Origin of the sequence: Parafrankia sp. FMc2 (genome assembly GCF_041008525.1) — a bacterium.
Lineage (GTDB): Bacteria > Actinomycetota > Actinomycetes > Frankiales > Frankiaceae > Parafrankia.
The window spans coordinates 1-43,494 of sequence record NZ_JBFLUG010000066.1; the positions used below are offsets into that span (position 1 = coordinate 1).

At 70.0% G+C, this 43,494-nt stretch carries 16 protein-coding genes; all 16 read right to left on the reverse strand.

Annotation, left to right across the window (positions count from 1 at the left end):
• Positions 1-473: 473 nt before the first annotated feature.
• Positions 474-665 carry a hypothetical protein gene (locus AB1460_RS21510; protein WP_368963618.1) on the reverse strand — a complete coding sequence of 64 codons (192 nt, stop codon included), beginning with the start codon at positions 663-665 and terminating at the stop codon, positions 474-476.
• 114 nt (positions 666-779) lie between these two features.
• Positions 780-2,342: an MFS transporter gene (locus AB1460_RS21515; RefSeq protein WP_420497332.1), complete on the reverse strand. Its 1,563-nt coding sequence runs from the start codon at positions 2,340-2,342 to the stop codon at positions 780-782.
• A 32-nt stretch (positions 2,343-2,374) separates the two neighbouring features.
• The gene (locus AB1460_RS21520) at positions 2,375-3,202 is read right to left on the reverse strand and encodes a thioesterase II family protein (protein ID WP_368963621.1); all 828 of its coding nucleotides are present in this window, start codon (positions 3,200-3,202) and stop codon (positions 2,375-2,377) included.
• A 20-nt stretch (positions 3,203-3,222) separates the two neighbouring features.
• Positions 3,223-4,326 carry a class II histone deacetylase gene (locus tag AB1460_RS21525; protein WP_368963623.1) on the reverse strand — a complete coding sequence of 368 codons (1,104 nt, stop codon included), beginning with the start codon at positions 4,324-4,326 and terminating at the stop codon, positions 3,223-3,225.
• 2 nt (positions 4,327-4,328) lie between these two features.
• Positions 4,329-4,616, reverse strand: coding sequence for a hypothetical protein (locus tag AB1460_RS21530; RefSeq protein WP_368963625.1), 288 nt, complete (start codon positions 4,614-4,616; stop codon positions 4,329-4,331).
• A 21-nt stretch (positions 4,617-4,637) separates the two neighbouring features.
• The gene (locus tag AB1460_RS21535; RefSeq protein WP_368963626.1) at positions 4,638-8,513 is read right to left on the reverse strand and encodes an aminotransferase class I/II-fold pyridoxal phosphate-dependent enzyme; all 3,876 of its coding nucleotides are present in this window, start codon (positions 8,511-8,513) and stop codon (positions 4,638-4,640) included.
• Positions 8,510-9,631, reverse strand: coding sequence for a DNA alkylation repair protein (locus tag AB1460_RS21540; RefSeq protein WP_368963640.1), 1,122 nt, complete (start codon positions 9,629-9,631; stop codon positions 8,510-8,512). Before AB1460_RS21540 ends, AB1460_RS21535 begins: the two co-directional genes overlap by 4 nt.
• A gap of 2 nt (positions 9,632-9,633) precedes the next feature.
• On the reverse strand, positions 9,634-24,369 hold the full coding sequence (locus AB1460_RS21545; protein WP_368963628.1) for an SDR family NAD(P)-dependent oxidoreductase: 14,736 nt from the start codon (positions 24,367-24,369) through the stop codon (positions 9,634-9,636).
• A complete protein-coding gene (locus tag AB1460_RS21550; RefSeq protein ID WP_368963630.1) occupies positions 24,366-33,671 on the reverse strand; it encodes an amino acid adenylation domain-containing protein in 9,306 nt (3,101 codons plus the stop codon). Before AB1460_RS21550 ends, AB1460_RS21545 begins: the two co-directional genes overlap by 4 nt.
• The gene (locus AB1460_RS21555) at positions 33,668-34,834 is read right to left on the reverse strand and encodes an aromatic ring-hydroxylating oxygenase subunit alpha (RefSeq protein WP_368963631.1); all 1,167 of its coding nucleotides are present in this window, start codon (positions 34,832-34,834) and stop codon (positions 33,668-33,670) included. Before AB1460_RS21555 ends, AB1460_RS21550 begins: the two co-directional genes overlap by 4 nt.
• A gap of 46 nt (positions 34,835-34,880) precedes the next feature.
• A complete protein-coding gene (locus tag AB1460_RS21560) occupies positions 34,881-36,116 on the reverse strand; it encodes an NAD(P)/FAD-dependent oxidoreductase (RefSeq protein ID WP_368963633.1) in 1,236 nt (411 codons plus the stop codon).
• Positions 36,117-36,632: 516 nt separating this feature from the next.
• Positions 36,633-37,877 (reverse strand): IS4 family transposase, encoded by a 1,245-nt coding sequence (locus AB1460_RS21565; protein ID WP_368963634.1) that lies wholly within the window; start codon positions 37,875-37,877, stop codon positions 36,633-36,635.
• 154 nt (positions 37,878-38,031) lie between these two features.
• Complete coding sequence (locus tag AB1460_RS21570; protein WP_368963635.1) at positions 38,032-38,646, reverse strand: Crp/Fnr family transcriptional regulator; 615 nt, start codon at positions 38,644-38,646, stop codon at positions 38,032-38,034.
• Between the two features lie 609 nt (positions 38,647-39,255).
• Positions 39,256-39,966, reverse strand: coding sequence for an IS6 family transposase (locus AB1460_RS21575; protein ID WP_368963636.1), 711 nt, complete (start codon positions 39,964-39,966; stop codon positions 39,256-39,258).
• A gap of 156 nt (positions 39,967-40,122) precedes the next feature.
• On the reverse strand, positions 40,123-41,133 hold the full coding sequence (locus tag AB1460_RS21580) for a hypothetical protein (protein ID WP_368963637.1): 1,011 nt from the start codon (positions 41,131-41,133) through the stop codon (positions 40,123-40,125).
• Between the two features lies 1 nt (position 41,134).
• The gene (locus AB1460_RS21585; protein WP_368963638.1) at positions 41,135-43,102 is read right to left on the reverse strand and encodes a protein kinase domain-containing protein; all 1,968 of its coding nucleotides are present in this window, start codon (positions 43,100-43,102) and stop codon (positions 41,135-41,137) included.
• Positions 43,103-43,494: the final 392 nt, after the last annotated feature.

A 43,494-nucleotide genomic window follows, 5' to 3' on the forward strand; every position in this document is an offset into this window, starting at 1 on the left:
TCTGGCAGTGCCGACGCGTCCCGGCGTTGTCAGGGCTGCTTCCCGCCCTCCCCGGCGTCTCCCGGATCAGGCTGCCCTCAGCTTCTGCCCGGCTGCCACGACAACCCGGCGGTGAAGGTCTCCCACCCCCACTCGGTGATGCAGCGCCTCGTGGCGCACGATGCCGTCCGCCCAGAGATAGACGTAGTCCACGCCGGCGGGTCTGTTGCATCCAGCCGAACCAGCCGATCTTGACCGCAAATCTTCCGGTCTGAAGACCTCTCAGCCTGCCGGCAGGATGCTCGAGAGCGGCCATGGAGGCCGTCAGCACGCCTGTTCGCGAGAAGATTTACGGTCAAGATCGATTGTCATCGCTGGATGCAACAGACCCCTTTCGCGCCGTCTTGGTTATTTCTGTGGGCACCATCCGACCGCAACCACGTGGCGGACACCTGTTACCTCGCGGGTTGCGGGGCATTCAATGTCCTGCTGGTCTACGCCCGGCTGGTGACTGAGGCGTGCGCGGATCCGGGCGGCGGGCGGGGAGGGCCAGCGCCCGCGTATGCGGGAGCGGCCCAGCCGGCGGCCACCGGCATCGCCAGCGTCGGCGGCAGTACCAGGATCACAGGTTCTCCCGTGCTGATCTCGTCGGCGCACTGGTCGTCGTCGAGGTCGACGGCGCCCACCGGCAGCGCGCGCAGCAGCCCGGAGTGGAGGCCGCCGCTCCGCGATGTCTCGGGCCATGGCAGACGTCACCTGGCCGCGGACGGTCGCACCGAGGCCAGGTGACGTCGACCGGATCAGCCGGCGTCGGCCTTCACGATCTCCTTGGCATCCTCGACAACAGAAGCGCTTTCCGTCGCCGGTCGCGAGCGGGTGTTCGTGGCGAACAGGACAGCGAGCGCGACCGACACCAGCGCACTGATCAGACCGATCACGTTCAGGCCGTCGGTGAACGCATCGCGGGCCGACGCGGCGAGGGCCTCTCCAGCCGGCCCGGCGAGGCCCTCCACGGATGCGAGCGCGCCCGCCAGGGTGTCACGCGCGGAATCGGTGGCATCGGCGGGAAGGCCCTCAGGAAGCGTCAGCTGACCGCGATAGATCGCTGTGCCGACGCTGCCGAGCGTGGCGACACCGAGCGCCATGCCCAGCTCAGTGCTCGTCTCGGAGATCGCGGCAGCGGACCCCGCCTGCTCCGGAAGCACCGATCCCACCACGAGATCCGTTCCCAGCGCGATGAGCGGACCCCCGCCGCCGTAGACCAGGGCGAACGCAATCACCAGCAACGTGAGACCGCCGGACGCCGGTACCAGGGCGAGCATGGCGTGACCGACCGCCGACAGCAGCAGACCGGCGCAGACAACCGTGGACGGTGCGAACCGGCTCACCGCCATCGGAGCGGCGATCGATGTGACTATCAGCGCGAACGCGGCGGGGAGGAGCCACAGCCCGGCCCGCAGCGGGGACTGGCCGTCCACCAACTGCAGATACTGGGTGACGAAGAGGTAGGTCCCCCCCGCCACCAGCATGGCCACCAGCATGGTGGCCAGGGTGGCGACGAAGGCCCGCTGCCGGAACAGACCCACGTCGAGCACTGGGTTCGTCAGCGTCCGCTGCCGGTGGACGAAGGCTACTGCGGCGATGAGACCGACGACGATCGCCAGCACGGGGATCACCGCTCCGCCTTCCCGCGCGATCTCCTTCAGGCCATACACGATCGGGAGGATCGCCAGGAGGGACAGGACCACACTGACCAGGTCCAGGCGACCGGCCTGCTCGTCTCGATGCTCGGGCAGCAGGACCGGGCCGGCGACCAGCAGCAGTGCCATCACGGGCACCGCGATCAGGAAGACCGATCCCCACCAGAACAGCTCCAGCAGCGCACCGCCGACAACGGGGCCGAGGGCGATGCCCACCGAGAACATCGTCACCCAGACAGCGATCGCGACCCCGCGTTCCTTCGCATCGCGGAACATGTTGCTGATCAGGGCGAGCGTCGAGGGCATGAGGGTCGCTGCGGCGATACCCAGGGCCGCACGGGCCGCGATCAGCAGGATCGGACCGTCCGCCCAGGCGGCGGCGAGCGAGAGCACACCGAACGCGGCCGCGCCGATCAGCAGCAGTTTCCGCCGCCCGACGCGATCGCCCAGGGTGCCCATCGTGACCAGGGAGGCAGCGAGCAGAAAGCCGTAGATGTCGATGATCCACAACATCTCGCTCGCTGACGGTTCGAGGCTGGTGGTGATGTGCGGCACAGCAAGATGCAGCACGCTGACGTCGATCGACAACAGCAGCGTGGGAAGCGCCAGGATGGCGAGTCCCAGCCATTCCCGGGTACCCGCCCGGTGGTTGTCTGCGGTCAGGGAGGTCAAGAGGTGTCCTTTCGGGATTCTTGTCAGGTGGAATGCGATCCGACCGTCGTGCCACCGATCGACGCCGGGTTTCCTCGGCGTTCTCCCGGTCGGCCGAGGAACGGATCGCCGACAGCGGCCATCACCAGCCGAGTGATCTGTACGGCGATCTCAGGCTGGTAGATGAAGAAATGCCCGCCGGAGAAGGTCCGCTGGGTGAACTCTCCGGTGGTTTCCAGCGACCAGAGCGACAGTCGGTCGGCTTCCACCAACGGGTCGTCGACCGCGCCGAGCGCGAGCATCGACGTCGTGCTCCCGGACACGGGGCGCCGGTAGGTCTCGAGCGCTTCCAGGTCGGCGCGGATCGCCGGCAGCATGCGGCGCATCAGATCCGTGCGGTGGGCCAGTTCCGCGGGAGTTCCACCGATCCGCAGGACGTGCCGCAACAGGTCCGCGTCGCTGCTCAGGTGCGCGTACGGCGGCCGGCTCGGAAAGCAGGGTGCCTGGCGGGCCGACACGACCAGCAACTCCGGCGGCATACCCGCCCGCTCCAGCGCTCTGGTGAGCTCGTAGGCGACCACGCTGCCGAAGCTGTGGCCAACGACGGCGAACGGCAGCGGTTCCAGCTCCATGAGAGCCCGTCCAAGACCGTCGGCCAGGGGTTCGACCCGTCTCAGCAGGGGCTCTCCCTGTCTCATGCCCCGGCCGGGGAACTGCCCCGCCAACAGCTCCACGCCCGGGGGAAGGACCCCGCGCCAGGGACGGAAGGCGGACGGCCAGCCGCCGGCGTGCGGCAGGACGACCAGCCGCAGGCGAGGAGACTCCCCGCGCCTGCCCGCTCGGCCGCCCGTTTCAGGCGGCAGAGCGCTCACGTTCGTCAACCAGCCGGCCATCAGGTGCCGGTCAGAAGCGGATGGTGGGTGAGCAGGTGCTCGACGACCCGGCGCTGGTGCAGCTGCAGCTGCTGCCCCGGCAGATGTGCCAGGGAGTGCAGGAAGGGGTCGGCGGGCGCCGGGAGCCCGGCGACCGCGCACGCGATGGCGAGGACGAGCGTCGGCTGGTACCAGGCCGAGTAGCCGCCTTCGTGGACGAACACGATCCGACCACCGGCCAGCTCGTCCGCGAGCTCGCACAGCGCGGTGGCCATCAGGTGGAACGTCTGGCTGGTGCACAGCATCCGGCCCATCGGGTCGTGGCCGCTCGCGTCGACGCCGGCTGCCACGAGCACGAGCTCCGGCGCGAACGCCCGGACTGCCGGCTCCACCAGCCGCCGCAGGGCGGCGCAGTAGGCCTCGTGCCCGGACCCGGCGGGCAGCGGAATATTCAGCGTGGTTCCCCTGCCCGCGCCCGACCCGATCTCGCCGACCAGGCCGGACGCCGGCGGAAACAGGCCGTCCTGGTGCACGGACACGTACAGCACGTCCGGGTCGGAGTAGAAGGCCTGTTGGATCCCGTTGCCATGGTGCACATCCCAGTCGAGGACCAGCACCCTGCCGACGCCCTGGCGCCGCGCGGCGCGGGCCGCGATCGCGACGTTGTTGTACAGGCAGAGGGCCATGGCCCGGTCCGCCTCCGCGTGGTGGCCCGGCGGCCGGACGACGCAGTACGCGCGGTCGAAGGTGCCGGCTATCACCTCGCTGGTCGCTTCGACGCAGGCGCCGACGGCGAGTCTGGCTGCCATGGCGCTGTGGTAGTTGACGCGGGCGTAGACGCCTGCGTCGCCATCACCGAGCGCCGACGCAACCTCGACGCGCTCGATGTGTTCACTCGTGTGGACGAGCAGGAGGTCGTCGTCCTTCGCGGGCCTGGGGGTGACCTGGGTGAAGTGATCCATCACCCCTACGGCTCTGACCAGCCCCTCGGCCCGCCGGAGATCGGGGTCGACCGCGAACTGGCGCAAGGGCTCGACCCCGGGGCCGACCGGCACATAGCCGGCGCCGGACCCGGGGTCATGCCAGAAACAGAGCTCGTGGCTATACCACGCGCGGGCAGGCATGTTCAGACAACCGACAGGCCCGCGGCCTCGGCGATCCGGCGGTGGTAGTAATCGCGCTCCTCCTCGGGAGTCAGCTTGGTCCTGAATATCAGGTCAAGCCAGGCGAGCACCTGATCGGATTCGGCGGACGTCAGGGAGCGACCCTCCAGCTTCTTCTCGAACTCGCGGATCCGCCGCGCCGGTTCAAGGACACCCGCCTCGTAGTGGGTTCCGGTCAAATCATGGTTGCGGGTGCAGGCGATCGCCTTGAGTACCGCGCCGAAGAATGCTTCGGTCTCGATCTCGCTCATGTGTGGTCACCCTTTCTTCGATCAGTGGAGAAGACCGACCTGGCGGCCCGCGTCGGCGAGAATCTCCAAGGCCTTCTTGAGGTCGTCGTCCGAGTGCGTCAGATTCACGATCGTGCGCAGCCTCGGCAGCGCCTTCGGAACGGTGGGGTAGACGATCGGCTGCACGAACAGCCCATCTCGCTGGCAGAGCCGCGCCATGGCCTGGGCCTGCTCCGCACTGGAACAGATGATCGGCACCACCGGCGTCACACTGGCGAGCGTGTCGAACCCAGCCTCCTGCAGCGACAGGCGATAGCGATCGGTTCTCGCCCGCAGCAGACCGGGCAACTCCGGGGATGCCTCGATGACCTCGATGGCCGCCTTGGCCGCGGCGACCTGCATGGGCGTGCCCGCCGCCGAGAACATCCAGCCGCGGGCGTTGTTCTTCAGCGCGAAGATCAGATCCGCCGAGCCGGCGACATAGCCGCCGGCACTCGGAATCGTCTTGGACAGCGTCCCCATTTTCAGGGCGATCCGCGCCGGATCGACCCGGAAGTGCTCGGCGATGCCGCGGCCGGTCGCTCCCAGTACGCCGAGACTGTGCGCCTCGTCCACCATCAGTGCAGCGTCGTAACGTTCACAGAGACTAAGGATTCCCGGCAGGTCTGCGATGTCACCGTCCATACTGAAAACCGCGTCGGAGACAACGAGCTTTCCCGCATCACCCGCCTTTCTCAGTGCGCGTTCCAGATCGGCTAGATCGTTGTGAGCGTAGGTGAGTACGGCGGCTCCGGACAGACGGTATCCGTCCAGGATGGAAGCATGGTTGTAAACGTCCCCGATAATGACGTCGCCGGGCCCGACAAGGGCGCCGATGGTCGCCATGTTGGTCATATAGCCGCTGGTGTAGACGATGGCGTCCTCGGTACCGAGGAATCTGGCGAGGGCCAGCTCCAGCTCTCGGTGCAGGCGCAGCGTGCCGGCAAGCAGCCGGACCCCGTGGGCTCCAGTCCCATGCGTTTCGACGGCTCTGATCGCCTGCTCGTTGATGTATTCATGACCGACCAGACCGAGATAGCTGTACGACGCGAAGTTGAGGAACCAGCGGTCGTCGAAACGGATCCAGGAGCCGCTCGCCCGCTCGACGACCGGCTCGTAGAAGTAGTCGTCGCGCGCGACGATGGCTCGGTCATCGACCGAGAGCGCGTCGATGCGGCTCTCGAGGAACGACCCGGATGCATCCGCGGAGAGCCGACTGGGCAGGGTCCGGCGAGGAGACGTGCCGGTACGGGGAAGGTTCGCGGAGGGCAGACCGGCATCGGGTAGTCCGGTGAGCTGAGCCGGTGCGGACGGCGGCCACGAGGGGCCGGGCAACCGGGGCCCCCTCTCAACCGGTGGGGCCGGTGAGACCGGCGCCGGCCGCCGAACAGCCGGTGGGGTGTCCGTTCCGCGGAACCGGTTCCAGTCGGGGACGAAGTCCGGCGCGGACGCACGAGACGCCGGCACGGGCACCAGAAGGCGCTCCGGCAGGGCAAGGGGAGGCGGTGCCGGCTGGGGCTGGGGCGCCGGCGCGGGAACGGCCACGGCCGTGGCCACGGAAACAGGAGCCGTAAGGGGAACAGGAACGGCGGCCGGAGCAGGACGATCTGGCGGCGTCGGCGTCACGGGCAGCGAGGCGAGGTGGGTGAGCAACGCTTCCACCTCGTTGTGCTCGAAGAGCGCCGCGGGTTCGACGTCCAGACCCTCAGCGGCCAGCGCCGCCGCCACCTCCACAGCCATCATCGAGTCGAGTCCGAGCTCGATCAGGTCGTCGTCGGCGGAGATCCGGGGCACGTGCAGCGTTCTGGTGAGAACCGTGGATAGCAGGAGCCACAGCTCGGTTGTCTGCGTCGCGACGGTCATCGGCTCACCCTTCGGCGCCGGGGGCTGGGACAGGACGTAGTTGCCGGGGGGCAGGCCGATCGCGGTGTGGAACAGGGCGGTTCCCTCGTCGCCGCTGAGCGCGCCGACGCCGTGGGCAGCGGCACGCGCGACGACTGCCTCTCCCATGCCCACGGTCCACAGGCCCCAGTTGAGGCTGTACCAGGGCTCGCCCTGGGCACGTCTGCGTGCGGCGAAGCCGTCGAGGTAGGCGTTGGCCGTCCCGTAGACGATCTGGCCGACATTGCCGTGCACGGCGGCCACCGAGGAGAAGAGGGCGACGAACCGCGGGGGCGTCGCCAGGTTCCGCAGCGCCTCGTCCAGCGCGTGCACCCCGGCGACCTTGGGTGCGAACACGTCCGCGATGTCCTGGGGACGCAGCGAGCGTGCCAGACCGTCGCGCAGCACGCCGGCGGCGTGCAGCACACCGTCGAACGGCTTCGTGTCCCGCAGGGCCTCCGGCAGCGAGCGGACGTCGGTGCTGACAAGGTTCACGTCGCACAGCGCCGAGAGCCGGTCGAGCCGTGCCCGTCGGGGATCCTCACGCGGAACCGTCCGGCCGACCAGGGTCAGGTGCGAGCAGCCCTGGCCGGCCAGGAACTCGGCGACCTGCATGCCGACGCTACCCATGCCTCCGGTGATCAGGAAGCGCCCGCCCTCGATCTCACCGCTGGCCGGGGGGCCCGGAACTGACGCCGACTCCGGGGCGAGCCAGCCCTCGTCCCGCCAGGCCAGCTCGGACTCGGCGAAGTGGAGACCACCCGGTGGCATCACGGCGGTGTCGACCAGCCGGACGTCGCTGCGCGGGTACTCCGCGCGCAGGGCTCGGGCGAGCCCCCACAACGCCGCATGACCCGGTTCGACGTCCTCCCCGCCACGCACGCTCTGACCGGCGGCGGTCACGATGGTCACGGCCGGCATCGGAGGTGCGCCTGCGAGGTGCCGCACCAGGGAGAGCGCGCCGGTCAGCAGTTCCTGCGGGTCGTGCACCACCGCGGGTGCCAGATAGACGAGCTCACGAACCCTGACACCCGCGAGGGCCACCTCGAGCCGCGCAGAGTTCAGCTCCGCGGGATCGAGCCGGATCACAGGTTCATCCACCGTGACCTCGCCCGCCCGAGAGGACACCACAAGGGCCACACCATCGGCGGGAGCAGGCAGCGGGGTCGGTACCACCGGCCGCCAGGTCTGCACCTGGATGGAGCCCGGGCGCGGCCGGCGACGCGCGGGCGCGCGGGCACGTAGGGCTATCCGGTCGAGTTCCAGCAGGATCTCGCCCTGCTGGTTGACCACGGTCGCCCGCCCCCGCACAGTGCCTCCCCCGGCACCGGTGCGCTCGATCATCGCGATGACCGTGCCGGAGATCCGACGCCGCACGCGTACCCGCCTGACATGCCATGGCAGGCAGGAACCGTTCTCCCCGGCGTCGAGAATCCCGAGGCACTGGAAGACGGCGTCCAGTAACGGCGGCGGCAGATGGTGCGGGGCCATCACATCGTCGTCCGCGCGCAGGACCGCACAGATCCGGTCCGGTCCGCGACGCGCCGAGCGGATCGTCTGATAAGTGGGGCCGTAGGCGATGCCGCTGGACTGCCGCCACGTGGTGATCTCAGCCAGGCGCAGCTCGTCGGAACACGCGGCCCACCACGCCGCGAGGTCGAGGTACTCCGGGGGTGGGAGCGGAGCGCTCTCGGCACGGGCCTGGCAGTGCACCGTCCACGCGGCCGGCTCGCCCCCACCGGCCGGGTCCGCCGCGCTGACAGCCCATGACCCGTTGTCACCCAGCGCGGTCTCGATGTGTACCGCGGTGCCCGCGACCAGCAGGGGGGCCAGGAAGGAGACCTCGGTGAGCTCCCACCGGCGCCCAGGTCGCGTCGCGTCGCAGGCGGTGAGGATGGCGTCGATCTGAGCGGCTCCCGGCAACACCGGCGTGCCGCTGAGCCGATGGTCGGCCACCATCGGGTGGTCGGCGGAAAGAAGATTGCGCAGGCGAGTCATAGGTCGAGGTCGAACCGGTCACTAGCCAGGACGAGGCCGTTCACCTGGATGTCGATCACATGCTCTCCCGGGTAGTACCTACGGGTCTGTACCTCGCGAATCGGGTGAATCTTCTCCACCGTTCGACGCTCTCCGCCGGCCAGCTCAAGCGTGGTCAGCTTGAACACCTTCGGAATGCTCCGCCCGCCCTTTCGAACGTGGTGGACCACATAGTCGACCGCGACGGTGTGAGTCTTCTGGTCGGTGTTCCGCAGGTCGACTCTGATCGTGACGAAGTCACCCAGGATCACCGATCGCGGGCTGACGTCGAACCGAGCGACTTTCACGTGCTCGCCGCCGGTGACCCCCAGGATCTCCAGCGCCTCCTGGTTTCCCTTCTTCACCAGGGTTCGGAGACCGTGTTTCACCGTCCAGGACGTCCCCGGGCCAGAGCTCGCCAGCAGCCATCTCCGAGCGGCGGCGAGCGCGATCTCCGGATTATCCCGAGAGATATCATTGAGATTGTTCGCGACGGACTTGCGCACGTAGTCGGACGGGTCGTCGTGCAGCGTGTCCAGGATCCGCAGGACCGGATCGGGATCATGGACGAACCTGGTCAGGGTGCGTGCCCACGGCAGTCGGGGGCGGGTCCCCTCGCTGGCCAGCCGCCTGACGTTGTGGCTGGGGTGACACGCGAACTCGGCCAGGCGCGGCATCGTCAGGTCGTACCACTGCTCAATGAAGGGGCGGACGGCGTACTCGGCGGTGTGCCGCCTGGTGATCTCCACCAGGGCGTCGAGCGACTCCGCGGGGGTCTTCAGCCCGTACTCCTCGACGAACCGGGCGACGGGCATCAGGTACCAGCCGTTGTTGAACATTCCTTCGCCCTCGGCAAGCTCGTCGCCCAGGAGGGCGACGAGGATCACAAGTGCCTCGTTGTAGTCCTGCGGCAGGCGGCCGCGCAGGCCCTCGGCGAGAACGAGCACCCGGTCCTTCAGCTCCTTGCCGGGTATTCGCCCCTCAACCTCGGATGCGTACCCGTCGACGTCAAACCCGGGATGGAACTCACGGATCATCCCCCCCAACAGACGTGCGGCATCGCCGTTGAAGTGCCGCTTCAGTCCGTACTCGCCGTCCATCGTCACCGAACTTCCAGAATGCGGGTGTCCCCGAGGAGCGGATGCAGGTGTGGGCCGGCTTCCACCGGCTCTCGTGCTGGCTCCGGATCCGCCACCGATGATTGCTCCGGCGCAGGATCCTTCGTCTTCTTCGCGGTGGCCACAGTAGCCGGCGTCTCCGACACTTCTGGCACCCAGAACCGTTCACGGGCGAACGGGTAGCCGGGAATGTCCGCTACGCGGCGCCCGGTAGCCGCGTGCAGCGCCGGCCACGGCACGGCGGCGGCGCCGGCATTGCACAGCGAGGCGAGCGCCGAGTGCATCTGCCGCAGATCCGGCTGGTTGCGCCGCAGCGTGTGCAGCCAGCTCACCGCCGAGTCGGGCAGCGTCGCCCTGCTCGGCGGCGTGAGGTGGGGCTGCGACCCGATTTCCAGATACACCCCGGGCTCGCACTCACGGTGCAGGGCGGCGAGGGCCTGGGTGTAGCGAACCGGCAGGCGGATCGCGTCCGCCCAGGTGGACGGGTCGGCGACGGTCCGCTCGGTGTGCCAGCCACCGGTCACCGTCGATGCCAGTGGCAGCGCGGGGGGCCGGAACGCCACCGAGCCGACCGCCTCCCGGAAGGACCCCACGGCACCGACCATCGCGGCGGAGTGGAAGGCGTGGCTCACGGTCAGGCCGGTCGTCGGGTGCGCTGTGGCGGCCCGGAACCGCTCGACGGCCGCGGCCGGCCCGCTGACGGTGATACTGCGCGGGGCGTTGTAGGCCGCGATCTCCACTTCCGGGAACGCGGTGAGCTCCGCTTGAAGCGCCCCCGCCTCGGCGGTGACGACAGCCATGGTCCCGTCCGCGGGCTGTGCCTGCATGAGCCTGCCTCGCAGAGCGACCAGCGCGAGCAGATCCGGCAGGTCGAGGACGCCGGCGACATGAGCGGCGGTGAGCTCCCCGACGCTGTGGCCGATCACCATGTCGGGGCGCACCCCCCAGCCGCGCAGCAGGGCGGCCAGGGCGACCTGGACGCTCACGATGGCCGGCTGCGCATACCGGGTCTGGTGGATGTGGTCCGCGGACGAACCGAAAAGCACATCCAGCAGCGGGAGGTCGGTGTGCGGCCGCAGCAGCTCGTCGCACTCCTCCAACGCCTGGCGGAACACCGGCTCCGCGGCGTACAGCTCCCTCCCCATCTCCGGGTACTGCGATCCCTGGCCGGTGAACAGATACGCCACCGGGGTCCGCCTGCGGGTGAGCCGGACCGCCGCGGTCTGTCCCCGGGCGACCCGACGCAGACCGTCCACGAGCTGGTCGCGGCCGGAGCCAGCCACGACAGTCTGGTACCGCAGCGCCGCCCGTCCCGTGTTCGCGGTGTAGCAGAAGGCGTCCAGGGCGTCCTCCGACTCCGCACCCAGCCGGTCGGCGTAGGCGGCGGCCAGTTCGCGTACCGCGGACTCGGTGACACCCGCGACCCGCAGGAGATGGCTGCCGCGCGACGCCCTCGGCAGCCGGTCGGGCACCGGCGGCTCCTCGACGATGAGATGCGCGTTGACTCCCCCCATGCCGAAGGCGCTGACACCCGCGCGCCGAGGCGTGGGCCCGGCGGACCACGCGGTCGAGCGGTCGACCAGGTAGAACGGCGTCCGCTCGAACTCCACCCGGCCGTTGGGCCGCTGTACGTGCAGGGTGGGCGGGATGGTGCCGTGCTCCATCGCCAGCAGGACCTTCACCAGGCCGACCAGTCCCGCCGCCGGCTCCAGGTGGCCGAGGTTCGACTTGACCGACCCCAACGCGCAGAACTGGTTCTGGTCAGTACGCGCGCGCCAGGCCCGGGTGACGCCGTCCACCTCGATCGGGTCACCGAGGCTGGTGCCGGTGCCGTGTGCCTCCAGCAGGCCGATGGAGGAGGGCTCGACGTCGGCGTCGGCGAGCGCGGCGGCGATCACCTCCTGCTGGGCCCGGACACTGGGCGCGGAGTACCGGGTGGTCCGGCCCCCGTGGTTCACCGCCGTTCCCTTGATCAGGCCCCGGATCCGGTCGCCATCGCGCACGGCGTCCGGTGCCCGCCGCAACACGACGGCGACCGCGCCCTCGCCCGGCACGAATCCGTCCGCGGAGTCGTCGAACGCCCGGCAGCGCCGCCGCGGCGACAACGCCCCGAGGTTGTCCATGGACAGGAAGTACTCCGGGCTCACGGCCGCGTGCACAGCTCCGATCACCGCGGTGTCGATGTCGCCGGCGCGCAGGTGCTGCAGGGCCGTGTGCACCGCCACCAACGAGGAGGAGCACAGGGTGTTCACCACGAGGCTGGGTCCGTGCCAGTCCATCAGGAAGGACAACCGGTTCGGGATCATCGCCTCCAGGCCGAGTCCTCGGCCTTCGGAGACGCCGTGACGCACGCGCTCCTCGTGGTAGTGGTCGTGGCTGTAGGCGATCCACAGACCCGTCCGGTTGCCGGCGACGCGCTCACCGAGCTGCCCGCCGTCTTCCAGCGCCGACCAGATGACCTCATAGAGGATGCGTGCCTGGGGGTCGATCAGCGGGGCCTCTCGGGCGGAGATCCGGAACGGGCCCGGGTCGAACTCGTCGACCCGGTCGAGGAAGGACGCTTGTGGGATCTCGGCGGCCCCCGGCCGCCGGCGGCCCTCTGGAAGCGGGCCGACAGTGTCCCGGCCCTCTCGGAGCAGCGCCCAGAACTCCGCCGGCGACTGGGCAGTCGGCACCCGCACCGCAGCACCGACGACCGCGACGTCACGGGCGGAGATCCGATCGGTCGGGGCAGCGGACCCGATAACCGCGGCCGAACCGGCCACAGCGGCGGCCGCAGTCACAGCGGACGGCTCGTCGACTCGGGTCGGCTCCGCCGCCGGGGCGACGAGAGGTTCCGCCGACGGTACGGGGGCATGGCCGCCAGACGGGGCGACGCTCTGCGGCGCCTGCGGCAACCGCGGGGCCAGCCCGGCGACGAAGTCCGGGGCCTCACCCGCCAGGTAGTCGGCGAAGACCTGCGCCGTCGAGAACTCGAAGAACACCGCTGGGTAAAGCGCCAGGTCGTACTCACGCGAGAGGCGGTCGCTGAGGTCCACCAACCCGACCGAGTCGAAGCCGGCCGAGAGGAATTCGGTGTCGGCGTCGTCCTCGTCGATCCCGGCCTGCCCGAGGAACCACGCCAGGGCCCGCTCCGCCGGTTCCACGCCAGCCGGCGCCGCCGCGGCCCTGCCATGCGACGGCCGGGCCCGGGGTGCGTCGGCGGCCGGCGAGAGATTCGCGGGCACGACGGCGGCCGGCGCGGGGGCCGCGGGGTCGGGGTGTCCGGCGAACGCCTGCGCGGGCACACGCTTCGAGGAGAGGTCGACGAACACCAGCAGCGGGATTCCCGACTCGTCGGTGACGGTCTGCGTCACGCGGCAGGCCTCGGTGTTCCAGAACGCGACGTCGGTGCGGACGTAGGCGGCGTTCTCCAGCGACCCCAGCACCTGGATGCGTCCGACGGACAGCGGGATGAAGGCCGCCGCGTCCCGGGCACCGAACACCGCGCTGCCCGGGTCGATCGCCGCGATGGTCACGCTGTCGAGCAGGCCTGGGAACAGGCGTGCCTCCGGCGGGTTCATCGCGCGCTGCCGACCGCCCTCGATCCGGGCCAGGGTACCGCCGCCGGAAAGCGCGGCCACCCAGGAGATGTTGCGGTAGTACCGGCCATGGTGATAGCCGATCCGGCGCAGCCAGCGGTAGACGTCGGAGCCCGCGTGCGGCTGGCCGCACATCGGTAGAAGCGTGTCCAGGGGAACAGGCTGCGGCGGCGCGGCGGGCGCGCTCTCCATCTGCCCGGTGACGAACGGCCCCTCGTCGTCGCCGATCGTGAATCGCCCGTCGCCGTGCACCCGGCAGATCACCCGCGACGCCTCGGCCGGTAGCAGGGGCCGGTGGAACAGCACGTCGCGCGTGCCGTGGAAGGTCTCGCCCCGCAGTTCGACTCCCTGCCCGAGGAAGTCGAACCAGGCGACGCCCGGCAGCATCGCCGTCCGGTAGACCTGATGCTGCGCGATCAGCGTCTCCCCCGGAGAGAACACCCGCGAGAAGGCATAGCCGTCCGGACCGTCGGCGTCCAGGACCACGGGTGAGCCGGCCTGCGGGGAACGCAGCGGCTCCCGCAGGTCCAGCGAGACGCCTTCGAGCTGTGGTGCCGGCAGGAGCCGGGTGACCCACGGCATGCCCGCCTGGAAGGCCTCCCAGTCGACGGCTCGGCCGGCCTCGTACCGCTCCACGGCCACACGTGCCCGCTCGGCGTCGGGGCCGACGACGTCCGCGGCCGCGGAGCGCTCCGGGGCAGTGGCCAGCAGCCGTCCGCGCAGCGCCGCGGCGAGCTCGGCGGCGTTCACGCCGGTCACCGCCAGACGCACGGACCGATGCGGACGTGCCAGCCGCGCCGTCGCGCACACGTTCCCCAGATCCCCGGCGTTCGCGGGCAGGAAGCGCAGCCACTGGGCGGCCAGCTCGCGCAGCGCGGCGTCGCTGCCGGCGGACAGCGTCAGCACCTCGACGGTCCGCGACGCACGTGGCTCCGGTTCCCGCACCGGCACCGCCTCTGCGACGACGTGCCCGTTCGTGCCGCCGAAACCGAAGCAGCTCACCCCGGCCCGGCGCACCGCGGACCGCGGCCACTCACCGGACTCGGCAGGCAGATGGAACGGGCTCTCCTCCAGCCGCAGCCGGCGATTGGGCCGCTCGACGGCCGTACCCGGCAGCAGTCCGTCACGCAGGCAGGTCAGCACCTTGGCCAGGCCGGCGAGCCCGGCGGCGGAGTGCAGGTGGCCGATACGGCGCTTCAACGAGCCGAGCGCCACGGATCCGGGTGCCATCCCCTGCCGGCCGAAGACCTCCCGCAGCGCCTGCACCTCGATCGGGTCACCGATCATCGTGCCGGTGCCGTGCGCCTCGACGTACTGCACGGTGGTCGGATCAACCCTCGAGTACACGTCCTCGAGCAGTTCGACCTGTGCCCGCAGGTTCGGCGTGGTGACTCCCATGGTGCGGCCGTCGTTGTTCACCGCCGACCCGGTGATCGCCCCGAGCACGAGGTCGCCGTCTGCGAGGGCGGCGGCCATCGGCTTGAGCACCATCGCGACGGCTCCCTCTCCGGGCACGTATCCGTTGGCCCGCTCGTCGAAGGTGTGGCACAGGCCGTCCGGCGAGAGCGCGCCCGTCCGGGACAGCAGCACATAGGTGAGGGGGTCGATCAGCAGGTCGACAGCGCCGACGACGGCGAGGTCGCAGGCTCCGGCCCGCAGGCTCTGGCAGGCGAGCCAGACCGCCGTGAGCGAGGAGGAGCAGGCGCTGTCGACGACCAGGCTCGGTCCGGCCAGGTCGAACCGGTCCGACATCCAGGCGGCCGTGAAGTTCTGCGAGCGTCCCCAGAGCGCGGCCGGGTTCGGCGGGCCGATGTCGGTCGGCGCGAGGCCGCGGCCATGGTCGAAGCCGTAGGAGTTCATTCGCGCGGCGACGTAGACGCCCGCGGCCAGCCTCGGCCGCCGGCCGAGGTAACCGGCGTCCTCCAGAGCGCGGGAGCCCACCTCGAGCATCACCCTCTGCTGCGGGTCGAGCAGGAGCGCGTCCGCGGCGGTCAGCCCGAACGCGGCGTGGTCGAAGGCGAAGGGGTCCGACAGGAACGCACCGCGTTCGTGGCGGCCCTGGTGGTCGCCGTCGCCGAGGTACAGATCGCGTGCCCAGCGCCCCGCCGGGACATCGCTCACCTCGACCGAGTCCTGAGCGAGCATCCAACGCAGATCTTCGACGTCCTCCGCGCCGGGCAACCGCACCGCCAGGCCGATCACGGCGATCCGTTGATCCGTCGGCGCGGCTCCCCCGCCGCCGGGGGCAACCGCAGGCGAGGTCACCTCGGCTGTCCCCGCGAGAACGGCCGGGGGCCGCGCCGCGGCCGGTTCCGGCCCGGATGTCGCGGCGGATGTCGCGGCCAGTCTCGCCGCGAGGTCGGTACCGCTCCTGGCCTCCATGACCGTCGACGGATCGACGGTGTCGCCGTGCCGGCGCTCAATCGCTCCCACCAGGCTAGCGATCATCAGCGAGTCCAGACCGAGGTCGGCCAGCGCGCAGTCGCCGGGATCAGTGCCGAGAACCTCAAGGAATGCGTCTCGCACGAGCCTGAGGGTGGACGCCGGCGGGGCGGGCGACGCCCGTCCCGCGCTCACCGGGATCGGCGGCGCCTCCCGCAGCTGCCGCGACACCTCGGGCCGCGGCGGCGACACCTCCGGCCGCGGCGGCGCCAGCCTCGCCCCAGGGAAGATCACCGCGCCGCCGGAACGCAGGTGCGCGTCGAAGGCGGCGAGCCCTTCGTCGACCGAGATGGCGTGCGCGGCGCCGAAGGAAGCCGCCGCGGCCAGCCCCACACCCGTCCAGTCGGGCCAGGCGTGCGCGGTGACGACAGTGGAATGGCCGCTCTCCCGCTCGGCCAGGGCGAGCTGGTAGGCGTTGGCGAGGGAGTAGTCGACCAGGCCGCGACCCGCGTCCGCCAGTACGCCGGCGAGCGACGAGACCAGCACCACGAAGTCGGCGCCCTGCTCCTGGGCGAGCCGGGTCAGATGCTCCGACCCCGACCGTTTCGGGGCCACCACCCGGGCCGCGGCCGTCCATTCACGACGGCGTACCGGGCCGAGCGGATTGGCGACACCCGAACTGTGCACGACACCGATGAGGCGACCCCAGCGGGCACCGAACCGAGCCACCGCCGCGGTCACGGCCGTGGCGTCCGACACGTCGCAGGAGACGTAGTCGACCTCCGCGCGCAGACTCAGGTCCCGGAGCGGTCCGTCCTGACCGAGGTCGACCGCCGAGCGGCCGAGAATGCCGAGCCGGGTGGCCCCCCTGTCGACGAGGCGACCGGCCAGCCGCCGACCGACCGCGCCGAGCCCCCCGGTCACGAGGTAGTACCCGTCCGACTCCATGGGCGTGGATGGCCCCGCCGTCGCGGGTGTCTCCCACATGGTGTGACGGGTACCGCGCCGGTAGGCCACCGTCCTCCCCGCGCTCCGCTCCTCCTGCGGCGAAGCCAGTTCGGCGAAGATCTGCCGGGCCCATGCGGCCGGAGAATCGCCGGGATCGAGATCAAGAACCAGCGCGGTCGACCGGATCTCCGCGCAGGCCGCGCGAATGGCGGCCGCCCTCGCCGCGGCGTCGGGCCGCAGCCGCGCGCGGTCGGACTCGTCGACCACGGCCATCCCGTGATCCACCCACACGACCGTGTCGGCCGTCAGGGAGCGCAGCACCGTCCAGAAGTAGTCCTCCAGGCCGTCGCCCGCGCCGAGCATCACAGCCGTGTCGGTCGGTGCGCCCGCCGGGGCCACGGTCACACCGAGATCGCGCAACGCGTCACGCAGCGCGCCCACACCGACGCCGACCAACGAGACGGTCATCCCGCCGCCGCCGCCGGCCGCCGCACCACCGCCCGCCGCCACGCCGTCGCTGACCGGGTCGAGCCGCCAGGTCTGCCGCACAGCGGTGGGTGCCTGGCCGGACGTCGTACCCGGCTCCCGCCAGAAACGATCACCGGCGAACGGGTAGGTGGGAAGATCGGTGACACTCGCCCCGGGCGCGGACAGCGCCGCCCAGTCGACGTCGGCGCGACCCCGCCGGATGGCCTGCGCGATCGCGGCCCGCTCCTGCGGAGCATCCGGCTGGCCGGGTACCGACTCGTCGGCCTCCACGACCGGGAGCCGACCCTCGGCGATGTCACGAAGCCCACGCACCGTGTCCTGCGCGGTCCGCCCGTACACCGCGGACTGGAACCGCAACGGCGACCGACCGACGTTGGCGGTGTGGCAGAGGTCGACGAGTTCGGTGTCGCTCGACGCCGCCGCGAACCGGTCGGCATAGCTCTCGGCGAGCCGGCGCACCGCCACCTCACTCGCCCCACTCACCCGCACCACAAAACCGTCCTGCGACGACGACCGCGACCGCACCACCGCCGGCGCCTCCTCCACCACCACATGCGCATTCGTCCCACCCATCCCGAACGCACTCACCGCCGCCCGCCGCGGCACACCACCACCCACCCACTCCACCGGACGATCCACCAGATAGAACGGCGTACTCTCGAAAACAATGTGATCATTCGGACGCCGCACCCGCACCGTCGGCGGAATAACCCCGTACCGCATCGCCAACAACACCTTCACCAGACCCGCCAACCCCGCCGCCGGCTCCAGATGACCAATATTCCCCTTCACCGACCCCAACGCACAGAACTGCGACCGCGACGTGAAACCCCGCCACGCCCGCGTCAACCCCTCCACCTCGATCGGATCACCCAGCCCCGTACCCGTCCCGTGCGCCTCCAACAACCCCACACTCCCCGGATCCACCCCCGCATCCACCAACGCCGCCACCACCACCTCCGCCTGCGCCGCACTCGACGGCACCGTCAACCCACCCGACCGACCACCATGATTGACCGCCGTACCCCGAATCACCCCGTGAACACGATCCCCCGCGCGCAGCGCCGCCCCCAACGGCCTCAACACCACCGTCACCACACCCTCACCCGGCACAAAACCGTCAGCCGCCGCATCAAAAGGCCGCGACACACCGGAAGGGGATATCGCCCGCAGATTGTTCATGGCGGTGTAGTGCAGGGGAGAAATACCGAGTCGCACACCGGCGACGATGGCCTGATCGCATTCTCCGGAACGGAGGCTGCGCACCGCCGTGTGCAACGCCACCAACGACGACGAACACAACGTGTCAATCGTCATACTCGGCCCGCGCAGATTCAGGAAATGACTGACCCGGTTCGCCAGGAAGGCGTTGTGATTCCCCAGGCCGCTGGGGGCGTCGAGCTCCGGACCGATGTTGTGGTCGCGATAGTGCTGATAGCTCGCCCCGACGAAGACCCCGGTGGACGGTGACATCGATCGCGGGGGAATCCCGGCCGATTCCAGGGCCTCCCAGGCCGTCCGCAGCAGCCAACGAACCTGCGGGTCGAGGACCTCGGCCTGAGTCGGGAAGAACTCGAAGAAGCCCGCGTCGAACTCCTCGATGTTCTCCAGGAACGCGCCGACGGCAGGTCCGTCTGCGCCGGACCGGTCGCCCCAGCGGAAGGCGGGTGCGGGTCTGATCGCCGAGGAGCCGGTGTTCAGCAGCGACCAGAACCGCTCCGGGTCACCGGCGCCGGGCAGCGCGCACGCCAGCCCGACCACGGCGACATCGGTCGGCTCGACGCCGGGGACAGGCTCGGCCCGCCCCGCCGGCTCCACCACCGTCGCCTGTGCCGCCGGCACCACCGGGACCGCCGGGACCGCCGGGACCGCCGGGACCGTGGCAGCCGTCGACACGGTCGGACCGTCGTCCCGCGCGGCCCCGGCGGCCAGGAGGGCAGCGAGCGCACGCGGGTCTCGCGCGTCGAGCACGTCCATCGGCGTGACGGAGACGCCGAGACGTTCGGTGAGCCGCACGGCGATCTCCGTGGCGAGCATCGAGTCCAGCCCGGCGGCGGACAGCGCCGTACCTTCAGTGATCATCGGATCGCGCATGGTCTCGCGCACCACGGCGAGCACAGTTCGGGCATCCGGCTCGCCACCGCCCCGTTCGGACGGCGCGGACGACGCGGACGACGCGGTCCGCGGCGCGGCGGGCACCGAACGGTAGACGACGTCCTCAAGCCGGACGAGTGGGCGCCCGGTGGGATCGAGCAGCGTCACCGTGCCGCGCCGGATCCCAGGATCCGTCTCGGCGGCACGCAGGTGCGCGAAGGCCGCCTCAGCCGGGTCCCCCCACCGCACCGTCCGCCCGATCGATACCGGAAGGTAGGCCCGGTCGGACTCCTCCGGATCAGCCAACGTCAGCACGGCCATGCACTGCAACGCGGCGTCGACCGACGCCACCGCTCGTGACGGGCCGGGGTCGCCGGTCGCCAGCCCGGCCAGGACACCATCCGGGCAGTAGTGGATGTCAGTGATCGCGGTCAGCGGCGAGCCGAACTCCATGCCGTGGGCGGCGAACCACGCGTAGAGCCCCGCGGGGTCGAGCCGACGGTGGTAGTTCGCCCGCACCTCGTCGACAGCGTGCGCGGCCGGTTCGGGCTCGGCGGGACCGTCGAGCCGAAGCCGAGCGATGACCCGCTCGCCGTAGCGGAACGTCACCGTGCTCCCCGAGATTGCCCCCGCCAGGTCGCTGTGCAGGTCACCAGCGCCGGCGCCGCGCGCCAGGAAGGTGGCGTCCCGCAGGACGGCCGCGGCGCCCAACGACCGCACGACCAGCAGCGCCGCCGGCACGGTCGGCTCGCCGAACACGCGATGCACTGCCATGGCTGTCTTCACGACGGCGGAGCCCGGGGCGTCGGCGTCGGCGTCGCGGTTCCGGGCACCGGGTGCTCGGAACGGGTACGGAGGAAGGTTGACCCTGCGGGTGGGAGGTCCGGTGAACAACGCGTCCAGATCGACGTCCTCGCCGACGACGAAGCGTCGCGCCGCATCCGCCAGGTCCCGTGCTCGTGACAGATCCCGCCCGACCGCCGGAGTCGAGCCGTCGAGCACCTGGCCCGCGATGTCCTCCCCCGACTCCAGTACTCGGCGCAGCCCCGCCGCCAGCCCGTCCGCGGTCGCCGCGATCACAGCGACGCGGAACGCCCGGTGGTCCCGGCCCGACGCCGCGGAGCGGCACAGCTCGGCGGCGCCGACCGCATGACGGTCCGCGAGCCAGCGCTCGACATCCGCGACCCGGCGTGCAAGGGCCTCGGGAGTGTGCGCGGACAGCACTAGAAGATGCTCGCCCGCCGACGGACCGGGCGAGGAGGCGGACGCCCGGCCCACGGGCGTGCCCTGCCCGTCAGGACCGCCGGCGTCGCCCGTGAAGTACTCCTCGACGATGACGTGCGCGTTGGCGCCGCCCATTCCGAAGGCGCTGATGCCCGCCCGCCGCAGCCCGTCCACGGTCCACGGTGTCGCCCGGGTGGGCAGCACGAGCGGGGCTGCGGAAAGGTCGATGTGCGGTCCGGTGCTCCGGAAGCCGGCCAGCGGCGTGATCTCACCGTGCGCCAGGCACAGCAGCACCTTCACCAGGCCGGCGAGACCGCTCGCCGGCTCCAGGTGGCCCAGGTTCGCTTTGACCGACCCCAGGTGGCAGGGGCCGCGATCGACACCGTCTCCCAGTACCTCCGCGAGCGCCGCGATCTCGATCGGGTCGCCGAGCCGGGTTGCTGTGCCGTGGGTCTCCACCATCGAGATGTCCGCTGGCGCCAGGTTCGCGTCGCGCAGCGCGGCGCGGATGACGGCGGCCTGCGCGGCGCTGCGCGGCACCGTCAGCGCGCTGCCCCGCCCGCCGTGGTTGACGGCTGTTCCGCGCAGAACGCCCCAGATGTGGTCGCCGTCGCGCTCGGCGTCGGCCAGCGGCCGCAGCATCACGGCGATGGCGCCCTCGCCGGGCACGAAGCCGTCCGACTCCTCGTCGAAAGGCCGAGGTCGGGTCGGCGACAGGGCTCCGAGCCGGCTCAGACTACGGTAGTACCAGGGTGTGAGGCCGACATGGCAGGCCGCGACCAGCGCCGCGCCGCACTCACCGCGCCGCAGCGCCGCGACGGCCTGGTGCAGCGCAACCAGCGAGGACGAGCAGAGCGTGTCGACGGTCTGGGACGGGCCCGTCAGGTCCAGCGTGTACGAGATCCGGTTGGCGAGGAACGCGTTCATGGAGCCCAGGGCGGTGTGCGGGCCGACCTCGGCGAGCCCGTGCGCGTCCCGGTGATGGGTGTAGGTCGCTCCGACGAACACGCCGATGTCGCGGCGTCGCGCGAGCCCGCTCCCGTCGACCACCGACCAGGCGTGCTCCAGCAGCAGTTTCTGTTGCGGGTCCATCTCGTCGGCCTCACGCGGGGAGATGCCGAAGAACCGCGGGTCGAACCGGTCCATCTCGGTAACGAAGGCACCGATTCGGCAGTACGTGCCGTTCTCCTGGCCGCGCCGCTGATAGTGCGCGTCGACGTCCCACCGGTCGCCCGGCACCTCGGTGAACACATCGCCGCCCGCGCGCAGCACGGACCACAGCTCGTCCAGGTCCGACACTCCGGGGAAGTCGCCGGAGACGGCCACGACAGCGATGTCCCGCGCCCCGTCCCGAGCTACTTCCCGGACCTCGCCGCCTGCGCCCGCCGATTGGTCGGCGGCGCCTGCCACGACAAGGGTCGGCGCCGCGGCGGGAGTCGATCCGGATGTCTCCGAGGACGACGGACGCGCGGGCGGATGTGCCGTGTACCGGTCCACCAGCGCCGCCGTCAGCTCGGCGACGTCGTCGTACTCCAGAAACAGCGTGGCGGGAAGCCGGGTGCCCCAGCGGCGGGACAGTTCCTCGGACAGCTCGACACTCAGGATCGAGCTGATCCCGTAGTCGGACAGCGGGACGGACGGATCGAAGCCGGTCAGGCCGAGGCGCTCGGCCAGGAAGGATCCCAGTTCCTCGGCGACTCGTTCCCCCGCCGCCGGCGACTCCACGCCGGCGGGCGGCACCACACCAGTCGGCGGCACCACACCAGTCGGCGATGCCACACCGGCGGACGACGACTCCGAGGTCGGCGGGCCGGGCCGGACGTCCGTCCGCGCCGCCGTCTCGGCGGCCGTCTGGCGCACCGGGGGATGCGCGGCATCGGGGTGAGCGATCACCACCTGGCGAAGCCCACTGGCCAGCGCCGGAGAAAGCGCGTCCAGGGCCTCCTCCGTCGCCAGGGGCCGCACACCGCGCCGCTGGAGCTGGTCTGCGACCGCGGCGCCCATGCCGATCTCGCCCCACAGGCCCCAGTCGATGCTCAGCCAGGGCGGCCCGGAGTACGCGTAGGCGTCGAGATACGCGTTGGCGGCCGCGTAACCGCCCTGCCCGAGGTTGCCGAAGGCACCCGACACCGAGGCGAACAACACGGCGAAGTCCAGCGCCGAGACGTCCACCACCGCGGCCAGTGCACGGACCGCGGTGGCCTTGGGCCGGAGCACCTCGGCCAGATCCTCGGCGGACATGCCTCGGATCAGGCCGTCCCGCAGCGTCCCCGCGGCGAGTACGACTCCGTGGAGCGCGCCGTGCCTGTCCTCGAAGGAGCGGATCACCGTCGCGAGCTCGTCCCGATCACAGACGTCGGCCGCGTACGAGGCGACCGCGCAGCCGTGCCCGGTGATCTCGGCCAGCGCGCCCTTGTCGAGGCGAGCCCCGCCGGACCGGCTCACCAGCGCCACCGCGCCCGCACCGTCGCGCGCGAAACGGCCGGCCACCGCCAGGCCCAGGCCTCCGTGCCCACCGATGATCAGGTAGCGGCCTGATCGCCGGACCGGCGTCGGCTCCCGCGACGCCTCGAGCTCCACGCGCACGGGGGCCAAGCGGACACCGTGGCGATAGCCGATCTCGACGGGGCCGTCACCGAGCTCGGCCAGTACGGCCGCGGCATCGGAGGTGGCGTCGAGATCGACGAGGCGCGGACGCAGGCGCGGATACTCGATCGCCGCGGTGCGGACGAGGCCCCACAGCGCGCCGCGGGCCGGTATGGGACGGTCGTCCCCCGCCACGGCCTGGCCGTTCTCCGTGACCACGACCAACCGCGATGCGCGCTGCCGGCCGGCCAGCGTGCGGACCATGGTCGCGAAGCCGTTCAGGCCGTCGCGGAGCTCCTCCTCGTCCTCACGGGCGGCGCCGGTGGCCGGCAGGTACACGACGCCCGCGATGTCGTCGGTGACACGGGACCAGAAGGCGCCCCAGTTCGCCTCGTCGCAGACATCCTCGTCGTCGACGGTCACGACCTCGGCTCCGGCGGCGCGCAGGGCACCCGCGAGCGGATCCCCGAGCCGCGCCCCAACCGCCCGGCCGCCGACGACGACCCAGGTACCGGCGAGTTCCGTCGCCCGCGGCGGTGGGTCGGCCGGCGACCATCGGATCGCGGTCAGCAGGCCCGGGGCGAGCGCGGGAAACGGGACGGGGACGGGGTACCGCAGGCGCGCGCCGGTCAGTTCGGCGAGCGTCCTGCCCAGCGGGTCGACCACGATGGCGTCCCCCGCCGCGTAGGCGCCCGTGACCTCGGTGCGCCGGGCCACCACCCGGAGCTCGCCCGCCGACGGGGCCAGCGGGCCGACCAGCGTCAGCCGGGACACTGCGATCGGCACCATCGGCCGCGGGTGGTCCGGATCGTCCTGCAGGGCGCAGCTCATCACCTGCAGCACACCGTCGAGCAGCAGGGGCTGGGCATACCACGGCTCTGCCGACGCGGGGAGGCTCAGCGACGCCTCCGCCACGCCGTCGCCGACCGAAAGGCTCCGGATGGTCTGGAACAACGGGCCGTACTTCAGCCCGGAGCCGCCCCATCGCGTATAGAGGTGCGTCGGGTCGACGGATACGGAGGCCGCGGGCACGGCGAGCGCGGGTACGGCGAGCGCGGGTACGGCGAGCGCGGGACCCGGGGACAGGCGGCGGCCCAGACCGCCCGAGATCCGAACGCGCCGCGGGTCGGCGGGGTCCGGGCCGTCCAGTCGCGACAGTTCGAACTGCGTCGGGTCGCCGGGAACGGCGTCCAGGCGAAGTGTGCCCCGCTCCTCACCCGTCATGGTGAACGGGCGGACGAACTCCACACCAGTCAGCTCGACCGGGGTGAAGGGGCCGGCACCAGTGACAGCGACGATCGCCATTTCCAGCTGGATCGCGGCGGGCAGCATCGCGACGCCACCCGAGCGGTGTTGGGCGAGAATCTCGTCCGCGGCGCTGAACGTCTTCTCGTAGGTCTCGGTACGACGGGTCACAGTGCCGCCCCCTGAGTCTCGTAACGGCGGTCGAACAGCGGATGCGCGGCCGGCTCGTCAGGCCGGGCCGAGGCGCCCGCCAGCACCGACGGCACCGCCAGCGGCTGCCGGTCGAAGGGATAGCCGGGGATGTCCGTGGTGCGGTGGCCCTTGCCCGCGTGGACGGCCTGCCACAGCACCTCGGCGGAGCCGTCGCTGTAGTGCGCCGCCACTGCGGCGTGCAACTCCGGCTGGTCGGGCCGGCCCCGGCGGAGGGTGTGCCGCCAGCGCAGATCCGAGCCGGGCAGGGTCGCCCGCGCAGGTGCCGTCAGCGCCGTGTCCGGGCCGATCTCCCAGAACACTCGTGCGCCGCCGTCGTGAATCCGGGTCAGCGCCTCGGCGAACCGCACCGGTTCGCGGATCGCCCGTGCCCACGCCGCCGCCGCATCCGTCTCCGGCTGCTCGGTGTACCAGTCGCCAGTCAGGGTGGAGGCGAACGGGACACGTGGCGCATTCCGGGGGGTCACCTTCATCGTCGCCTCGAACCCGCCAACCGCGCCCGCCATGGCGGCCGAGTGGAAGGCGTGACTCACGGCGAGCCGCGTCGTCCGGAACGGCGCCTCGGCGCGGAACCGCTCGACAGCCGAGGTAGGCCCGCTCACCGTGATGCTCGTCGGGCTGTTGTAGGCGGCGACCTCCACTTCTGGATGGCCGCTGAGGGCGCCGCGCAACACGTCGGCGTCGGCGAGGACGGCCGCCATGGTGCCCGCGCCGGGCTGCGCGTGCATGAGCTGCCCGCGCGAGGCGACGAGCCGCAGCAGATCCGGCAGGTCGAAAACGCCGGCCGCCCAGGCGGCGGTGAGCTCGCCCACGCTGTGCCCGACGACCATGTCGGGCACGACGCCCCAGGCTTCGAGCAACCGAACCAGAGCGACCTGCACGCTGACGATGCCGACCTGCGCGTAGCGCGTCTCGTCGAGACTGCCCCGGGCGGTCCCGAAGAGAAGTTCCAGCAGCGGCTGGTCGCAATGCGGCGCGAGGAGCTCGGCGCACTCGTCGAGCGCGGCCCGGAACAGCGGCTCCGCGTCGTACAGACCGCGGCCCATGCCCGCATGCTGGGAGCCCTGGCCGGTGAACAGGAAGGCGGTCAGCGGCGGCTGGTTGGCGCGGCGACCCACGGGCCGGGTGCCGGCGGCCACCTCGGTCATGGCGGACGCCAGCTCGGCGCGCTGCGCGCCCGAAACAGCCACCCGGAACCGATGCGAGGCACGCCCGACATTGGCGGTGTACGCGATGTCGCCCAGTGGCTGGTCGGAGTCGGCCAGGTGGGCGGCGTAGCTCTCGGCGAGCCGGCGCACCGCCATCTCACTCGCCCCACTCACCCGCACCACAAAACCGTCCTGCGACGACGACCGCGACCGCACCACCGCCGGCGCCTCCTCCACCACCACATGCGCATTCGTCCCACCCATCCCGAACGCACTCACCGCCGCCCGCCGCGGCACACCACCACCCACCCACTCCACCGGACGATCCACCAGATAGAACGGCGTACTCTCGAAAACAATGTGATCATTCGGACGCCGCACCCGCACCGTCGGCGGAATAACCCCGTACCGCATCGCCAACAACACCTTCACCAGACCCGCCAACCCCGCCGCCGGCTCCAGATGACCAATATTCCCCTTCACCGACCCCAACGCACAGAACTGCGACCGCGACGTGAAACCCCGCCACGCCCGCGTCAACCCCTCCACCTCGATCGGATCACCCAGCCCCGTACCCGTCCCGTGCGCCTCCAACAACCCCACACTCCCCGGATCCACCCCCGCATCCACCAACGCCGCCACCACCACCTCCGCCTGCGCCGCACTCGACGGCACCGTCAACCCACCCGACCGACCACCATGATTGACCGCCGTACCCCGAATCACCCCGTGAACACGATCCCCCGCGCGCAGCGCCGCCCCCAACGGCCTCAACACCACCGTCACCACACCCTCACCCGGCACAAAACCGTCAGCCGCCGCATCAAAAGGCCGCGACACCCCGGAAGGCGAGAAGGAACGGAGACGTGAACCCAGCTGGAAGTACTGCGGAGAAACACCCATGTGAACGCCGGCGACGATAGCCTGATCACATTCTCCGGAGCGGAGGCTGCGCACCGCCGTGTGCAACGCCACCAACGACGACGAACACAACGTGTCAATCGTCATACTCGGCCCGCGCAGATTCAGGAAATGACTGACCCGGTTCGCCAGAATGGCGTTGTGGTTCCCCAGGCCGGCCGCGGTCTGCACAACCTCGCCGACGACCTGGTCACGGTAGTGCTGATAGCTCGCCCCGACGAAGACACCCACCGACTCGCCGGACAGCCTCCCGGCCACTCCAGCATCCTCGAGCGCCCGCCAGGCGGACTGGATCAGGTGGCGCTGCTGCGGGTCCATCCACTCGGCCTCGGCGGGCGAGATCTGGAAGAAGCCCGGGTCGAAGCTGGTGAGCTCGTCCACGAACCCGGCCCGGCGCAGGTACACCGTGCCGGCGGCCGGTTCCTCGGAGTAGTAGGCGTCGATGTCCCAGCGAGACTTCGGCACCTCCTGAAGGCAGTCCTGCCCGTCCATCAGCAGGCGCCACAGCTCGGCGGGGTTCGCCGCACCGGGGAAGATCCCGTCCAGGCCGATGACAGCGATGTCCTGCGCACGCACCTCGGCCTGGTCCGCCGCCGGTTCAGCGACCGCCGCCGGTTCAGCGACCGCCGCGGGAGCGGCGGAAGCCACCGGAGGCGCGGAAGCCACCGGAGGCGCGAGAGTCGCGGGAGCGGCCGGCGGCGGGGTCCGGTCCTGCGAGCCGTCGGCGGGAGGCACCAGCGCAGGTACCCCGTAGCCCTCCCTCAGGTCGCGGGCGAGAGCGGTCACGGTCCCGGCCTCAAGGACAAGGGTGATCGGGATGTCCACGCCGAGTCGCGCCCGGATGTCCTGGGCGAGCGACACCGCCAGCATCGAGTCCAGCCCCTGATCCTCCAGCGGGCGGTCGAGATCGAGTGCCTCGGGATCGATCTCGAGGGCGCCCGCCACCCACTGTGCGAGGGCCCACTCGATGCGGGTGGCTGTGCCGGGGCGGTGCCCGTTGCTGGTCGCCGACACCGACGCGGCGTGGGGTCTGCCGACCCGAGGCGACGATGCCGGCGAACGGTCCGGCCGCTGCGCACGGTCCGGCTGCGCGTCCGCCCCGGGGGGCGGCGCCGGCCGCGAGGCGGAGAGGCGCTTCCAGGTCACGCCGCGGGCCTCGAGCAGGAGACCGGCGCCGTCGGTCATCACCAGGCTTGCGGTCAGGACCCCCGCACCGGACACAGGCCTGTCCTGGCGCGCGTACACCCGCACGGTGGCGGGCAGCGTGCCCTCCACCGTCAGGCGGTCGATGAGGAACGGCACGTACAGCCCGTCCGCACCGCAGGCCGCGAGCGCAACCTGGAACGCACCGTCGAGCAGCCGGGCGTCCACCTGGCCGTCCGTCCGGTCTACCCGCAGCGTCCCGACCGCCTCGCCCGGGGCCACCGCCAGCGACGTGAGGCACCGGAACGTTGCGCCGTACCGCAGGCCGTGCCGTTCGAAGTCCCGGTAGACGGCGGCCAGGTCGACAGCGTCGAATCCGTCCACCGTGCCGGGGAAGGCCAGGACGGACTCGCCGGCCGCGGTCGGGCGCGTGTCTTCGATCTCCGCCTCGCAGACCGCGACTCCGGCGTCGTCGTGGAACACGATGGTGTGCTCCCGGCGTGCTGTCAGCGTCGCCGGCGGATACACCGGTGCGCCCAGGCGCATGCGGCGCAGGGTGAACCGGTCCCGACCGAGGAGCTCTGCGACCCGGCCGGGGTAGCTCGCCCCGGGAAGGGTCGCCCTGTTCAGCACGATGTGCTCGGCGGCCTGCGGATGCTCCGACCAGGTGCGTTCTTGCACCGGTTCACCCACGGAGGCTGCCGGTGCGACGACGGGCGGCGTGGCTATCCGCTCCAGGTCCGCGGGTTCGAGCCACAGCCGGGTCGGTGCATGAGGGGCGGTCGGGAACCGCACGCCGTGCCGGCGCGGCTCCGCCGCGAGGTCCGCGCCCGCGACGAACCGAAGCGCCGCCGCCGCCAGACCGGCGCGACCGGCCGCCTCCTCCGGCACGGGCTGGACCGAGGTTCCGTGAGCCTCGCCCAGATAGACGGACCGGGCGGTACGCACACCGGCCAGGAAGAGGCTCAGCTTGTCGTCGAGCTGCTCGATGCTGTCGGCCACACAGGCCAGCCGGTGACGCGCCGGCGTCCGTCGGCGACTGGCCGCGCACAACGCCGCCAGCGGCGGACAGAGCGGCGACCTGATCATTCTCACCAAGCGGCCGGCCAGCCCGAGCAGGGCCTCGGCCGATTCGGCTGACAGCACGAGCAGGCTGATCGTCTGGGGTTCGGCGGGCTTTGCCGGCGGCGCTTCCAGGACTGCATGGGCGTTCGTGCCGCCGAAGCCGAAGCTGCTCACTCCCGCGACGCGCGGGCCGGACCAGGGCAGCAACCGGTCGGCGACGAACAGCGGCGAATCCTCGAACGGGAACGCCCTGTTGGGGGAGCCGAGGTTCACGGAGGCAGGGATCTGCCCGGCCTGCATCGCCAGGATCGTCTTGATGACTCCGGCGATACCGGCCGCCGGTTCCAGGTGACCGATGTTGGTCTTGACCGAGCCGATGGCTACCGAACCGGGGCCCGCCCCGCCCAGGACCGCCCGCAGTGCCTCCAGCTCGATGAGGTCGCCCAGCTGGGTGCCCGTTCCGTGCGCCTCGACGTAGCCGAGGCTGTCCGTCCCGGACGCGGTGAGCGCAGCCCGCAGGACGGCCTCCTGCGCAGGGCGGCTCGGGGCCGTCAGGAAACCCGCGTCGGCGCCGACATGGTTGACCGCGGTGCCGCGGACCACGGCGAGCACCGGATCGCCGTCCCGCTCCGCATCGGCGAGCCGCTTGAGCAGGATCACTCCGGCGCCCTCGCCGCGCACGTAACCGTCGGCGCCGTCGTCGAACGTCCGGCACAGGCCGCGGGGCGAGAGCATCCCGTTGCGGGCGAACGAGCGCGTCTTGTCCGGGGTGAGCACCAGATTGGCGGCGCCCACGACAGCCGCATCGACGGCGCCGGCGCGCAGCTGGGCCGCGGCCAGATGCAGAGCCACCAGCGAGGAGGAGCACGCCGTGTCCACGGTGAGGCTCGGGCCGGACCAGCCGAACACATGCGAGACACGGTTGGCCAGCATCGACATCGCGCTGCCGGTGGCGACATGGGGGTCGTCGTGCCCGACGCTGCTGGCCACCAGTTCCGGGAAGTCACTGGCGATGGTGCCGACGAACACCGCGGTGTTCGACCCCAGGGCTGCCGCGTCGTACCCGCAGCTCTCCAGAGCCTCGTCCGTAACCGACAGGAGCAGTCTCTGCAGAGGGTCGAGTCGGCGTGCCTCCCGATGGGAGATGGTGAACCGGTCAGCGTCGAACAGTTCGATGTCGTTGACCCAGGCCGCCGGCATGCGGTCCGCCTCGGCCCAGAGATGGCCCCAGCCGCGGTGGTCGGCCGGCGCCGGCCCGACGCTGCGGACGCCCGCGGCGAGGTTGGCCCAGAACTCGTCAGGTGTATTCGCGCCGGGGAACCGGCATGCCAGACCGATCACAGCCAGGGGTGCCTGGTGGTCACCGTCCCGAGGAGTGGGGAGGGAGGACGCCGGTACGGCGGACTCGACCTCGGCGGCGCGCCCGGCAGAGGCCACGGTGGCGGTGGCGGCGACGCTGGCGCTGGCGGCGGGTGCAGCGACGGACTCCAGTAGCCCTGCCAGCCTCACCGGGGTTCCGGTGGCGATGATCTCGGGCGCGCCGACCTCCCGACCCAGCTCGCGGGTGAGGGCTGCGGCCGCGACGACGACGTTCGCCGAATCTCCGCCCAGGTCGAAGAAGTTGTCGTCGCCGGCCATCTCGGCACGGCCCAGGACCGCCGCGAAGACCCGGCTGACGGACCTGACCACGTCATCCTGTGCGCGGCGGCCGGGGCCCGGTTCGTCTGGAGCCCCCCGGTGCTCGGGGCCGGCGGTCCGCGCCACGACCGGCGCCGACGCCTCTGCCAGAACCGGGACCTCTGCCAGAACCGGGGCCGGCTCCACGGCCCGCTGCGCCACCGCCACCGCTTCCGACGGCGCAGCGCTCGGCGGCGTGCTCGAGCGAATGATCGTGTCACCGGTCGGTCTCGGGAGCCGCGCCCGGTCTGTCTTACCGTTGCCGGTCAGCGGCACCGCGTCGATGAGCACGTAGAAGCCCGGCACCATGTACTCGGGCAACCGGGCCGCCAGGAACGCGTCGAGCTCCGCTTTTGCGGGCCGGCGCTCGGCCACCAGGTAGGCGGTCAGCCGGGGCTCGCCCAGCCCCTCGAACGGCACGGCGATCACCACAGCCGCCCGGATGCCAGGGGCCCCTTCCAGCGTCCGCTCGATCTCGGCGGGTTCGATCCGGTTCCCCCGGATCTTGACCTGGGAGTCGGCGCGCCCCAGCCATTCGATCGACCTGTCGAGATGGCGCCGGGCCTCGTCGCCGGTGCGGTACATCCGCGTCCCGGTCTCCGGGTGCACGATGAAGACATCCGCCGTGCGCTCCGGCGCGCCCACGTAGCCGCGTGCCAGGCCGGCACCGGACAGGTACAGCTCACCGGTCTCGTCGGGTGCACAGGGTCGCAGGTCGCCGTCAAGCACGTGCAGAGCCAGCCTCGGCAGCGGTTCCCCGAGCGGGAGGAAGCCCACCGATTCGTCCACCCGATGAGCCGAGACCCAGATGGTCGCCTCGGTCGGGCCGTACAGGTTCCACAGTTCGCGGGACGTCGCGCGCAGGCGCTCCGCGAGTCTCGTCGGCAACGCCTCCCCGCCGGAGAGCACGGCGAGCCGCTCGTGCGGCGTCCAGCCGGTCTCCAACAGCAGGCGCCACAGACTCGGGGTGGCCTGGGCGACGCTCACCCCGCTGATCAGCCGGGCCAGGTCCCGCGGGCTGCGCGCCTGCTCGCGGGACGCCAGCTCCACGGTGGCGCCAAGGGTCAGCGGCACCAGTAGCTCAAGCAGCGAGATGTCGAACGCCACGGTCGTGTGGGCCAGCACGATGTCGTCTGAGGTGATCGACAGCCGCTCGCCGATACCGGTGAGGAAGTTCCCCAGCGCGGCGTGTTCGATCTCCACGCCCTTCGGCTCGCCGGTCGATCCACTCGTGAACAGCACGTACGCGAGGTCGGAGCCGGTGACGGCCGGCGGGACGGGCATCGCAGAACCGTCGGCGGGCGGCACCGGCACGGCGGTGCCGAGCGAGTCACCGAGTTCCCTGTTCGCAGCGTCGGTGACGACCAGCGCGCAGCCGGACCTCTCGATGTACTGACGGAGCCGTTCGAGCGGATAGGACGGGTCGAGCGGCAGGAAGGCAGCACCGGCGCGCAGAACACCGAGCATCACCGGAATCAGGGCCGGACCACGTTCGACGAGCACGCCCACGGTCGAGCCCGGCTCCGCACCCCACACCGACAGATGGGCGGCGATCGCATCGGCCCAGGTGTCGAGCCTGGCGTAGTCGATCTCCTGGGTCCCGCTGCGCACGGCCACGGCGAGGGGGTGGAGCCGCGCCGCAGCGGCGACGAGCTCCAGGACGGTGTCGATCCGCTCTCTGGCAGTGCCGGTGTCGGTGTCCGCGGCGGTGTCGGTGTCGGTGTCCGCGGCCGCACCGCTGGTACCGGGTCGGAGCGCGGACAACGCCAGTTCCTCGACATGCTCGGCGAACGACAACGCACTCTCGGTGTCCATCGCCGTCCGCCGAACGATCACCGCCGGCGCCTCGGCGGCGGCGAACAGGAGGATCACCTCGGCGTCCGCTTCAGCCTCGGCCGCCTGCTCTTCGTCGCGTTCCACAACTGCGACCCCGGTGAACGTCGGCGTGTCGGAGCCGATCGGACGGGGTGAGACACCGACCCTCAGTTCCAGGTCCGAGGCGTACCCGCCACGGGCAGCCGCCTCGTCGAAGTGACCCGCCAGACCACGCGGGTCGTCGGCGTCGTAGCGCACCGGGAGCCGCGGCGCGGCGATTCCGAGCGTCCTCGCGGCCCGCCGGGCAGCCGAGGCCGGGGACCAGGCGAAGTCGAACACGCGCTGACCTGTATGAGCGGAAAGGGCGGCGAGAAAGGCGTCGATCACCGCCAGCACCTCGCTCCGCGCGACCGGCAGGTAGGCCAGTTCGCAACGGATGTAGTGCGCCGCGTCAGCGGAGAAGTCCCGGGTCGGGATCGCGGCCGGCACCAGATCGCCCAGCCGCGCCCGCCACCACGGCTCGTCATCACGCAGCTCCGGCTGCGCGGCCGCGATCGCCTCCAGCCGACCGGCCGGCGGTACCGGCGCGCCCACGGTCAGTCCGAGGCGCTGCGCCGCCGCCCGGGCGCTCAGCGCGCTGCCATCCATCCCGGCGAAATCGCTGAACACCAGGTCAGCGTCCGTCCCCGCCACCGTGATCGCCGACTCTGTGACGGCGGCGACGACCGCAACAGGACGGCGTTCCTCACCGGCCAGCCTCCGGACCTGTCGGGTGAAGACGGCGCCCCGGTCGGTGACCAGCGTCGGCAGACCCAGCGGATTGGGGAACGAGCCGTAGTCAAGCGCCTTGGAGATCCGCTCGGCATCGACGGTCGAGGTACCGGAGTGGATCAGGCCGCCGCCGGCCATTCGTGCCGCGCGACGGTAGAACCGCCGCTCCCGGGTGCCGACGTCGACCGGGTCGGGCAACGTCCGCGAACTGATGGGTTCGACGAGCCTCTCGAACAGCTCGACGCCGATCTCGGCAGCCTCATAGGTCAGCGAGATCGCCGTCGACAGGTGCCGAACGGGGAACCAGCGTTCGAGAAGTACGGCGCCGGCGTCCACCTCGCGGGTCATGACATGCCAGGTCACCGCATGCCGTTCGGCGCCCTCGAACAGCGCCCAGGCCGCCACATGGCTACCCGAGTACCGGGGCAGCGGGCCATCGTGGAAGTTGATGGCGGCGACCTCCGGCAGGGCCAACACCTCCGGAGTCAGGATTCGGAAGTTCACCACGCTCAGCAGGTAGTCGAACGGCTTCTCCCGCAGCGGGGTCACCAGGTCGCCCTGCGGGTCGAGCACCCGTACGCCGTTCTCCCCCGCCCACGCCACCGCCATCGGGTCGTCGGTGAAGATGCCCTCCACCTGTACCCCGGCCTCCAGCAAGCGGGCCGCGCACCGGGTCAGCACCCGCGTGCCGCCGATGAGGTAGCACCGGACAACGCCGCTCATCGCGTGCCCCCGGCGGTCCGTGCCACCCAACTGTCGATCTGCGAGACGACCTCCTCGTCCAGGGAGAGCTGTCCTGGAGCCCAATGTGGGTTCGCCAGCCCGCGGTGCGTGCGCTCGCACATCTCCCAGTCCTCGTAGTTCGCCTTGTCCCACAGCGCGAAGACCGCCTCGTGGGAGAAGTCACTCCGCACTGTCTCAGTCGGGTGGAAGAGCCAGAAATGACGGACGTAACAGGTGCCCGGTGTCTCGGGCCAGACCCACTGCATGAACACATAGTCGGCGGTGAAGGCGAACAGGAGGTTCGGAAGAATGGTTATCCAGTTGACCTTTCGCAGGTCACCGTCGGGGACGAGCGGCATCGGGGCACGGTCGCTGCGTCCGGTCATCGATATCGAGTTGTAGTCATCCCGGATCGTCTGCCAGGCGCCGACGAGGTCGCCGCTGAGGTCGTAGGTTCCGGCGTCGTCGAAGTCCGTGATGCGGTGCAGGTCCTTGTGCGCGGTCGGAAAATGCAGGCTCTCGTTGACGTTGTGCGCGACCAGTTTCCAGTTGCAGGCCACGGAGTAGTCCTTCGCCTGCACGCACTCCAGCTTGTCCAGCTCGTACACGCGCGCGAACTCGCCGAACTCGCCGAGCGTCTCGTCGAGGTCGGGAAATCCGCCCGGGGCAGTAGCCTCGTCGGCGAAGTTGACGAACACGACTCCGTGGCGGATCTCGGTCCGGATCGGCAGCAGGCCGTTGGCGCTCTTGTCGAAGAAGTGGGGAAGGTAGGTGCCGTTGTGGCTCTTCAGGCGCCCGTTTCTGTCATAGACCCAGCAGTGGTACATGCACACAATGCTCTGCCGGCGGCCGACCGCCTCTTCCACCAACTTGTACCCGCGGTGCCGACAGTAGTTGTGGTATGCCTGGACCCCGTCGTCGCCGTGTAGCAGAAGCACCGAGCCCGTGCCTATGCCGACGGTTGAATAGGAGCCCTTATCCCGCAGCCGCGAAACATGCTCCACGGGCAGCCAACGCCGCCCGTAGATGCGGTCCATCTCGCGACGGAACTGCTCCTCACCGGTGTAGAACTCGTGCGATCTGCCTCGGCCACCGGTCTCGTAGTAAGGACGGTCCTCCGCCTGCTCGCCGATGAGATCGAACATGCTCGACGGCTGCGTCATCTGTGATCTACTCCCTCGGAACCGCGGGTTTGCGTTTCAGGCGCTGTCAGGGCTCGTAGACGCGCTGATCCTGTGGAACCCCCGCGTCGTCGTACAGTCGCTCCAGCGCATCGGGGGAAAAGATCTCGTAGTCCGGCACTCCTCCGGCGATGAGCCCCAGCATCTTGTTGGTCCATTCCTGGCTGGTGCTCATGGCGCGCATGGTCGCCTCGAAGAATGGTGGGAGGGTCGTGAGCTCGGCAAGGGTCGTCGTGAAGTCGTAGACGCCGTGGCTCTCCTCGTCCCGCTGGGTGTTGTAGGCGGCAAGCGCGTCCTGCATCGGTCGCTCACCGGAGAGACCCTCGTGGATTCTCTCGGCCAGCATCTCGGCATGCAGGAACGCGTCCGTCATCCCCCAGCCGGTCAGCGGGTCCTTGTGGTATCCCGCGTCACCGACCAGTGCCCAGCCCGCACCAGAGGCGCGTCGGTAATAGTTGTCCGGATACCGCATCGGCCGGAGCGGCTCGACTCGGGTCCCCTGCTCACGAAGCTGACGGCCCATTTCGGGTTCGACATCGTCCAGAACCGCCCGGAATCGTTCCTCGGTGTTCTGCCGGAACTCCTTGAGCTGCCGCCTGGTGCAGATGATCGCGAGCATCGTGAGGTCGTCGTTGGTGGGCCAGGTGCCGAACCACTGCTCATTGAGTCCGGTCTTGTGGTGCAGGCCCCAGTCCAGGCCACTGAAATACGAGTAGTAGATGAATCCGGCAGCCGGGCGGACGTCGTAGAGCTCCGCATTCACCCGCTTGGCGACCTGGGAGTGGAAGCCGTCGGCACCCACCACGATCGTGGCACGCAACTCGCGCTCCGCACCATCGCCCTCGTGTCCCCGAATACCGACGACCGTGCTGCCAGACCACACGAGGTCGGTGACGGTGAAGTCCTCCAGAACCTCCGCTCCGGCCCTGCGCGCGGCGTTGACCAGGATCTCGTCGAGCACCTTGCGTCGCGGGCAGTACACCGCGTCGATGCCGTCGATCGGGTCCGCGAAGCCCACCAGATCGATACCTGTGTATCTGAAGTTCATCTTCCGGATCGGAGGTGTCTTCGCAGCGATAACCTCCTCCAGAAGCCCCCAGTCCTGAAGTTTCGAAAGGCCAGCCTGATGAAGGTAGTGCGTGGATACGGCATCACTCGGAAATGAGGAACGGTCCACGACCAGGACGCGGTAACCGCGCCGGGCCAGCAGCATGGCGGTTGGCGAGCCGGCGCAACGGGCACCGACGACGATGGCATCGTACATAGGTCAGCCTGTTCGGTCGAAGTCGTCATTCGCGGTCCATGGGCCGTAAGAACGAGAGGCCGGCACCAGGGTCACCGACATCTTGCCCACCTCATGACCGGATGCGCTGCTCAAGATTGAGCATCTGACCTATCCAGACCTCGACGCCCGGGGACCAGCGGGCATCCACGCAGACAAACGACGGCGTTTACCGGTCCGCCACGACCAGCGGACCCTGTCGACACAGACACGGCAGTTAATATCGGTGATTCAATCTGAACAGCCACGGCAGCCACGGCCGTCGTGGTACACTCCATTACCGGCACTGGCCATGATCCAATGCCGCTGAATTAAGCGACACGCGGGAGCGTGACGGTGGGTGGCCCGGTGTGACGGGTAGTGATGTGGGTATCGCGTTTGACGAGATAGCTGTTGTGGCGGGCTCGTTTGATGACGCGGGGGCAGGTGCGGTGGCGGATCGGGTTCTTCCGGCGGCGGATGTCGCGGTGGACGCGGGTGGGGGTTTTCTCGTGGTCGTCAGAGGGAAAAATCCGCCGGCCCGGTGATCTGGCGGCGGATGACGCGGAGGGCGCGGGTGAAGGAGAGCCGGTCTGGATCTATATCGACTTCTTCGGCCGCGTCGGCCATGATTTTTCGGATGGCGTGGTGAGTGAGGAGCATGGCCCAGACTTCCTGGCGGACCATTTCCGGGGTTTTCGAGCGGAGGATACGTCCGTTCCCACGTTGGCTGGTCTTGAGTTCCCCGATGCTGATTTCCTCCTGCCAGCGCTCGCTGTAGACGGCGGCGAGTAGCGGTGCGGGAGTGTCGGTCGGGTCGAGCACAGTGGTGATCAGACAAATGATTTCTTTCGCATCGCTGTCGCCGCGGTCCGAGATTTCGTATTCCACGACCCGGACGGTCATCGCCTCGTCCGGGTCGAGGTCCGTGCCGCGCCGCGCATTCTCTACGAGGGTGCGTCGCCGGCTGGCGGACAGCCCGCCGGCGAGGACCACGGAACGGTAGGAGCCGTCGGGGAAGCTGTCCAGCACGGGAAGGGTGAGATTCGCCTTGACACGCCACAGGAGGTCGGCACCGGTCTCCGCGGCGGCACGCCACAGCTCGTAGCCGTAGAAATTACGGTCGGCTATGACAAGCATGCCGGGTTCCAGCCGGCCCAGGATCTGGCGGGCCAGCGTGGTCTCACCCGTTCGGCATCCACCGAGCCCGGCGGCGAGAAACGCACGGCTCCCGCACTCGACGAGCCCGAGCACCTGGACTTTTGGGTAGGCGCTGGCCTTCGGTCCGTCCTGGAGCTTCTCGAACTCCTCGCGGTTGGCGGGAGTATCGGGAACGTCCAGCCCGAACCCGTCGATCGCCATCAGCCGTCGGTCAGCCAGGAACGCCCCCTTCAAGCCGGGATGCGCGATCGGTTCCGCCGCCCGTTCAAACAGCACCCGTAGCGGCTCCTCCCCGAGCCGTTTCCGTGCATGCGTGAGACCGCTCCCGGTCGGGACCTCCCAGTCCCGCCACCAGCCGAACACCTTCAGACCCGCGACAAGCTTCTCCATCACCTCCTCGTAGTCGTCATCGAAGAACAGCCACATCGCCAGCGTGAAATACACCATCACCCGCGCGGGCAACTTCCGGGACCGTTTCTCAACCCGGCCCGTCTCCACCAGAACCTCGTCCACCAGATCATGGTGAACGAAACCCGTCAACACCCCGAGCGAAATATGATCAGTCAACCTGCCGGTCGACCCGCCGCACCCGTTCTCACTCATCACCACGGAATTCTACCGCGACCGATATGGCCGCCCCAGACAACAACAGCATCGACAAGATCAATACCTCGAAATGGATCTTGTCGATGCTGTTCTTAATTCACTGGCATTGGGCCATGATCCCCATCCGAGAACGGGGATCATGGGGCCAGCCTCAGCACTCCTCGAGGTGAAACTCCTCGGCATACACGAGAAGGCTCCCGCTATCGATCACGAGATGCGGTGCTTCAGTATGAATGAGACCGAGATCGCGAAAATGCTTGAGGAAATACCCTATACGTGACCGAGTGGTGCCGACCATCTCGGCGAGTTCCTGGTGTGTAATCATCTGAGGAATCCGAATGCTGAGCGGATTCAGTGGGTCCGGCTTCCCCAGGCGCCGGGCGAGCCGCCAGAGGATGGCCGCCAGGCGCTGCTCGCTCTCCTTGGTGACCATCAAGGTGATGAGCCGCTTCTGATCGGTGAGGCGGGCGGTCAGGTAGCGGAGCCAGTCCTCCAGCGGAATACGCCCCTCACCCATCGTGACGAGAAAGCGGCGGCGGGGTATGCGGTACAGGGACGAGGACATCATCGCTGTCGCCGTCTCCGTGCGTAGGGGACTACTGAGGCACGACTCCCCGAAGATCTCACCTGGTACGTAAAGGTCGAGAAGGCAGCCCTTCCCACAGATAGAACTCCGCGCCACCTTCACCCGGCCGGCCTCAACGAAGAACAGATCCTCACCGGATTCACCCTCGGTGTAGATTACTTCGTTCCGCTCGACCTTCACCCAAGATTCATGTAGTCCGCACGAGATAAGCGCTGCGCCAAGACGCTCACATAACCGCTGATACTCCGCCGTGACGGCTCCGAGAAGGGCCGGATCAGAATTATAAAGAGAACCAGAAATGTTAGTAACGGAATCGGCGTACCGCACTTCTCTCCCCCTGTGTCGAGATGCCGTCGTCGATCTTACAAGGATTCCTGACCTGACACCGCGCAGTCAATTCAAAAGCACCGAGGACTGCTTTTCAGCGCCTACGAGGCGAGGCTCCCGCACCCCCCGGGGGTGTCGCGCCGTACAGCACTCGCCCGGTCATGTTGCGGCGGATTCCCTTGAAGCCTACCTTCCCGATCGTTGATGTCAACTAGTAGCGCGAAGCGACAATTCCGGTGCGCCGGCAACCACCCGGCGAAGCCACGGACTAGTACGGACTGCGATCGGAGGACGCTGAAGATCGCCATGTCGCGACTCAACGCTCGACGGATTCATCGAGGGGACTCCGGCCCGCTCAAACCAACCGAACCCGAGGCCCCCGGACACTCAAGCACACAGGCGCCGGCAGGGTCTGTTGCATTGCGGGATGGCAGGGCAGGGTTGACCCTGCCGAGCAGGTGATCAGATCGCGAGAGTGAACTCGGTGAACGCGGCTGTCAGCCGTGCGTGCGGGTCGGTGTCGATCCCGAGTTCGTAGTGGCCGCGGCGGATGTTCTGGACCAACGCATGACCTGCGCTGATCGTCTGGGCGGAACGCAGCCGTTTCAGGCCGCGCATCGGGCGGAGCCGGGCTTTCAACCGGCTGTGATCGGATTCGATCCGATTGTTCTCCCGCGCGGCATCCACGTGGCAGGCCTCGGGTACCAACTCGTCGAGGATCCGCGGGTAGACCGGGGCCTTGTCGGTGGTGACCTCGACCGGCCGGCGCCCGTGGGACAGCGCGCCGGTGAAGAACCGGCGTGCCGCAGCCTGATCACGGCGGGTGCCGGCGAGGACATCGATGACCTGCCCGTACTGGTCAACCGCCCGGTACAGGTAGGTCCACCGGCCGGCGACCTTGACGTAGGTCTCGTCGACGAACCACCTGTCCCCAGGACGGTGCCGACACGGCCGGGCCGCGTCCACGAGCAGGGGCGTGAAGCGTTGAACCCACCGGTAGATCGTGACGTGATCAACCTCGAGGCCGCGTTCAGCGAGAAGCTCCTCGACGTCCCGGTACGACAGCGCGTACCGCAGGTACCACCGCACCGCCAGCACGATCACCTCGGGAGGGAACCGGAACCCAGCGAACTCCGACGGCGGAGCCAGCGGACGGACACGACGTCGACGCATGACTCGATCATGACTGATCGGTGGCCGCGATGGCGGACTTCGCCGATGCAACAGCGCCCCGCAATGCAACAGACCCTTCGCATGTATTCCGTTTCCATGCGCCCACACAATCACCAGTGCGACGGCCGACGAAAGCGCCGGAAAGAGGTCAGAGGGTCAGCCCCCCGTTTCCTGACATAGTTGGGTCCGTGGGATCGCGGGCGGTAGCCTGGTGGTTTCCGCGTCGGCGGGCGGAGGCCGGACCCCGCCCGGAGCGGGCGTCGGTGGCGGGGCCGCCGGCATCGGCGTGGCGTCCGACGGGTCTGGCCCAAAGGCCGCAGCGGCAGCTGAGAGACGAACCGTGACCGGGCCGTCGATCTCGCGCAACGCGGGTCCGAGCAGTGCGCGGTGCGTGACGACGTAGCCGATGAACAGCGGGGTCCCGCCCTCGCCGTGCAGGTCGATGCCGAGCCTTTTCCCGGCGTCCGCCCGCAGCCGGCGGAGCTGCTTCTCCAGCCATTTCTGGTTGGACTTGGTCGGAGGGCGGCCCAGCAGGAGCAGGGTTTGGGCGGTCCGCTCCCGCTGCCTGGACAAGAGGCCACGGAGCTCGGGGTAGCAGTAGGCGGCCAGCGTCCGCCGGTCGCCGGCGTGCCAGCCGGGGTCGTCTGCCGTGGCGGTCGTCGGCGCCCCGGTTTCCCAGTCGCCGGGCTCCCAGTGCACCTCGGGCGGGTCCAAGCCATCACTGGTCGCCGGCACCGACCACCGGGTGACCAGGTGGAAGCGGTGCTCGATGTCGCCGTCGCGGGACCGCAGCGACACCATCTGGCTGTCCCGGATGAGTATTTCGGCCGGACTTTGGCGGATGATTTCACGGTATAATCCCGGCGCGGTGAGGAACAACTTCGTGCTTCCGGTGGCATGGTTCGTCACCGTCCACCGGCTGGCCTGGGTGGCGATCCGCCCCGCCAGCCGTGGAATGGACGTGTCCGACTCACCGGTGTCGGAGGTAAGACGGACCGCGATGTCGACACCAGCGGGCGCTCTCCCGAACCCCAGGGACATCTCCGGGTGCAGCAGCCACCGCTCGTCGACCCGCAGAACGTTGTCTCGCGGGTCAGATTCGGTGTTCAGCCCGACCGCCCGCCTATAGAGCACTAACAATGTGCGGCTCGCTGATGTCCCGGGCATGTCACGATCCCGGCGTCTGCACCGGCACCTCGCCTGGCGCCCCGAGGAGAAAGGGGTCACCCCAGACACTCTCAGCGCTCAGACAGCCCTGGCCCGCGGCCACGGTCTGGGTCAGCCGTAGCCGGAGCACGCCAGTGAGGTTGACATCCACCGAGGCGGTTTTTCCCAGCCCCACCGTACGCGCGGCGACGGGCCTGTCGTCAGCGAAAACTTCGAACAGCACCCGTTTCGTACTGTCTGCACTGGAGTCGTCAATCCCGACGGTGGCGATCAGCCGCTGGTAGTGGCGTCCCAGGTTGTACTCAACGCTGCTGGAATCGTCGGGGCAGTCCACCACCCGGAACAATGAGTGCGGGTAGGGCTCACCGTTGAGCGCCTTGGAACGCGACGACAGGCCTCCCGACGTGGGACGGAGATCCGCGAGGTATACCTCGACGGGCTGCTGGGCCACGGTCAGGGTGACGGTTTGGCCCGGGCGGAGCGGCGTGCCAGCCGGCGGGTTCTGTTCGACGACGCGCTCGCCGACGGCGTCGTCCACCAGCCGCGGCTCGATGACCACCTCGACGTCCGCCTCGGCAAGGGCCTCCTGCGCCTGCTCCACGTCGATGTCAATGACGGAGGGCATCTGACCGCCAGCAGTCGGTGTAGCCGCCGGACTGGTGCTGCCGTCGTCACCCGGCTTTGGGGACGCGGACGCGGACGCGGACGCGGCCGGCGTGACGGCAGGTGCCTCTGAGGCATCGGTGGTGATGCCAGTCCTTGGCGTCTCCGACCCGTCAGGCAGGAGAGCCCAGGCGCCGATCCCGCCGAGGAGCAAGACCGGCACCGCCCCTATGGCTGCGGTCGCGACGCGGCGACGCAGGCCTCTTCTCGGGGGCGATACCGGTTCCGGATGCGGTGCTGGTCCCTTGCCCGCTCTGGTATCGGTCACAGGCACGGACAGGCCCGGGGCGGTTGTCATGCCGGCCTGCCCAATAGATGACGAGGTCACCGTCGTAGAACCGACGTCGGACAGCCACCGGCCCAGCGGCCGTGGGCGCTGGGCTGGTGCCCCCGCCAGCCCGGCGAGTACGAGGTCAGCCAGGAACGGCAGGCTCGCCAGCAGCGGGCTGCGTAGCAGTGCCTGGCGGGCCGCGTCTCGGTCGACGTCCACAGGGCGGCCGGCATCGTCCACCTGCTGCGGCGGTGCCTGGCCGGTCAGCAGATAGACCAGCATCGCGGCGAACGCGAACCGGTCACTGTCCGGGGTCGGACGTGCCTCGCGGCCCGCCGCGATCAGCTCGGGAGCGATGTATCCGTAGGTACCCATGCCGAGACGGGCAGTGCCATCCGCGAGATTCGCGAGCCCAAAGTCGACCAGGATGACGCTGCCACCATCCCGAACGAGGACATTGGCCGGCTTGATGTCGCCATGCGCGACCGGCACATCGTTGGTGTCGGCGCCGCTATGCAGGTAGTCGAGGGCCGATGCAACCTGCCGGGCGATCCGGAGCCGTGCGGTGAGATCGGCCGTCGGATTGTCCAGGCACCACTGCGACAGCGATCTTGCGTCGATGTGCTCCATCACCAGATACCGGCGCTGGGCCGCAGCCGGCGGGGTCTCGCCCTGCCAGTGCGGCGGGGGACCGACGAAACCGGCCAGCACCCGGACGATGTGTGCATGCCGAAGCGCCTGGAGCATCGAGATGTGCCTCGACCAGGAGACCTCAACGTCCAGATGGGCGGCAGGATCGCCGGGCGGTGGTGAAGCCTGCCCCGCCACCGGACCGCCAGCGTCCACCGGTTCTGCCGGCACCGGCAACCGGACTGGCCCGAAATCCTTGACCGCTACCGTGCTTCGGCCCTGGCCGGCCTCGGAGAGCGGACGGACCGCCCGCCACACCTCGCCCTCGCCTCCGCCGCCTAGCGCCTCCACCAGCTGGTAGGCGTCCGGCTCGTAGACAGGACCGACCCACAGACCATCAGTCATTCGCGCATTTCCCCCTAACGGCGCGTATTAAGCCGACCAAACCTTATACGCATGCCCGACCAGGCCCTTCAGGGGCCCACCGCTCCGGTCAGAACACATGCCGGTCCGGGTCACTGGTCACCGTCGGACGGATCAGAATCGCGGCTCGGACGAAGTGAGACTGCCGATTCAGTGGCCAGCAGCACCGGGCATACCACTTGGTTCCTTCTCGGCGGCCACCTCACCCCGCTCCCCTACCACTGCCCTTAACTCAAGGTTGATTGGTGGCTCTTCGCAGTTGACCGGAATCTGTGTTGGTCCGATTACGCGACCTTCGGACGGGCGGTAACCGTGGGTAGCCACTGGGGGCGGGTGGAACGGGAGGCGGTGTAGCGGGCGCGGCGTTGCTGGTG

What these genes read in the sequence shown, in the direction of transcription:
- AB1460_RS21525 (WP_368963623.1), bottom strand. Translation starts at nt 4,326, where the DNA reads ATGCCTGCCCGCGCGTGGTATAGCCACGAGCTCTGTTTCTGGCATGAC.
- AB1460_RS21530 (WP_368963625.1), bottom strand. Translation starts at nt 4,616, where the DNA reads ATGAGCGAGATCGAGACCGAAGCATTCTTCGGCGCGGTACTCAAGGCG.
- AB1460_RS21535 (WP_368963626.1), bottom strand. Translation starts at nt 8,513, where the DNA reads ATGACTCGCCTGCGCAATCTTCTTTCCGCCGACCACCCGATGGTGGCC.
- AB1460_RS21540 (WP_368963640.1), bottom strand. Translation starts at nt 9,631, where the DNA reads ATGGACGGCGAGTACGGACTGAAGCGGCACTTCAACGGCGATGCCGCA.
- AB1460_RS21550 (WP_368963630.1), bottom strand. Translation starts at nt 33,671, where the DNA reads ATGAGCGGCGTTGTCCGGTGCTACCTCATCGGCGGCACGCGGGTGCTG.
- AB1460_RS21555 (WP_368963631.1), bottom strand. Translation starts at nt 34,834, where the DNA reads ATGACGCAGCCGTCGAGCATGTTCGATCTCATCGGCGAGCAGGCGGAG.
- AB1460_RS21560 (WP_368963633.1), bottom strand. Translation starts at nt 36,116, where the DNA reads ATGTACGATGCCATCGTCGTCGGTGCCCGTTGCGCCGGCTCGCCAACC.
- AB1460_RS21565 (WP_368963634.1), bottom strand. Translation starts at nt 37,877, where the DNA reads ATGAGTGAGAACGGGTGCGGCGGGTCGACCGGCAGGTTGACTGATCAT.
- AB1460_RS21575 (WP_368963636.1), bottom strand. Translation starts at nt 39,966, where the DNA reads ATGCGTCGACGTCGTGTCCGTCCGCTGGCTCCGCCGTCGGAGTTCGCT.
- AB1460_RS21580 (WP_368963637.1), bottom strand. Translation starts at nt 41,133, where the DNA reads ATGCCCGGGACATCAGCGAGCCGCACATTGTTAGTGCTCTATAGGCGG.
- AB1460_RS21585 (WP_368963638.1), bottom strand. Translation starts at nt 43,102, where the DNA reads ATGACTGATGGTCTGTGGGTCGGTCCTGTCTACGAGCCGGACGCCTAC.